Below are 55,841 nucleotides of genomic sequence, written 5' to 3' on the forward strand. Positions count from 1 at the left end.
CCGCGACCGCCGCGACCGCCCCCACGACCGCCACCGCGCCCACGGCCCTCACCGCCGCCCCCAAGCCCGCGCCCCCCGCCTTCGCGGCCGCTGTCCCCCCCCCCCCCCCCCCCCCCCCCCCCCCCCCCCCCCCCCCCCCCCGGCCGCCCCCCCCCCCCGCGCCCCCCCCCCCCCCCGGGGGCGCGGACGGACCGCACTCGTGTGAACACGCCATGGTGAACACACGAGCCCCCCGTGAAGCTCCTGTCACACCTCGGGCGTACGCTGTATGGCTGTCATTGGCCGCACCTGCCGCTCCCCCGCGACACAGCGGCACGGTTCAGCCGCACGGGGGAGACGACGGGGAGTTTCGCGGTGTTCGAGAGTGTGGGGGCGTTGATCGGCGCCCCGTGGATCTACGCGTTGGTGGCCTTGTCGGTCCTCCTTGACGTGTTCCTGCCGGTGCTGCCCAGCGGCGTGCTCGTCATCACGGCGGCGACGGCCGCGGCCGCGGGATCGGGGGCGGCGACCGGGCGGCTGCCGCACGAGGTGCCCGACATCCTCGCGCTGATCCTCTCCGCTGCGACCGCCTCCGTCCTCGGCGATCTGGCCGCCTACCGCCTCGCCCGGCGCGGCGGGGCACGGCTGGACCGCGCGATCTCCCGTTCCCGGCGGCTGACCACCGCGCAGGAACGTCTCGGCCGGGCCCTCGCCGAGGGGGGCGGCGCACTCGTCGTCCTGGCCAGGTTCGCACCGGCCGGCCGGTCCGTCGTCTCGCTCATCGCGGGCGCCGCACAGCGCCGCGTCCGCGACTTCCTGCCCTGGTCCGCCCTGGCCGGCCTCTCCTGGGCCGCGTACAGCGTCGCCCTCGGCTACTTCGGCGCGCACTGGCTCGGGGCGACCTGGCTGGCGACGGGGGTGTCCTTGCTGGCCCTGTTCGCCGCGGGCTCGGGAGCGGCGTACCTGATGCGCCGGCCGCCGGCGTAGCCGCCGGGGCCCGGCCCTCGCTCTCCCCCGGAGGGGGCACCCCCGGACGGAGCCCGTCCTCGTCGCCGGACGGACACGCAACGCGGGAGAACCGGCCGTCCTGCGGCTGCCTGCCCCCTGCTCTCGGCTCCGCTCGAGCGGGGGGCACCCCCTCCAGGGCTTCCTCTGCCTCACGGTGCACGGCACCGGGCCACGCGCCCTGATCGGGCGTCGCCGGGGCAGGGACCCCTGAGCCGGGCCGCTGCCGGACCGGGACCACGGCCGGACCCCGCGCCATCTTGACCCGACGGTCTCGCCGCTCCCGGCCAGCACGACCCGGTACATCTGTCCCGAGTCCAGCTCCAGATAACGCCGGTGACGGTCGGTCAGTTGCGCCGCCGACTCGGGGCCGCCCAGATGATCCGTCATCTCCGGACCGTTGTTCCGCTCCAGCAGCCAGAAGTCGTCCTCCGCCCAAGGCGCCAACCGCACTTGCCGCACACCGGTGACATCCATGCCGCCGCCGTAGGACAGGGTCCGACAGCGCTCCTTGGTTCATTCGAACGAATGAACCACCTTGAGAAACTCGCGACTCAAATTCGAACAGGCGTACCATTGCCGTGTGGCTACGACCTATGACTTTCCCAGCGACCTGCGCGCCGGTCAGGAGGAGCTGCATCAGGTCCGGACCGAGTTGTCGGCCCTGCTGAAGCGGCTGCCCTGGTCGGTCGAGCCGCTGGACGGCTTCAGCGACGACGGCGGCTGGCGCAAGGTGGAGCGCCCCGCCTCCCCCGGCTGGACGGCCGACGAGCAGGCCGAGGTGGAGAAGCTCCGCCGGCGCGAGCACGAGCTGGCCGTGTTCGTGTCCGGCCACCGCTTCTGGGCGGAGGTGGCCGCCGCCGACCGCGTGGAGGCCCGCATGCGCCTCAAGCACGCCCACGAGGCGCCGCCCGACGAGGAGGCCTAACGGGCAGGGTGCGGCGCGCGCCCGTGACATGCGAGAGGGTCCCCGGGGAAATCCCGGGGACCCTCTCGCACTGCCTGGTGGGCGCGGGCGGTTTCGAACCGCCGACATCCTGCTTGTAAGGCAGGCGCTCTACCCCTGAGCTACGCACCCAGGACGAGTCGACAGCCTACATTGCCCGGGGCCGTGCCTCGCAAACCCGTATCGGCGGCGAAGGACGCGGGCGCGGGTCTCCTCGCGCCGGACCGGCGCGCACACGCGGGACCGGCGCGCACACGCGGGACGGCTCGGCTCGGCTCGCCCGGACCCGGCGGCCGTACCGGAGCGGATGGGGGTCGTCACCGGCGACGGGAAAGTCGCCGTGCGGATCGCGAACCAACCGCCCCGTGTGTTCGTCGTCAACCGGTGGGAGAATGACTCCGGGCAGGGCGGATCACAGCACGGGAGAGGGATGTGACGGCGACACCAGCGCAGCCGTACTCGCCGTCGTTGCCGCGCGTGCGCCCGCGGGCGTTCGGCGACGCCCTCGCACTCGCCGCCCTTCCCCTCGCCGCCGTCCTCCTGCTGCCCGCCGCGTTCGCCGGGGGTGGCACCCGCCGCTGGTTCGGCGGACGGGCGGAGAGCCAGCGGGCGGAGGCCCAGGCCGCGAAGGACGCCGCGGCGGCCGCGTTCTACGAACTGGACACCGCGCAGCGGGATCTGCGGATCTCGATCGAGACGATCACGGCGGTCGACGCCTCGCCGGCCGCCCGGCGCGCGGTGGCCGACTTCGAGGCCCTCGGCCGGCGCATCGACGAGGCCAGCCACCAGTACATCCAGGCCGTCGACGCCCACGACCTGGACCGGGACGACCTGGAGGCCGCCACCGCGGCGCGGGCGCGCGGTGAACTGACCCGCGCGAAGGACGAACTGGTCCGCGTCAAGGGCGAGCTGGACCGTTTCACCGACGGTCTGGGGCCGCTGCTGGGCACGGCGGAGACCCAGCTGGCCCGGCTGGCGCCCGCCGTGGAGCGGGCCCGCCAGAGCCTGCTGGCCGCGTCGAACGCGCTGGACGCCGTCCGGGAGAGGGGACTGAAGGCGGACGATCTCGCCGCCCGGCTGGCCGCGCTCGCCCCGGAGCTGACCAAGCTGAACCAGGGCGCGGGGCAGCACGGCGTGCCGGGCACCCTGGAGCGCGCCGAGCGGGTCTCCCGCGAGGCCGGGGCGGTCCGGGCGGAGGCCGATCGGCTGCCGGAGAAGGCCGCCGAGATCGACCACCGGCTGGTGTCCCTGCGGACGCGCGCGCAGGCGCTGACGACCCGGTCGGGGCAGGTCGAGCCGATCCTGAGCGAGCTGCGCCGGCGTTTCACGGCGGCCTGCTGGCAGGACCTCCAGCACGTCCCCGACCAGTCCGTGGAGCACGTCCGGCAGGCGGAGGCGAAGCTCGCCGAGGCGCAGAGCGCGCGGGACGCACAGCGCTGGCCGGACGCCACCGCGCTGCTGTCGACGGCGCGTGCCCTGCTGAACTCCACCGACGAGGCCGTCTCCGCCGCCGGTGACCGTCTGACCAGGCTGAACGCCGTGCAGAAGGACCCGCGGCAGGAGATCGAGCGGACCCGCTTCGCGATCCGGGACGCGCAGCGGCTGGCGATGGCCGGGCGCAACACCCCGGACCCGCGGGACGCGCGGCCGCTGGACGAGGCGGTGGCCCGGCTGGAGCGGGCGATCGCCACCCTGGAGGGCCGCCACCCGGACTACTGGCACTTCCTGACGGAGACGGAGGCCGTCCGGCACACGGTGTCCGGCGTGGTGTCCAGGATCCGCGAGGACCGCGGCGCCGGGCACTGAGCGCGGCCCGGGCTCCGTCGCTGCCGTGGCCACAGCCGTGGCCGGCGTTGCCGTCGGCGCGTGTCGGGCGGATATTGGAGGTGCGTACGGCTCGGCTCGCGCAGCGCTTCCGGAGGGAGGCGGAGATGGCCACCCACCTCATGCACTCGGGGACTCGGCGACGGATCAGACTGGACGACCACCTGCCCGTCGATCACCGCCTGAACATGGTCTACCGGATCGGCGCCGGTCTGATGGGCGTCGGGCTGATCGTCTTCGGGATCTTCGGCATCCTCGACCGGGTCGGCTTCTTCGACACCGGCGGGGACACCGTCTGGAGCCTGAACACCAACGGCGCGCTCAGCTGGCTTTCGGTCGGCGTCGGTCTGCTGCTGCTCGTGGGCATGGTGATCGGCGGGAACTTCGCCTCCACGCTGAACATGACTTTCGGCGTGCTGTTCGTGGCCAGCGGCTTTTTGAACATGGGGCTGCTGGAGACGGACTACAACTTCCTGGCCTTCAAGATCCAGAACTGCATGCTCAGCTTCGTGATCGGCATCCTGCTGCTGGTGTTCGGGATGTACGGCAGGGTCGGATCCGCCCTGCCGCACGACAACCCGTACTGGCGGGCCCGTCACCCCGACCTGGTCGAGGACCGGGACCGCCGGCAGGAGCGCCGGGAGCAGCTCCCGGCGGAGCACCCCGAGGCGCCCCGGATCACGTCCGGGGAGGCGCCCGGGGAGACGCCCGGGGAAGCACCCCCGCGGACGTCCCGGCCCGGTCAGGGCCCGTAGGGGACCTGACCGGGTGCCGCATCCGTCAGGTGCGGTAGGCGTAGTACGCGGCGGTCGGGTACGACGCGATGATGCTCGCCACCGACCTGCTGTAGGTGTTGGTGGAGTGGTACGTCACGTACGGCACGCCCTGGCTGCGGGACGTGACGATCATGGTGTGGTCCTTGGAGCCGTCCTTGTCGAAGTCGACCTGGAGGACGTCGCCGACGTCCAGCTGGTAGACGTTGGCGAGGGGGGTCGTCCGCTTGGAGTTCTGGGCGAACCAGGACCACTCGTTGACGCCGACGAACGAGTGCGACTGGATGTCGGCGTTGCCGAACCACTTGGTGTAGTCGTACACGTAGCCGGGGACGTGCTTCCAGCCGCCCGCCTTCAGCGACTGGCTGACGAAGTTGGTGCAGTCGCCGCCCGCGCCCTGCCCGTTGAAGTTGGGGTAGGCGGGGTTGTAGTTCGACCAGTACTGCTTGGCGTAGGCGGCCATGGCCTTGTAGTCGAGGCCGCTGGCGGTGAAGTTCTTCGCGTTCGCCGGGCCGGGGTACGTGGTCGACGCCTTGGGGGCCGACGGCGTGGTGCTGGTGGTGGTGGCCACCATCGGCGCGACGGACGGCTTGGCGGTCTGGTTCACCGCGAGGCCCTCGTCGGTGTCGCGGATGCCGGTGAGCTGCCAGTTGCCCTGCCGGTCGGCGGTGAACGTCAGCTCGTGGTGGGCCTGGAAGCCGGTGGCCTTCGGCTCGTCGCCGCGGACCTTCTCGTAGGTGAGGGTCGTGGTCTCGGTGACCGCGACCTTGGCCTTGCGGCCCTTCACGTTCGTGGCGTCCAGGGTGACGGTGGTGCTGCCCTTGCTGTACTTCTCGCCGAGCTGGGCGAGCCGCTCCTTGCGCTGGTCCAGCGAGGACAGCGCGGCGTCCTCGGCACGGTTCTGCTTCGACGACAGCTTGACCCGGCCGGAGAAGCCGTCGGTCAGCGGCTTCCCGTGCTTGTCCTGCTTGCCGTCGACCAGGGCTTCGGTGCGGTCGGTGAAGACCGCGTCGGCGAGGCGCTGGAAGGTGGCCTTCGTCTTGGCGTCCACCGTGGGGTCGTCGACGACCGCCGCTCCGGCGCTCCAGTTGGGCAGCAGGGCCACTCCCGCGACGACGGAGGTGGCGGCCGCCCCGAGTATCGCGGCGCGGCGCCGCGTACGGCTCAATTTCCTTGACTTCACTGATGCTTCCCCTCTTGCCCCGGCGGCTGGATGCCGGGGTAGCGCATCTTTGCATGCCGTGTGTGGCTCGTGTGAAGAGGGGGCGGCAGTCCGGGCACGGGAGTTATAGGACCGTCACTGCACAACGCCGTCCCGTGTCGACCCGGTTACTGGACGACGGTCGACCAGTCCGGCGACTGGGCGGGGTCGAGGGTGCGCAGCCGCTCCAGGGTGGCGGGCGTCTGCACGTCCATCCAGTCGGCCAGTTCCTTGAAGGACACGCACTTGACGTCCTTCTTCACGCACACGGTCTTGATGACCTCGTCGACGGCCTTCATGTAGATGCCGCCGTTCCACTCCTCGAAGTGGTTGCCGATGAACAGCGGGGCCCGGCTGCCGTAGTACACGCGGTTGAAGCCGGCCATGTAGGTGTCGAGGGTCTCCTGCTGCCACTTCGGGTACTGGGCGGGGTCGCCCTCGGTCTCGCCCTCGGACTGGTTGTAGAGGAAGTTGAAGTCCATGGACAGGCCCTGGTACTTGCCGCCCTCGTAGGGGAGCATCTGGAGCGGGAAGTCCCAGATGCCGTTCTTCTTCGCGGGCCAGATCTGGAAGTCGCCGGCCGAGCTGGCGTCGTAGCGCCAGCCGTAGCTCTTGGCGGCCTTCAGCAGGTTGGCCTGGCCCTCCAGGCAGGGGGCGCGGCCGCCGACGACCTCCTTCTTGAAGTCGAAGGGCAGCGGGTCCATGTCGGTGTAGCCGGTGTTCGTCTTCCACTTCTCGGCGAAGCCGAAGAACTGGTCGATCTCGCTCTTCCACTCCTCGACGCTCCAGTCGCCGCCGCCCTTGGCGCCGCAGAAGTGGCCGTTGAAGTGGGTTCCTATCTCGTTGCCCTCCTCCCAGGCCTTGGCGAGGTCCTCCAGGGTGGTGCGCACGTGCTCGTCGGTGGGGAAGCTGATCGCCGCGGACCCCTTGGGGTGCTGCGGCGGGCTGTAGAGGTCGGCCTTGCTCTTGGGCAGCAGGTAGATGCCCGTGAGGAAGAACGTCATGTGCGCGTTGTACTCCCGCGCCAGCTCCCGGTAGTGGGTGAACAGCCCGTCGTCGCCGGCCAGGGCGCCGTCCCAGGAGAAGACGACGAACTGGGGCGGTTTCTCACCGGGCTTGAGCGGTACGGGCTTGAGGCCGCCCTTCTGGGGGCCGGTGTACGAGGTGGAGCCGTCCCCGAGGACCTTGGTCCTGCCGTCCCACTCCGGTTCCTCGCCCGGCGACGCCGTCGCCTTGCCCCCCTTGCCGGCGGAGGCGGTCGGCGCGGTGTTGTCCGTGCGGCTGAGCACCAGGTAGCCCGCCACCAGCGAGGCGACGACGAGGAAGGCCGCCAGGCTCAGGAAGCCCGGATGGGCGGCGGCGGGACGGTTCGTTGCCCGGGCCTTGCGGCGGCGGCCCGACGGTGGCGTCATGTGCGGCTCATTCTCGAGGGGTTCGGGGACTGCGGTGCGGCCTGGGGTCAGCCGAGCGGGCTCATGGCTCTGGACCAGATGCCGTAGGGGACGCTGTCGTCCGCTGTGCCGTCGATGCCCTTCAGCGGCAGCGGTTCGAGACTCTTCGCCAGGTCGATGCGGTAGACGACGACCGCGGTGGAGACGGCCTTGTGGGTGCCGACGTACCAGGCGGCCTTGTCGTCCTGGGTGGTGCCGGCCTTCCCGGCCACCTGGGCGCCTTCGGGTGCCGCGCCGGGGTGGGCGGTGCGGAAGGCGTCGGTGAGGGCGGAGGTGACCTCCTCGGCCGTGTCGGCGCCGATCGCGCGGGCAGGCCTGGGAAGGGCCAGCGGGACCTTGGTGCCGTTGTGGGTGACCTGCCGCACGGAGTACGGCTCGGTGTGCTTTCCGGCGGCGGCGAAGGTGGAGTAGCCGCTGGCCATGCGGATCGCGCTGGGGGTGGAGCTGCCCTGGGACAGCGCGGGCACCTGTGCGCCGAGGCTGGAGGGAAGCAGTCCGGCCGCCTCCGCGGTGTCGCGCACCTTGTCCAGGCCGGTGTCCATGCCGAGCTGCATGAACGGTGTGTTCACCGACAGGGCCAGCGCCCGGTGCAGGGAGATCTGCCCGTAGGACTTGTCCTTGTCGTTGCTGGCGGCGACCTTCCTGCCGCTGCGGTCCCAGTACGGCCCCTCCGGCGTGGTCACCGGCACGTCGTCGTCGCCGTCGTAGACGGACTCCCCGGTGACCGGGGTGGCCTCGCCGTCCCGCGTCTTGTGGACGCCGTGCTCCAGGCCGGCGGCGTAGACGAAGGGCAGGAAGGCGGAGCCGGCCGGGACGGTGGTGGCGTTGGACTCGTTGTAGCCCTGGGTGCGGTGGTCGGGGCCGCCGTAGACGGCGAGGATCCGTCCGTCGGCGGCCACCGAGGCGGCGCCGTAGTGGGCGGTCTTCGCGTTCTTCGGGTCGTCCTTCAGGGCCTTTGCGCGGGCCTTGGTGACGGCGTCCGTGAGCTGGGTCTCGCGGTCCTTCTCGAAGGTCGTGTAGATCTGGTAGCCGCCCAGGTCGAAGTCCTTTTCGCTGATCCTCGCGGACTTCTTGGCGTACTGGGAGGCGAGTTCGACGAGGTAGTCGCTCTGTTCACCGGTGTCGTACAGCGGATTGCTCTTGAGCGGCTCGGGGAACTTCGTGTACGTGGCCCGCTCGGCCCTGGAGAGTTTGCCGATGGTGACCATCCGGTCCAGGGTCCACGTCCAGCGTTCCACGGCACGGGCGCGGTTGGTGCTGCTCAGGGTGGGGTCGTAGAGTCCGGCGCCCTTGAGCAGTGCGGCGAGGAAGGCCGCCTCGCTGGCGTTCAGCTCGCTGACGTCCTTGCCGTAGTAGGCCTGGGCGGCGCGCTGGATGCCGTAGGTGCCGCGGCCGAACCAGCTGGTGTTGAGGTAGCCCTCCAGGATGTCGTCCTTGCTCATCTGGTTGTCGAGCTTGAGGGCGATCATCGCTTCGGTGAACTTGCGCCGGACCGTCTGGTTCTGGTTGAGGTAGACGTTCTTGACGTACTGCTGGGTGATCGTGGAGCCGCCCTGGGTGTCGCCCTGGCCGATGGTGCGGAACAGGGCGCGGCTGAGGCCCTTGAAGGAGATGCCGGGGTCGCTGTAGAAGCTCTCGTTCTCGGCGGCGAGGACCGCCCAGCGGACGTCCTCGGGGATGTCCTTCAGCGGCATCGCCTGCCGCTGCACCCAGCCGGTGCGGGCCATGGGGGTCCCGTCGGCCCAGAAGTACACGTTGTCCTGCTGGGTGGCGTAGGTGTTGAGGTTGTCCGGGACGTCGGTGGCGGCGTAGGCGACGACCAGGAAGAGGGTGCTCAGGCCCAGGGAGGCGAGGACGCCTCCGAGCGACTGCCGCCAGGAGGGTATCCAGCGGCGCCAGTCGGTGCGGCCGGGCCGCGGGTACTGCGGGCGCATCCGGCGCGCGTACGGGGCGAGGAAGGCCGTGATGCGCGTCACGTACGGGGCGAGGAAGGCGACGAGGGGAGCCAGCCGGGGGCCGACTGCGGCGGTGAGCCGGGAACGCACGGAGGGGCGGGGGGCTTTTCTGCCCTTCCGCCGGTCTCTCGATATGGAGGATTCACGAGGCGAGCCCGGTATGTCCGGCCCGTCCGCACTGCCCGGTATGCCCTCCGGAGGCACCCGCAGCTGCATGGTCTCGTCCGCCTTGAAAGAGGCGGGAACCTTCAACTGCATGGTGGCGTCGGCCGGCTCCTGGGGCTCCTCCCCCTGCCCCGCCTGGGTCACGATGTCTCCCTCCGCACTAGGTGTTGCTCGCGTAGGCAGACGTACAGACGTACGAGGGTCTGACATGGTTGCCGTCGCGGCGGCAGCAAACCCTGAATCCCCCAACCTCGCGGTTCATCGCGGCGCCCTCAAATTACCAGCGCCCTTCGCAAGTTCTCCACATAAGAAATCGACAGAAGTGAACCCTGTCGAAACAGTGGGAGCCGCCACCTGGCATACAGGGATTAATCTGTCCGCATGCCTCGCTACGAGTACCGCTGCCGGACCTGCGGCGACACCTTCGAACTGAGCCGCCCCATGGCGGAGTCCGCCGCGCCCGCCGACTGCCCCGCCGGTCACGACGACACGGTCAAGCTTCTCTCCACCGTAGCCGTCGGCGGTACGGTCTCCGCCCCCGCGCCCAGGGCGGGCGGCGGGGGCGGCTGCTGCGGCGGGGGCTGCTGCGGCTGACCCCCGGGGCCCGTCGCCGCCCTGCGGCCCGATCCGGACGACAGGCCCTACTTCTCGCGGACGCCTTTCAGGAACTCCCGCAGGATCCGCTCCCCCGCCAGCACCCCGCGCTCGGGCAGCGCCGTGACCTGCGGCGCCGTCCAGGCAGCCTCGTGCAGCTCGCCGTGACCGGGGCGCCAGCCCCGGTCCGACGCCAGCAGCAGATCGGCGTCGAGCAGGGAGTCACCGGCCGTCAGCGTCAGCTCGGCGCCGGTGCGCCGGGCCACCTCGCGCACGGCCGCGCTCTTGGTCAGCGGCTTGGGCACGGCGTAGATCTTGCGGCCCTGGAGCGACACGGTCCAGCCGCGGTTCTCCGCCCAGGCCGCCAGCTCCTTCACCCACTCCTCGGGCAGCAGCTCGCGCTCCACCACCAGGTAGGCGAACAGGTCCTCGGCGATGCGCTCCTTGCGCAGCCAGAGCGGGTCGGCGAAGGCCGCGAGGTGCGCCTGCACCTCCGCGAGCGGCGCGCACTCGTCGGCCAGCCGCGCGCTCACCACGGCCTGCCAGTCCGGGTCGGACACCCCGTCGACCAGCAGATGCCCGCCGTTCGCGCAGATCGCGTAGGCCGGCGGCGGACCCGGCAGGTTGATGCGCTGGTACTGCTTGCGGGTCCGGGTGGTCGTCGGCACGAACACCGCCGCGTCCCCGAGATCGGTCAGCAGCTGCGCCGCCGTCTCCGTCATGTACGACAGCGGACGGCTCTCGTGCACCTCCACGCACAGCAGCCGGGGCGCCCGCGGGTCCGGCATGGTCAGTGCGAGGGCCGCCGCGGAGTAGATGAGCGTACGGTCCAGGTCGCTCGCCACCAGCACGGGCATCAGAGGGTCACCGCCTTGCCGTCGGCGCCGGTCGCGCCGCGCGTGTACTGCGGGTGGATCAGCCCCACGCAGGAGTACGGCAGGTCGCCGACCTCCTCCACCGGGACCCCGCGCTGGCCGGCGAGGAGCCGGACGTGGTCCAGGTCGGCGCCCGCCCCGGCCCGCGCCAGGATCTTCCACGGCACCCGGCGCAGCAGCACCCGGGTGGTCTCGCCGACGCCCGGCTTGACCAGGTTCACGTCGTGGATGCCGTGCTCCTCGCTGATGCGCTCGACCGCCGCCCAGCCCTCCCAGGTCGGTGTGCGGTCGGCGGCCAGCAGTTCCTTCACCGCCCCGTCCACGGCGTCCGCGACCTCCGGGAAGCGGGCCGAGACGGCGTCCAGGAAGGCGCCCGACACGTCCGCGCCGGCCAGCTCGCGGTAGAACTTCGCGCCGTGGAAGTCGTCCGGGCCGACCAGGTCGGCGCGCAGCACGGTCCGCGATATCAGGCCGGACACGGTGGAGTTGAGACAGGCGGACGGGATCAGGAAATCGTCCCGGGTGCCGTACGTCCGCACGCAGGATCCCGGGTCGGCCAGCACCGCGATCTCCGGGTCGAAACCGGCCGCGCCGCCCGCCGCCTCGAACTCCTCGATGGCCACCGCCAGTTCACGGGTGATCGCGCCCTTGCCGGTCCAGCCGTCGACGAAGACGACGTCCGCCGGGTCGTGGTGCCGGGCCAGCCAGCGCAGCGCGTTGGCGTCGATGCCCCGGCCGCGGACGATGGACACCGCGTAGTGCGGCAGCTCCAGGCCGTGCCGGTGCTGCGCCCAGCGGCGCATCAGCACGCCCACCGGGGTGCCGGCGCGGGCCAGGGAGACGAGCACCGGGCGGGGGGACCGCTCGGCGATCACCAGTTCCGTCACCGCGCCGACCGCCTGCGCCAGCCGGGCCGCGGACGCCTCCAGGGCCGTGTGGAACAGCGCCTGGTACTGCTCGCTGGGCTGGTACTCCACCGGCAGCGACTCCGCGTAGTGCGCGCCGCCGCTCTGGATGGCCTCCTCGCGCTCCTCGGTCGGCGCCTCCAGCGTCACGTCGGAGAGGTCCTGGAGCAGCCAGCCGACCTCCTCGGGCGCGTACGAGGAGAAGGCGGGACCACGAAGGGGGTCGGGCAGCACGGCGGGCCTTTCGGGTACGTACAGCGGCTCGGGGACGTAACTGGGCACGACCGCGAGGACGACGTGCGGGGTGTGCGCGGCGAGCCGGTCGAGGAGGCCGCCGGGGGCGTGCAGCGCCGGGGTGTCGGCGGCGGAGTCGACGACGGCGACCACGGCGTCGAAGCCGGCGCCCGCGACGTTGTAGGCGTAGCGCTCGCCGGGGCCGTCGGCCGGGTCGTCGTGGGCGGGGAAGACGATCCGGCTGCGTATCGCGTAGCCGGGGTCGTCGACCGCCAGGACCGGTGAGCGGGTGGTGGTGGAGAAGCGCACCTCGGCGGCCAGGACCTGCTCCAGCTCACGGGCCAGCCGCAGCGGCGCGTACATCAGCTCCTCGAAGCCGAGGACGTGCACGCGGCGCGCGCCCTCGGGAAGGGCCTCGGCGAGCCGTGCCGCCATCGCGGGCAGGGCGTCCTCGAGCCGGGCGCGGTGCTGCGGGGTGAAGCCGTGGCGGCCGCCGTCGGGGAGGCCGCGGGGCCAGCGCAGATCGACGCGGGTGGGCCGCGGCCGGGTACGGCCGTCGTCCGGGTGGCCGCCGGTGGGGACCGGTCCCGCGCCCCCGGCCGAGCCGTCCCGCGGCTGCGCGGAGTCCGGCTCGTGGCGCGCCACCAGTTCCCGGCCCTTCTCCAGCACTCCTTCCGGGAGCCGGACCGTGCCCGAGGCCGCCGTCACCAGGTCGACGCGGGCGCCGATCTCGCGGGCGAAGGCCTCCAGGCGTCCCGCGTCGGCCGGGGAACGCATGTCGACGAGGGCGACGACGACGTACCGGCGGCGCGGGTAGCGCTCGTGCAGGTCGCGGATGGTGTTCAGGACGGTGTTGCCGGTGGAGAACTCGTCGTCGACGAGGACCAGCGGGCCGTCGCCGACCAGGAGCGCCGGGTCCTCCGGCAGCAGCAGGTGGGAGGTGGCGTGCGAGTGGGACTCCTCGAAGCCGCCCGCCGGGACGACACCGGGGACGGGGCGCCGGGTGGAGTGCAGGTAGGGCGCCGGGCCGACGCCGTCGGCGACGGAGTGCCCGAGACCGGTGGCCGTCTCCGCGTACCCGAGGACGACGGCCTCGGCGGCCTCCTCGCCGAGCAGCTCCGCCACCCGGCGGCCCAGGGCGAGGCCGTGGCCGTACACCACCGACGGCGACTGGGGGACGTGCTTGCCCAGCACGTGGGAGACGAGCAGGTGGGCCCGCTTGGGGTTGCGGCGCAGGGCCAGCCCCAGCAGGCCGGTCAGACTGTCGTCGCCCACGAGCCGGACGCCGAGCCGCTCGGCGACCCAGCTCCCGGACCAGACCCCGTTGTTCACTGCGTTGTTCATGCGTCCCTATGTCGTGAGGAGGTGGGGCGAGGTTCAGCCGGGTATGCCCGCGGCCAGCAGGTCGACGAAGCTGACGTCCTCGTGCGCGACGCCGAAGACCTCGGCGCGCAGCATCGTCCGCTCGGCCCAGGCCCGGTGCGGCTTCACCTCGTTCATCTTGTTCGTGTACGCCGACCTCATCACGCCCCCGCCGCCGCGCTCCGGCCGCAGGATGTCGGCCGCGTCGCTGTACTCCTCGTGGCTGACCACGGACAGTGCGTGCACGGCCGGTACGTGCGAGGGGTGGATGCAGGTCTTGCCCAGCAGTCCGTTGGCGTGGTCGAGGGAGATCTCGCGCAGCAGTCCGTCCATCGCGTGTTCGATCAGTTTCTCACGCAGCTCGACGGCCTGGCCCTCCAGGAAGGGGCTGTGCCGCAGCATCGGCTTGAACATGCGCTCGGGGACGCGGAAGTACTCCCACACCGGGCCGGTCACCGTGAACCCGGTGCCGTCCGCCCGCCCCAGCATGTTCACCACGTCGGCGATCACGGAGGCGACGATCTGGACGTCGTAGGCGGTCATGTCGGGCGCCCGGCGCAGGCCGTAGGAGGAGCAGAAGTCGGTGACGCCGAGGCGCAGCGCGAGGACGCGGCTGCGGTACTTCTCGACGGCGCGGGCGATGCCCTCCAGGGCGTCCACCCGCGACTCGCGGTACATCAGCTCGGGCGTCTCCAGGACGGGCATGCCGAACAGCCGGCGGCCGCTCGCCAGCTCGGCGGCGGCCAGGGCCTCCAGGAAGGGGATGCCGCGCTCCTCGGTGAACTTCGGGAACACGAACCCGCTGAGCAGCCGGACCGCCGGGCCGAGGCGCCGGACCAGGTCCGGGATCTGCTCGGGGGTGCGGACGCGGATGAACAGCAGCGGCGGCTCCACGCCGGGGCGGGCGGCCAGGTCGGTGAACTGGCGGACGAGGTTCTCCTCGCCCTGCGCCACGTCCTCGTCACCGATGGAGTCCTCCAGGCAGAGCACCATGGACACCACGCCACGCCCGGTCTGCTTCAGGATGTCCTCGGCCAGCCGGGGCCGGGTGGCCGGACTGTAGAGCGTGGCCCCGAGGGCGGCGGACAGCGTCCGGGCCGGCGAGTCCGTGTCGAACGCACACGGCTCCCGGTGGAACAGGCGCTGTCGCACCTCAGGGGCAAGGTGCCCGAAATGACGCATATATCTCCCCCGTGGTGCAAGTCGAGCGCGTGGATTCGGCAAGAGGTGGCCGGTAATAGTACGTAGAGACCCATGTCATGGGTTCCCGCCGGTCATGAATTTCAGGTAACGCGGAGCGACACAACCCGGCACGGTCCGGCTTCGTCCGCTACGGACCACCGGTTGCCGTGTACCCGCATTGTCGTGAGCAGAACCGAGAGGGCAGGATGAGCGCATGACGCACGCGATGCTGAAAGGGTCGAACGTCCCGCTGAAGACCACCACGGTGCGGGCCGTGCTGCGCTGGACACCCGGGCAGGGGGTCCCGGACGTCGACGCCTCCGCGCTGCTCCTCGGCCCCGAGGGTCGTGTGCGATCCGACGAGGACTTCGTCTTCTACAACCAGCCCCGGCACCCCTCCGGGAAGGTCTGGCGGCTCGGCAAGAAGCGGGGCGCCGAGGGCCTCACCGACACGATCCAGACGGATCTGGCCGGCGTCGAGTCCGACGTCAGCCAGATTCTGCTGGTCGCTTCGGCGGACGGCGTCGCCTTCGACCGCGTACGGGCCCTCAGCATCCTGCTGTACGACGCGGCCGTCGAGGGGGAGCCGCTGGCCACCTTCGACATCCGCCCCGAGACCGGCGAGGAGACCGCGCTGATCTGCGGCGAGCTGTACCGCCGCGGGGAGGGCTGGAAGTTCCGGGCGCTCGGCGAGGGCTACTCCAACGGCCTCAAGGGCCTCGCCACTGACTTCGGCATCTCCGTCGACGAGTCGGAGGAGGCCGCCGACGCCGAGGCGGGCTCCACGGCCGGCGTCTCCCAGCCGCTGCCGCCCGAGCAGCCCACGACGGCCGTCCCGCAGCAGCCCGCCGCGGCCTACGGCTACCCGGCCTCCCTGCCGACGTACGGCTACGGCTATCCGGACGCCCAGCCGGCCGGGGCGGCCCCCGCCGGGGAGTTCCGCATGCCGCCGCAGGGCCCGCAGTTCATCGGGCGGTGAGGGCGGCGCGGACCGCGGGGGCGGCGGGGGCGATGCGCGCGCCACGCGCGGCCGGGGCGGCCGGGGCGGCCGGAAGTCAGCGTTCCGCCTTGGTCTTGTAGCCCCGCCCCCACTGCAGTCCCCATCCGTACAACCGGTCCAGCTCGCCCTGGAAGCCGTACACGAACCGCACCTCGCGCCGGACCACCAGCTCCCCCTTCACGTTCTCGATCATCACCACCGCGCACGAGCGGGCCTGGGGGTGCCGCTCGTCGAGGCCTATCTCGATGCGCGGCCCGTTGCTCGGGTAGAGCGTGACGACCGCGTGCGTGCGGTCGAAGGCCGGCGTCTGGTCGTAGATGTAGACGAACACCAGCAGCCGCTTGATCTCGTCCCGGTGGTCCAGGTTGACGTACATCGTCTCGCCGGACGCCGACCCGAACCGGTCGTCACCGCTCAGCTTCACGTACGGCGCCGCGTTGATCTCGCCGAGCAGGCCGCCGAGCGGCTGGACGACGCCCTTGGTCCCGTCCGCCAGCTCGTACAGGCAGCCCAGGTCCAGGTCGACGTTGACCATGCTCTGGCTGTGCCCGATGACCTCCGGCGGGCGCAGCGCCTTGAAGGGGTGGCGCAGCAGGCTCTCCCGCGAGGAGCCGCCGAAGTCGGAGGTGCGCATCCGCCAGGCCAGGTTGACGCGCAGGTGCCCGGTGGCGGCGCCCTGCTTGGTGAGCGAGACCTGGCTGTGCCGTTTGGTCAGCTCTATCGCGTTGCTCGCCGCACTGCCCGAGTCGAAGTCGGCGGCCCGACCCGGCCGGAGTCCGTCGAAGAAGCCCATTACCGCCCCCAAGTTCCACGCCCGAAAAACGTCTGACCGCACAGTCCCCCGGAAACGACCGGCGGGACGGCACCGAGGACTCGTCCTCGACGACCGCCCCGCTCAGAGCGTTCCTCACCGGGAAGCTGATCACACTCCCGACGAGACCTCGGTCTTCTCGTCCGAGCCCGCGTCTCCCCCGGCCGCCGCCAGCGCCCGGTTGCGGCGCACGGAGGACCAGAAGGACCAGGCGATCAGCAGGACGCCGACGAGGCCCGTGATGACCTCGTGGATCTCGTACTGGATGGTGACGAGCAGGAGCACGGCGAGGGCGCCGATCGCGTAGTGCGCGCCGTGCTCCAGGTAGACGTAGTCGTCGAGGGTGCCCTGGCGGACCAGGTAGACGGTGAGCGACCGGACGTACATGGCGCCGATGCCGAGGCCGAGGGCCATCAGCACGATGTCGTTGGTGATGGCGAAGGCACCGATCACGCCGTCGAAGGAGAAGGAGGCGTCCAGGACCTCGAGGTAGAGGAACATGAAGAAGGCGGCCTGGCCGGCCAGGAGGACCGGGGACTTCTTCTTCCCGGTGCGCTTGGCCTCTTCCTCCTCCTCGTGCTCGCGTTCCTCGTCCTCCTCGAGCTTGTCCTCGAAGTAGCCGGAGAGACCGCCCACGATCATGTAGGTGATCAGGCCGCCGATGCCGGAGAGCAGGACGGTCTCGGCCTTGTCGACGTGTGCGCCGCCGTGCTGGTGGGCGTGGGTGGCGAAGGTCATGGCCGAGACCAGCAGGACGATCAGGGCGATGCAGACCGACAGCATGTCGACCTTGCCCAGCTTGGCCAGCGGGCGCTCCAGCCAGCCGAGCCACTTGATGTCCCGGTCCTCGAAGATGAAGTCCAGGAAGATCATCAGCAGGAACATGCCGCCGAAGGCCGCGATCGCGGGGTGCGCGTCGGTGACCAGTTCCTGGTAGCGGTCCTTGTCGGTCAGGGCGAGGTCGACGGCCTCGATCGGGCCGAGCTGGGCGCTGATCGCGACGATCACGACGGGAAAGACCAGCCGCATGCCGAAGACGGCGATCAGCACGCCGACGGTGAGGAAGATGCGCTGCCAGAAGGCGTTCATCTTCTTCAGGATTCCGGCGTTGACGACTGCGTTGTCGAAGGACAGCGAGATCTCGAGGATGGACAGGATCGCCACGACACCGAAAGCGGTCCACCCCCCGTAGAACACCGCTGCGACGAGGCCGAGCGCGGTGACCGCGAACGACCACCCGAAGGTTTTCAGAACCACTGGTTACCCAATCCTGTCTCTGGGCCCCGGTCCCCCCAAGCCAAACCTGGGGGTGGGTTTCCCCCGCGCCGTACGCGGCTTTACGAAACGTTGACTCCGAAGTCTAGAGCGATGCCCCGAAGTCCTGACGCGTACCCCTGGCCCACCGCACGGAACTTCCATTCGCCCTGGTGACGGTAGAGCTCGCCGAAGATCATGGCCGTTTCGGTGGAGGCGTCCTCGCTGAGGTCGTACCGCGCGAGCTCCTGGCCGTCGGCCTGGTTGACGACCCGGATGAAGGCGTTGGCGACCTGGCCGAAGGTCTGGCCGCGCTCGTCGGCGAGGTGGATCGAGACGGGAAAGACGATCTTGTCGCACTGGGCGGGCACCTTGCCGAGGTCGACGAGGAGCGACTCGTCGTCGCCGTCGCCCTCACCGGTGAGGTTGTCCCCGGTGTGCTCCACCGAGCCGTCGGGGCTCGTGAGCTGGTTGTAGAAGACGAACCACTCGTCGCCCATGACCCGTCCGCCGGTGCACAGCAGCGCGCTGGCGTCCAGGTCGAAGGGGGCTCCGGTGGTGGAGCGCGCGTCCCAGCCGAGGCCGACCATCACCTGAGTGAGGTTCGGCGCGACCTTGGACAGGGAGACGTTTCCTCCCTTGGCGAGCGTGACACCCATGTGCTGGTCCTCCCCTTGGTCGTGCTTCTTCGGTTGTCCTGCGCGTCCGGCGCCGCCCGTAAACGGTGCGGCGCCGGACGAAGCCGTCAGGTCATGGGAGACGGCGTCCCGGGGGGATCGGCTCAGACGTTGACGCCGAAGTCCTGCGCGATGCCGCGCAGGCCCGAGGCGTAGCCCTGGCCGATGGCCCGGAACTTCCACTCCGCGCCGTGCCGGTACAGCTCGCCGAAGACCATGGCGGTCTCCGTCGAGGCGTCCTCGCTCAGGTCGTACCGCGCGATCTCCGCCTCGCCGGCCTGGTTCACGACGCGGATGAACGCGTTGCGCACCTGGCCGAAGGACTGCTGGCGGTTCTCGGCGTCGTAGATCGACACCGGGAAGACGATCTTCTCGACCTCGGCCGGTACGGTCGCGAGGTTCACCTTGATCTGCTCGTCGTCGCCCTCGCCCTCACCGGTGATGTTGTCGCCGGTGTGCTCGACGGAGCCGTCGGGGCTCTTGAGGTTGTTGAAGAAGACGAAGTTGGCGTCGCTGGCGACCTTGCCGGAACTGTTCAGCAGCAGCGCGCTGGCGTCCAGGTCGAAGTCGGTGCCGGTCGTGGTGCGCACGTCCCACCCCAGACCGACGATGACCGCGGTCAGGCCCGGGGCCTCCTTGGTCAGCGAGACATTGCCGCCCTTGCTGAGGCTGACTCCCACGAGTCCTCCATTGGTGTCCGGGGGCGGGGAGCCCCTCGTGCGTCGGATATCGGATCAACGATTCGATCCTAGTGAGGGGTTCCCGCCCCCCGCAGGCCCTGGAGCCGAAGAATCACCGGGTGTCGGCCCCGGCCCGGCACCGGATGCGGGGCGACCGGGGCGACCAGGGCTGCCGGGGCGACCGGGGCTGCCGGGATCAGAGCGCGTCGAGCGCCGAGACGTAGGCACCGAGGTCGCGGGCGTCGGGCAGCGCGTTGACGACGGTCCAGCGCACGACGCCCTCCTTGTCGATGACGAAGGTGCCGCGCACCGCGCAGCCCTTGTCCTCGGCGAAGACCTCGTAGGCGCGGGAGACCTCGCCGTGCGGCCAGAAGTCGCTCAGCAGCGGGTAGTCCAGGCCTTCCTGCTCGGCGAAGACGCGCAGGGTGTGGATGGAGTCGTTGGAGACGGCGAGCACCTGGGTGTCGCGCTCGGAGAACTTCGGCAGGTTGTCGCGCACCTCGCACAGTTCGCCGGTGCACACACCGGTGAAGGCGAAGGGGTAGAAGAGCAGGACGACGTTCTTGCTGCCGCGGAAGTCGGACAGCTTCACGGAGCGGCCGTGGTTGTCCTTGAGTTCGAAGTCGGGGGCCTTGTCGCCGACCTGGATCGCCATCGTCTGGAACCCTTTCCTGGGGCTTCGCCGGAGCCGGTTGCGGCATTCGGGTGAGAACCCGCCCGGAACGCCGGGAACCACCCTACGCAGCGGCCGCCACGCACCGATGGACGGGCCGATGGGGAATCGGCCCGTCCACGGGCGTCGAGAGGTCGTCGCGGGTCTCCGCTACCTCGACGAGGTCGCTTCGGGGGACGAGGTCACTTCTTGGACTTGGCGGCCTTGGGCGTCACCAGCCGGCTGCCGCTCCAGTCCTTGCCCACGCTGACGCTCTTGCTGGCCGACAGGCCCGCCGTCGTCGCGGCTTCGGAGATGTCGCTCGGTTCCACGTACCCCGTCCGGCCGGTCTTCGGCGTCAGGAGGAGGATCGAGCCGCCTTCTTCGATGTACGTGGTGGCGTCCACCAGCGCATCCGTCAGGTCGCCGTCATCGTCGCGGAACCAGAGCACCACGGCGTCGGCAACGTCGTCGTAGTCCTCGTCCACCAGGTCGCTGCCGATGACTTCCTCGATGGACTCGCGGAGCTCCTGATCGACGTCGTCGTCGTAGCCGATCTCCTGGACCACCTGCTCGGGCTGGAACCCCAGCCTGACGGCAGGGCTCGTCCGCTCCTCCGCGTGGTCCGCGGTCGCGCTCACGGGTTGCCTCCTGATCATGTTTCGGGAATAACTCAGCCACGCGCGTGCGCGAAGCATTGGCCGTAGTCCACACGGGCGGGGCGGATCGCGCAAGTACCCGGCGGTTCGGACCGCCGAAACGGTGACGATCCCGGCGGTGTCGCCGCAACTCCAGGCACGCGATCGGGACGGTAGGTGACGTGCACCACACCTATGTGCCCCGTTTGCGTATTTGAGAACCATCCAAGGGTACGAGACTCGGACGGGTGCCGGTTACCTCGGGGTAGAGATGACGTTTGCGGCGCCTAGGTACACGATGGGGGCGGTGCAGGTACTGGAGAACGAACGGGACATCAGCCTCCCGCACCTCCCCCCACAGCCCCACAGCCCCTCTGACAGGTAAGGACCAGCGTGGCTTCCGGATCCGATCGCAACCCGATCATCATTGGCGGCCTTCCGAGTCAGGTTCCTGACTTCGATCCCGAGGAAACCCAGGAGTGGCTCGACTCCCTCGACGCCGCAGTGGACGAGCGCGGCCGGGAGCGGGCCCGCTACCTCATGCTGCGCCTGATCGAGCGGGCCCGCGAGAAGCGCGTGGCCGTGCCCGAGATGCGCAGCACGGACTACGTCAACACCATCCCCACGCGGGCCGAGCCGTTCTTCCCGGGCAACGAGGAGATCGAGCGGAAGATCCTCAACGCGACCCGCTGGAACGCGGCCGTGATGGTCTCGCGCGCGCAGCGGCCGGGGATCGGCGTCGGCGGCCACATCGCCACGTTCGCCTCCTCGGCGTCGCTGTACGACGTGGGCTTCAACCACTTCTTCCGCGGCAAGGACGAGGGCGACGGCGGCGACCAGGTCTTCTTCCAGGGGCACGCCTCCCCCGGCATCTACGCGCGCGCGTACATGCTCGACCGGCTGAGCGAAGAGAACCTCGACGCGTTCCGCCAGGAGAAGTCGAAGGCGCCGTACGGGCTGTCCTCGTACCCGCACCCGCGGCTGATGCCGGACTTCTGGGAGTTCCCGACCGTGTCGATGGGCCTCGGGCCGATCGGCGCGATCTACCAGGCGCGGATGAACCGCTACATGCACGCGCGCGGGATCGCCGACACGTCGAAGTCGCACGTGTGGGCCTTCCTCGGCGACGGCGAGATGGACGAGCCCGAGTCGCTCGGCCAGCTGACCATCGCCGCCCGTGAGGGCCTGGACAACCTGACCTTCGTCGTCAACTGCAACCTCCAGCGGCTCGACGGCCCGGTGCGCGGCAACGGCAAGGTCATCCAGGAGCTGGAGTCGGTCTTCCGGGGCGCCGGCTGGAACGTGATCAAGCTGATCTGGGACCGCACCTGGGACCCGCTGCTCGCCCAGGACCGCGACGGCATCCTCGTCAACAAGATGAACACCACCCCGGACGGCCAGTTCCAGACCTACGCCACCGAGTCCGGCGCGTACATCCGCGACCACTTCTTCGGCGACGACCACCGGCTGCGCGCGATGGTCGAGGGCATGACCGACGACCAGATCCTGCACCTGGGCCGCGGCGGCCACGACCACCGGAAGATCTACGCGGCGTTCAAGGCGGCCGTGGAGCACACCGGCCAGCCGACGGTCATCCTGGCGAAGACGGTCAAGGGCTGGACCCTCGGGCCCAACTTCGAGGGCCGCAACGCCACGCACCAGATGAAGAAGCTGACGGTCGACGACCTCAAGGGCTTCCGCGACCGGCTCCACCTCCCCATCTCCGACAAGGAGCTGGAGGGCGGCGCGCCGCCGTACTACCACCCGGGGCGCGACTCCGAGGAGATCCAGTACATGCACGACCGGCGCAAGGGGCTCGGCGGGTACGTCCCGACCCGGGTCGTGCGCGCCCGGCCGCTGCCGCTGCCCGACGACAAGACGTACGCGTCGGTGAAGAAGGGTTCCGGCCAGCAGTCCATCGCCACGACCATGGCCTTCGTGCGGCTCCTCAAGGACCTCATGCGGGACAAGGAACTGGGCAGGCGGTTCGTGCTGATCGCGCCGGACGAGTACCGCACCTTCGGCATGGACTCGTTCTTCCCGAGTGCGAAGATCTACAACCCGCTGGGCCAGCAGTACGAGTCGGTCGACCGTGAGCTGCTGCTCGCGTACAAGGAGTCGCCGACCGGCCAGATGCTGCACGACGGGATCTCCGAGGCGGGCTGCACGGCCTCGCTGATCGCGGCCGGCTCGGCGTACGCCACGCACGGCGAGCCGCTGATCCCGGTGTACGTCTTCTACTCGATGTTCGGTTTCCAGCGCACCGGTGACCAGTTCTGGCAGATGGCGGACCAGTTGGCGCGCGGTTTCGTGCTGGGCGCGACCGCCGGCCGTACGACGCTGACCGGTGAGGGACTCCAGCACGCCGACGGGCACTCGCAGCTGCTCGCCTCGACGAACCCGGGCTGTGTGGCGTACGACCCGGCGTTCGGCTTCGAGATCGCGCACATCGTCCAGGACGGCCTGCGCCGGATGTACGGCCCGGACAGCGAGGACGTCTTCTACTACCTGACCGTCTACAACGAGCCGATCCGGCACCCGGCCGAGCCGGAGGACGTGGACGTCGAGGGCATCCTCAAGGGCGTCCACCGCTTCAGCCGGGGCACCTCGGGGTCGATCCCGGCGCAGATCCTCGCCTCGGGCGTGGCCGTCCCCTGGGCCGTGGAGGCGCAGCGGATCCTCGCCGAGGAGTGGGACGTGCGCGCCGACGTCTGGTCGGCGACCTCGTGGAACGAGCTGCGGCGCGAGGCCGTCGAGGTCGAGCGGCACAACCTGCTGCACCCGGAGGAGGAGCAGCGCGTGCCGTACGTGACGCGCAAGCTGACCGGGGCGCAGGGGCCGTTCGTGGCCGTCTCCGACTGGATGCGGTCGGTGCCGGACCAGATCGCGCGCTGGGTGCCGGGGCGCTACCAGTCGCTGGGCGCGGACGGCTTCGGCTTCGCGGACACCCGTGGGGCCGCGCGCCGCTTCTTCCACATCGACGCGCAGTCGGTGGTGCTCGCGGTGCTGACCGAGCTGGCCAAGGAGGGCAAGGTCGACCGGTCGGCGCTGAAGCAGGCCATCGACCGGTACCAGTTGCTGGACGTGGCGTCGGCCGATCCGGGGGCGGCGGGCGGCGACGCGTAGCCGCCGGTCACGACCGGACGGACAAGCCGGACGGACAAGCCGGACAAGGGCGGCGGGCCTGAGGGCCCCGCCGCCCTTGTCCGTTCTTTACGATGCGGGCATGGATCAGCAATCGGTGCGGGACCGGTGGGAGCGGTGGACGCGGCGGCCGCTGCCGGCACTGGCCGTGGTGTTCGCCGTCGCCTACGCCGTGCCCATCGTGCACACCTCGGCCGGACCGTCGCTGCGGTCCGCGTGCACCTGGACGGAGTGGGGGGTGTGGGCGGCCTTCGCCGTGGACTACGCCGTCCGGCTGGCGCTGGCGGAGGAACGCCGCGCGTTCGTCCGTACCCACTGGCTGGACCTGTTCGCGGTGCTGCTGCCGCTGATCCAGCCGCTCAGGCTGCTGCGGCTGGTGTCGACCCTGCTGCTGGTGGGACAGCGGGCCCGGATGGCCTCGCAGGTGCGGCTGACGACGTACGTCGCGGGTTCCGTGGCGGGGCTGCTGGTCTTCGGCTCGCTCGCGGTGCTGTCGGTCGAGCGGGAGTCCCCGGAAGGGAACATCCGGACGCTGGATGACGCCCTGTGGTGGTCGTTCACGACGATGACGACCGTGGGATACGGGGACCACGCGCCGACCACGGGACTGGGGCGGATGATCGCCGTCGGGCTGATGCTGTCCGGGATCGCGCTGCTGGGTGTGGTCACCGCGAACATCGCCGCGTGGTTCATCGAGCGGTTCGAGAAGGACGACCGGGAGGAACGCGAGCACACGGAGGCGATCCGCGTCCTCACGGACGAGGTGCGCGCCCTGCGGGCGGAGGTGGCGGCCCTGCGGTCCCGTCCAGCCGACCCGGTGGGCGAGAAGAGCCCGTCCGGCGTCTGAAGGCGGGCCCGTTCCGGCCGAAGCGGGGGCCTGCGGGCCGAAGCGGGAGCCTGCGGGCCGAAGCGGGAGCCTGCGGGCCGCAGTCGCGGGCCCGGGGCGGGGCGGCGGGGGCGAGGACGCCCCCGCGGGCGCCCTCACCTCACAGCAGTCCGTTGCCCGTCATCCCCGCGCCCGCCAGCCACACCAGCGCGAGCAGGGTGTCGATCGCGCCGAGGACCACGGCGACCAGGGCCGGCACCGGGCGGGGGCCCGCCCAGCTGCGGCCCATGGCCAACCAGCCGCAGACGATCGCCGCGGGGCCGAGGACGATGCCCAGCGCGAAGAATCCGGCGACCGCGCAGACCAGGCCGATGATGCCGAGCGTCGCGCTGTCCGGCCCTCCCCCAACCTCGAATCCGCTCGGTCGGGGGTGCCTTCGCGTTCCGTGTCCGAAGCCGGCCATCATCAACTCCCTTGATCCTGGGGCTGCTTCGATGGTCCGGGTACCCCCCTGACGCTGGTTATGCAGTGACCGGAGACAGGCACGGGCGCGCCGTCCCCCTCCGGCGGCGCGCCGCGGCCCCGGCCGCCCTCCCCTGCGGAGGGCTTGACCCACTGTGACCTGCGGCGCGCACCCGGCGCGAGAGCCCCTTGGGGTTGTCACCCGATGAGGGAATCCCGCTGACGGTCCGTCGGGGCCGGGGTCCCGTCAGGGTCGAGGTCCCGTCAGATGTGACCGACCCCGGCGCCCGCCTCCGCGTTCTCTCCCCGCTTGGTGAGCAGTGCGACGAACACGGCCACCGCCGCGACCCCGGCCGCGACGAGCGAGGCGAGGCTCATCCCGGAGATGAAGGTGTCGTGGGCGACGTCCGTGATCTTCGCCGCGATCTCCGGGGGCGTGCCCTTCGCCACCGGGGCCACGCCCACCTGGACCGCCTCGGAGGCCTGGCCCAGCTGGTCCGGGGTGAGCGCGGGCAGGCCGGCGTCGGTCCAGTTGCCGGCCAGGTCGCTGTCGACCTTGGAGGCCATGACGGCGCCGAGGACGGCCGTACCGAGGCTGCCGCCGATCTGCATGGCCGCCTGCTGGAGGCCGCCGGCGACTCCGGACAGCTCCATGGGGGCATTGCCGACGATGACCTCGGTGGCGCCGACCATGACGGGGGCGAGGCCGAGGCCGAGCAGGGCGAACCAGACGGACATCGCCAGGCTGCCGGTCCCCTTCTCCAGGGTGGACATGCCGAACATGGCGACCGCCACGCAGACCATGCCGCCGGCCAGCGGGATGCGCGGACCGACCTTGGTGATCATCGCGCCCGCGAGCGGGGAACCGACGATCATCATGCCGGTGAGCGGGAGCAGGTGCAGGCCGGCGTCGATCGGGCTCATGCCGTGCACGTTCTGGAGGTAGAACGTCACGAAGAAGAGGCCGCCCATGAAGGCGATGGCCATCATGACCATGAGGACGACGCCGGCGGACAGCGGCACCGAGCGGAACAGGCCCAGCGGGACGAGCGGTTCCGCGACGAAGTTCTCCCAGACGGCGAAGGCAGCGAACAGCAGCACGGAGACGCCGATGAACGTCCAGGTCAGGCCGTCTCCCCAACCCCACTCCGGGGCCTTGATGAGGGCCCACACGAGGCAGAACATGGCGCCGGAGAGCAGCACGATGCCGAGGATGTCGAAGGAACGGGGGGCGTTCTCGGCACGGTGGTCGAGCAGCATCACCACACCCAGGGCGACGGCGAGGACGCCGACGGGCACGTTGATGAAGAACACCGACTGCCAGTTGACGTGTTCGACGAGGACGCCGCCGAGGATCGGGCCGCCGGCGGTGGAGGCGCCGATGACCATGCCCCAGATGCCGATGGCCATGTTGAGCTTCTCGGCCGGGAAGGTGGCGCGGAGCAGACCGAGCGCGGCCGGCATGAGCAGGGCGCCGAACAGACCCTGCAGGACGCGGAAGGTGACGACGAGCGCGATGCTGTCGGACAGGCCGATCGCGCCGGAGGCGGCGGCGAAGCCGACGACGCCTATCAGGAAGGTCTGGCGGTGGCCGAAGCGGTCACCGAGCTTGCCCGCGGTGATGAGGGAGACCGCGAGGGCGAGGAAGTAGGCGTTGGTGATCCACTGCACCTCGGCGAAGGTGGCGCCGAGATCCTTGGCGATGGCCGGGTTGGCGATGGCCACGATCGTGCCGTCGAGGGCCACCATCATGACCCCGACGGCGACGGTGATGAGCGTGAACCACGGGTGGCCGCGCAGCCCCTTGGCCGGTGGCTGGTCCGACGGGGTGGAGGGCGACTCGTCCGCCGGTCCCGTCGTGTCGATGGTGGTCTGACTAGTCATGTGTTCGAGGCTAATGACAGCCACTGACAGATGACAAACTGATTCACAAGTCGGTAACTGACACGTCACCCGCCCCTCGCCCGAAGGGCGACCGGCGGAAGGAGAAGGGCGCATGGAGACCAGCGCGCCGCGGCCGGGGCTGCGGGAGATGAAGAAGCGCCGCACCCGTGACGAGCTGCTGCGGGCGGCCGTCGGTCTGTTCACCTCGCAGGGGTACGAGCGGACGACCGTCGACGAGATCGCGGACGCCGTGGGCGTCTCGCAGCGCACCTTCTTCCGCTACTTCGCCGGCAAGGAGGAGGCCGCCCTCGCCCTGGAGGGCATCACGGTGGCGCGCTTCGTCGAGGGGGTGCGGGCCCGCCCGGCCCACGAGGCGCCGATGGAGGCCCTGCGGCAGGCGGTCCTGGAGGGCTGGAGCTCCCTCAGCGAGGCCGTCGAGTCGATCGTGCCCGTCGGGCTGTACCTGCGCATGTACCGGGTGATCGAGTCGACCCCGGTCCTGCTCGCCGCCCATCTGCGGCGCTCCGCGGAGACCGAGGAGGCGATCGCGCGGGTGCTCGCGGAACGGGAGGGGCTCGACGTGGACGCCGACCCCCGGCCGCGGCTGGCGGTGGCCGTCTTCGGCGCGGTGATGCGGGTGACGGAACGGCAGTGGGCCACGAGCGGGGACTTCAGCCCGGAGGGGATGCGCGCTCTCACGTCCCGGCACCTCGACCAGGTGGGGCCTGCCCTGCTGGGCGGCTGGCGCGCCGGGCCGTGACGTACGGTGTGCCGGCGCGCGGCGGTGGTCCGCCGCGGGTGCGCACCCTCGCGCGACCGCTCCGCCCGCCCGGCCGACGGACGGCACAGAGCACAGGGGCGGTCATGCCCACCGACCCCCCGGTGAAACGTGATCCGCGTCACTGATGTCGCCCGAGACCTTCTCGTTCTCCTAGTGTGTCCTCCCAGTGACTTCCTTCGACACCTCCCCGCAACTGACGGCATGGCGCGCACTGCTCGCACTGGCCGTGGTGTTCGTGATGCTGGCGACCACCGGCTGGACCGCCGTGCACGGACACGGGGGGACCACCGCGCTCAGGACCTCCCTCACCGCATGGGAGCGCGGCCGGGTCGCCGGACGGCAGCTGCCCGACCCGCAGGCGGCCCCGGCCCGGCTCTCGGCGTTCTTCGCCTCGCTCACCGCGGCCCAGCGCGCCGGGCTCGCCGAGCGCTACCCCCTCGCCGTCGGCAACATGAACGGCGCCCCCGCCGGGCTGCGCTACCGCGCCAACCGCATCGCGCTCCAGGAGCAGATCGGGGTCGAGCGGGCCCGGATGCGGGACAAGCGGCTCTCGCCCGCCGGGCAGCGCGAGGCCGGGCGGCGTATGCACCGCTTCGAGTCGATGACCGACGCCGGCCGCCAGATCCTCGCCTTCGACCCGGAGGGCACCGGCCGGGCCGCCGAGGTGTTCGGCGACCTCGACCGCGCCGAACGCATCTCCGTCGTCGTCCCCGGCGTGGACACGGCGCTGCTCACCTTCCAGCGCACCAACCGCAAGTACTCGGCGCCCGTCGGCATGGCCAAGGCGCTGTACGCGGCCGAGCGCGAGGTGCGCCCCACGACGCGGACGGCCGTCATCGCCTGGGCCGACTACACCTCGCCGGCCGGGCTCGGCATCGACTCGGCCACCGCGATGCGCGCCGAGCGCGGCGCCGTACGGCTGAACGCCCTGGTGCGCGGGCTGCCCGGCAGCTCCCCCGTCTCCCTGTTCTGCCACAGCTACGGCTCCGTGGTGTGCGGGGTCGCCGCGCACACCCTGCCGGGCCGGGTGGCCGACATCGCCGTCGCCGGCAGCCCCGGGATGCGGGTGGAGAACGCCGCGCAGCTGGACACCGACGCCCGGGTGTGGGCGATGCGCGACTCCGACGACTGGGTGCAGGACGTGCCCTACCTGGAACTGGGCGGTCTGGGGCACGGCGAGGATCCGGTGGCGTCCGGGTTCGGCGCGCGGGTGCTGTCGGCCCGCGAGGCCGAGGGCCACGGAGGCTACTTCGTGCCCGGCACGGACAGCCTGCGCAACTTCGCGGACATCGGCACCGGCGCCTACGACGCGGTGCGGTGCGCCGACGAGAACGACGCGTGCCGGGAGGATCTGTCCGGCACGACGACGGCCGGACGCGCGTAGAGGCGCAGGAATTGCGGTGCGCGCGGGGAGGGGACGAAGAAGCGGGTGCCGCATACGATGAGCCGCATGGGTGACGTACTGGCCGGATTTCATGCCGCCTGGGAGTTCGAGTCCGACTCCGTCCTCATCCGCTACGAACGGGGCATCCGCACACCCAGGCTGTTCTCCGCGCTGGGCGAGCGCCGCATCCCGCTGGCGGCGATCGAGGCGGTCGCGCTCGAACCGGGAAGGCGTGGGACGGTAGTGCTGCGCATCACGCCGCGGCCCGGCGCCGATCCGCTGGCCGAGGCCGCGGCGGGGCAGCTGAAGGAGTCCTCGGACCCCTACCGGCTGGTGCTGCCCGCCGAGCGGGACGCGCTCGCGGAGTACTACGCCGACGAGCTGCGCGCGGGGCTGACGGAGTCCGGACCGGCCGAGAGGTTCCTGGTGGCCGCGCCAAAGGCGCCGCTGTCGTTCAAGGCGTACGACGCGAAGGCGTCCTTCGACGGGCGGACCGTGCGGTTCCGCTGGTCCTGGACGGGCGCCTCGTCCGCGAAGTGGAAGGCCGGCGACCAGAGTTTCGCCGTGTCCGGGCTGAGCGGGGTGGAGTGGCGCTCCCCCGAGGCCCTCGAGGGGCACCTGCGGCTGCTGCGTGCGCAGGACCCGCCGGCGCAGCCGGACCGGGACCCGGCCGCCGTGGTGTTCGGGCTGGGCTACGGCGCCGTGCACGAGTCGCTGCCGTTCGCGGCGGCCGTGCTGTCCGCGGTGCGCGGGCGCGGGCCCGTGGCCGCGGTGACGGCCCCGGGCCCGCGCCGCGGCCCGGCGCACGTGGCCGAGCGGATCCGTCACCTCGGCGAACTCCACCGGGCCGGGCTGGTCACCGACGAGGAGTTCTCCGCGAAGAAGGCGGAGCTGCTCGCGGAGCTCTAGGACACCTGCGCTCCCCGCCCCATGGCGTCCGAGTAGAACGTGATCTTCCGGTCGAGTACGGCGAGCGTGTCCTGGAGCTCGGCGATCCGGGCCCGCACGTCCCGGCGGGTCGCCTCCAGGAGCTCGAAGCGCTCGGTGAACGTGTGGTCGCCCTCGCGCACCAGCTCCGCGTACCGCACCATGTCGGCGACCGGCATGCCGGTGAGCCGGAGCTTTCCGACGAGGTCGAGCCAGTTGAGGTCACGGTTGCTGTAGCGGCGCTGGCCGGTGTGGGAGCGGTCGACGTGCGGCATCAGGCCGATCCGCTCGTACCAGCGCAGGGTGTGCGCCGTCAGGCCGGTGAAGGCGACCACCTCACTGATCGTGTAGCTGTCCTGGCCGTCCGGTCGCCGCTCGGCCCGCGGCGTGGCGGCGCAGCTGTCGGTCCTGGTACCCGTGGTCTCCATCACCGTCATGACCTCAAAACTAGGGCCTTGGAGCGCACTCGAAGCAAGCGGACCCGGCAGGAAACCGACAGGCCGACCCCTCGATGCGGCTGTCGCCGTGAGCCGCTTAGTCTCGACGTCATGTCCTTGAAGAGCTTGGCGTTGATCGAGAACTGGCCGGTTCCCTCCGCCGCGGCGGGTGTCGTCCGGGCCGACGGTACGGTCCTGGGCACGCACGGCCCGGTCGGCCGGCGTTTCCCGCTGGCCTCCGTGACCAAGCCGCTGGCCGCGTACGCCGCCCTCGTCGCGTACGAGGAGGGGGCGATCGAGCTGGACGAGCTGGCCGGGCCGCCCGGGGCGACCGTCCGCCACCTCCTCGCGCACACCTCCGGGCTGGCCTTCGACGAGCACCGGACGACCGCGCCGCCCGGGGACCGGCGGCTGTACTCCAACGCCGGCTTCGAGCAGCTCGGGGACCACATCGCGAAGGCGACGGACATCCCGTTCGCGGAGTACCTGCGGCAGGCGGTGCTGGAGCCGCTGGGGATGACGGCGACCTCGCTGGAGGGCTCGCCCGCCAAGGACGGCGTCTCGAGCGTCGAGGACCTGCTCCGGTTCGCCGCCGAGGTGCAGGCGCCGCGGCTGCTGGACCCGCGGACGGTGGCGGCGGCGATGACCGTCCAGTACCCCGGCACCAAGGGCGTGTTGCCGGGGTACGGCCACCAGAACCCCAACGACTGGGGGCTCGGCTTCGAGATCCGGGACGCCAAGTCGCCGCACTGGACGGGCGGTTCGTCCTCGCCGCGGACGTTCGGGCACTTCGGGCAGTCGGGCACGTTCCTGTGGGTCGACCCCGACGCGGGCGCGGCCTGCGTGGCCCTGACGGACCGGGCGTTCGGGCCCTGGGCCGTCGAGGCGTGGCCGGTGTTCACGGACGCGGTGCTCGGCGAGGTGCGGGGTTCCGGTCCCGCCCGCTGAGTCCTCGGCCGCTCTCCTCCGCTAACCTCCCTCTGCGGCACAGCACTTACTGCGCGGATCTCGGGGGAGAGCAATGACAGGCGGGCGACCGGGCGGGCATTTCCGCCCGTTGGAGAGCGGCGACCCGGCGTCGGTGGCGGGCTACCGGCTGGCGGCACGGCTCGGCTCGGGCGGCATGGGCACGGTGTACCTGTCGTACACGCCCGGCGGGCACCCGATCGCGCTCAAGACGATCCGTCCGGAACTGAGCGAGGACCCCGAGTTCCGCCGCCGGTTCCGCCAGGAGGTGCGGGCGGCACAGCGCGTGCAGGGCCTCTACACCGCGCCGGTCATCGACTACGACACCGAGGGCGACCGGCCCTGGCTGGCCACCGCCTACGTGGCCGGGCCCTCGCTGGCCGCGGCCGTCGTCGAACACGGGCCGCTGCCGACGGAGTCGGTCCTGCTGCTGCTCGCGGGGACGGCCGAGGCGCTGTCGGTGATCCACCGGGCGGGAATCGTCCACCGCGACCTCAAGCCGTCCAACGTGCTGCTCGCCTCCGACGGTCCGCGGGTCATCGACTTCGGCATCGCCCGCGCCGCCGACGCCACCGAGCTGACCGGCACCGGCGTCTCGATCGGCACTCCCCCGTTCATGTCGCCCGAGCAGGCCGCCGGCAAGAAGGTCAAGGCCGCCTCGGACGTGTTCGCCCTCGGTCAGGTGGCCGTGTTCGCGGCGCGCGGCACCGGGGCGTACGGGGGCGGGCCCTCGCACGCGGTGCTGTACCGGATCGTCCACGAGGACCCCGATCTCGACGGACTCCCCGGGCAGCTCGGCTTCGTCGCCCGCTGCCTCGCCAAGGACCCGGCCGAGCGCCCCTCCCCCGCCGAGATCATCGCCCTGTGCCAGGAGGCGTCTCCGACGCCGCTGCGCCAGTCCGGTTCGTGGCTGCCGGAGGTCATCGCCGCGCAGATCACCCGGCAGGTGTCGGCGTCGGCCGAGCTGGCTTCGGCCCCCGCCCCGGCCGACCCCACGCCCACGGTACCGGCCGACCCGACCCCGGCACCGCGCGCCCCGGCGCCCACGCCCGTGCACGCCGCCCCCACGACCGCCGCCCCGCAGGCGCCGACGACGCCCTCGTTCGGCCCCGTCGTCCCGCTGCCCCGGCCGCAGGCCCCGTTCGGGCCGTCGTACGGCCCGCCGGCCGCGCAGCAGCCGCACTTCACCCACCAGCAGCCCGCCTGGCGGCCGCAGCCCCTGCCGCTGCCGCTGCCGCCGAAGCGGAACCAGGCCGGCAAGTGGATCGCGATCGCCGCCGGGGTGGTGATGGGCCTGTTCTGGCTCGGCAGCTGCGCGTCGGCCCTCGGCGACCTCGGCGGCTCGTCGGGGTCCTCCGGGGACAGCTCCGCCACCGGCGGCGGCACCGGCGGTTCGACGGGCTCCGGGACACTGCACGACCCGGAGCCGGTGACGTACAAGGGGATCAACATCCCGCTGGACTACTACGTCCGGTTCGTGGACTCGCCGCCGAAGCCGATCGAGGACCGCAGCCCCTACGACAACGCCGACGCGGACCTGTACTACTACGACGTCAACGAGGACGCGCTGTCCAGCCAGGGCGAGAGGATCGTCCTGCTGAACAACTCCCAGCAGGGCTCCCTGAAGACCTGCCGCGAGGAGACCCGGTACGCCGAGCGCGTCTCGCTCTCGCAGCTGGCGAAGGGCACCCAGCTCTGCGTGCACACCACCTCCGGCCACATCGCCCTGGTCACCTTCAAGGGCGGCGCGCCGGAGGGCGACCCCAGCGACTTCGTCTCGGTCGACCTGACGATCTGGCGCAACGCCGAGGAGCCCGGCGGCGGCTGACCCCGCTCAGGCCTCCATCGCCCAGATCAGCACCTCGGCCGGGCCCGCCCCGGCCACCAGGTCCAGGTCCTCCTCGTCGGCGGCGCGCACCGCGTCCCCCGGCCCCAGCTCGTGCGGGCCGAGCCGGACGGCGCCCCCGACGACGTGGACGTAGACCCGCGGCGCGTCCGGCACGGCCGTCCGCTCCCCCGCCGCCAGCCGCCGGACGTGCAGCATCGCGCCCGCCTCCGGGACGGCGTACGGCGTGGCGTCGGCGATGCCGCGGACGAGGTCGTAGGCCGGCTCGCCGCCCGGCGCCGACGGGGCCAGCCACATCTGCACGAAGGTCAGCGGCCCGGTGCCGTCGTTGCGTTCGACGTGCCGCACCCCGGTCGCCGAGCTGAGCCGCTGCACGTCGCCGGGGCACACCAGCGTCTCGTGCCCGGCCGAGTCGCGGTGGGTCAGCTCGCCCTCGACCACCCACGTCACGATCTCGGTGTGGCTGTGAGGGTGCTCGGCGAAGCCCGCGCCGGGCGCCAGACGCTCCTCGTTGCAGGCGATCAGGGCGCCGAAGCGGAGGTTGCCGGGGTCGTAGTGGGGGCCGAAGGAGAAGGCGTGCCGGGTCCCGATGCCGGCCGCCGGGTCCCCGCCGGGGTAGCGCTCGTCGGCGCGGCGTACGTCCATCACGCCGACCACGGTAGACCCGCCGCAGGCCGGGCGGTGACCGCACCCGTGACCCGCCCACGCACGCGCGGGTCCCGATGAGGCAGTCTTGTGCACGTGCCCGAACCCGAAACCCACGACAACCGAGCCGCAGCACCCGCAGCCCACACGCACCTCGCGACCCTGAAGCGGCTGGAGAAGTCCTCCGGGAGCCTCGCCGCCCAGGCCATCACGCGCATGGACGAGACGCTGCCGTGGTACCGGGCCATGCCCCCGGAGAACCGTTCCTGGATCGGGCTGGTGGCCCAGGCGGGCATCGCCGCGTTCACGGAGTGGTTCCGGCGTCCCGACGCCCCGCAGGCCATCTCCACCGACGTGTTCGGCACCGCGCCGCGCGAGCTGACCCGGGCCATCACGCTGCGCCAGACCGTCGAGATGGTGCGCACCACCATCGAGGTGATGGAGAGCGCGATCGACGAGGTCGCCGCGCCCGGCGACGAGAACGTGCTGCGCGAGGCGCTCCTGGTGTACGCCCGCGAGATCGCGTTCGCCACCGCCCAGGTCTACGCCCAGGCCGCCGAGGCGCGCGGCGCGTGGGACGCGCGGCTGGAGTCGCTCGTCGTGAACGCCGTGCTCAGCGGGGAGGCCGACGAGGGTGCCGTCAGCCGGGCCGCCGCCCTCGGCTGGAACGCGCCCGAGCACGTGTGCGTGGTCCTCGGAACGGCGCCGGACGGGGACTCCGAGCTGACGGTGGAGGCGATCCGGCGGGCCTCGCGGCACGCCAAGCTCCAGGTGCTCACCGGGGTGCTCGGCTCCCGCCTCGTCGTCATCGCCGGTGGCAGCGACGATCCGATGGCCGTGGCCAAGTCCCTGATCGGGCCGTTCGCGGCGGGGCCGGTCGTCGCGGGCCCCGTGGTGCCCGACCTGCTGGCCGCGACCCGGTCCGCGCAGGCCGCCGCGGCGGGGCTCAAGGCGTGCTCCGCCTGGCAGGACGCGCCGCGCCCGGTGCTGGCGGACGATCTGCTGCCGGAGCGCGCCATCGCCGGTGATCCCGGCGCGCGCGAGCAGTTGGTGGAGGAGATCTACAGACCGCTGGAGGAGGCGGGCTCGGCACTCCTGGAGACGCTCGCCGTCTATCTGGAGCAGGCGTCCAGTCTGGAGGGTGCGGCGAGGATGCTGTTCGTCCATCCCAACACCGTGCGCTACCGGCTTCGACGTGTGACTGACGTCACCGGCTGGTCACCGTCGGATGTACGCTCTGCGTTCACCTTGCGCATCGCGCTGATCCTGGGGCGTCTCGTCGACGGAGACCCCAAGAGCTAGCGTTTTGTCGGGGGCCCACAAAACCCCCTGCCGTTCTTCGTCCCTGTCCCCACGGGCGGCCGTGCCCGTACCCAAGAGAGAGTGTGAGAGTGCTCGTACTCGTCGCTCCCGGCCAGGGCGCACAGACGCCCGGCTTCCTGACCCCCTGGCTCGAACTGCCCGGCGCCGCCGACCGTGTCGGCGCGTGGTCGGACGCCATCGGTCTGGACCTTGCCCACTACGGCACGCAGGCCGACGCGGACCAGATCCGTGACACCGCCGTGGCGCAGCCGCTGCTGGTCGCGGCCGGAATCCTGTCGGCCGCGGCGCTCGGCGACGTGGCCCCCGGCGCGGTCGCGGGTCACAGCGTCGGCGAGATCACCGCCGCCACCTTCGCGGGCGTCCTCGACGACACCGCCGCGCTGACCCTCGTCCGCAGGCGGGGCCTGGCCATGGCCGAGGCCGCCGCGGTCACGGAGACCGGCATGTCGGCGCTGCTCGGCGGCGACCCCGAGGTCTCCGTGGCGCACCTGGAGAAGCTGGGGCTGACCCCGGCGAACGTCAACGGCGCCGGCCAGATCGTCGCCGCGGGCACGCTGGAGCAGCTCGCGGTGCTGAACGAGGACAAGCCCGAGGGCGTCCGCAAGGTCGTTCCGCTGAAGGTCGCGGGCGCGTTCCACACGCACCACATGGCCCCCGCGGTCGAGACGCTGGCCGCCGCCGCCAAGGAGCTGTCCCCCGCCGACCCGAAGACCGCCTACGTCTCCAACAAGGACGGGCGCACGGTGGCCACCGGCGCCGAGGTCCTCGACCGCCTGGTCGGCCAGGTCGCCAACCCGGTCCGCTGGGACCTGTGCATGGAGACCTTCCGGCAGCTCGGCGTGACGGCGCTGATCGAGGTGTGCCCCGGCGGTACGCTCACCGGTCTGGCCAAGCGCGCCCTGCCCGGCGTGAAGACGCTTGCGCTGAAGACCCCCGACGATCTCGACGCGGCCCGCGAGGTCATCGCCGAGCACAGTGCCTGACAAGGAGCCGACGAGCATGGCGAAGATCAAGCCCAGCAGGGGCGCCCCGTACGCGCGCATCCTCGGCGTGGGCGGCTACCGGCCCACCCGGGTGGTGCCCAACGAGGTGATCCTCGAGACGATCGACTCCTCCGACGAGTGGATCCGCTCGCGCTCCGGCATCGAGACGCGGCACTGGGCGAACGACGAGGAGACCGTCGCCGCCATGTCGGTCGAGGCGTCCGGCAAGGCGATCGCCGACGCCGGGATCACCGCCGCGCAGATCGGCGCCGTCGTCGTCTCGACCGTGTCGCACTTCAAGCAGACCCCGGCCGTGGCCACCGAGATCGCCGACAGGCTCGGCACGGACAAGGCCGCCGCCTTCGACATCTCGGCCGGCTGCGCGGGCTTCGGCTACGGCCTGACGCTCGCCAAGGGCATGGTCGTCGAGGGCTCCGCCGAGTACGTCCTGGTCATCGGCGTGGAGCGGCTGTCCGACCTGACCGACCTGGAGGACCGGGCCACCGCCTTCCTGTTCGGTGACGGCGCGGGCGCGGTCGTGGTCGGCCCGTCGAAGGAGCCGGCGATCGGCCCGACGGTGTGGGGTTCCGAGGGCGACAAGTCGGAGACCATCAAGCAGACCGTGCCGTGGACGGACTACCGCGACGGCGAGGTCGCGAAGTTCCCGGCGATCACCCAGGAAGGCCAGGCGGTGTTCCGCTGGGCCGTGTTCGAGATGGCGAAGGTCGCCCAGCAGGCGCTGGACGCCGCCGGGATAAGCTCCGCCGACCTGGACGTCTTCATCCCGCACCAGGCCAACGAGCGGATCATCGACTCGATGGTGAAGACTCTCAAGCTGCCGGAGTCCGTCACGGTCGCGCGTGACGTGCGGACCACCGGAAACACCTCGGCCGCCTCGATCCCGCTCGCCATGGAGCGGCTCCTGGCGACCGGCGAGGCCAGGAGCGGCGACACCGCGCTCGTCATCGGATTCGGGGCGGGTCTCGTGTACGCCGCGACGGTCGTTACCCTCCCCTAGGCACTCCGTCCCGGATCATGCGGTCCGGGACGGAAGACACCCAATGCCACACCCTCTGGAACACCAACGAAGGAGCGCCGACATGGCCGCCACTCAGGAAGAGATCGTCGCCGGTCTCGCGGAGATCGTGAACGAGATCGCCGGGATCCCGGTTGAGGACGTCCAGCTGGACAAGTCCTTCACCGACGACCTGGACGTCGACTCGCTGTCCATGGTCGAGGTCGTCGTCGCCGCCGAAGAGCGCTTCGACGTCAAGATCCCCGACGAGGACGTCAAGGACCTCAAGACGGTCGGCGACGCGACGAACTACATCCTCAAGCACCAGGACTAAAGCCACTGCTGGGGCCGGATGATCCGGCCTGCCCCGCCACCCGGCGGTGGCGCCGCTGAATCCCGATCGTTGGAGAAAGAATTCCCGTGAGCCCGACCAATCGCACCGTGGTCGTCACCGGTATCGGCGCAACCACACCGCTGGGTGGCGACGCAGCCTCTACCTGGGAGGGTCTGATCGCCGGCAAGTCCGGCGTCACGCCCCTGGAGCAGGACTGGGCGGCCGACCAGGCCGTCCGCATCGCGGCGCAGATCGCCGTGGAGCCCACCGAGGTCATCCCGCGGCCGCAGGCCCGCAAGCTGGACCGCTCGGCGCAGTTCGCGCTGATCGCGGCTCAGGAGGCCTGGAAGGACGCCGGTTTCGCGCCGAGGACGGGCGCCGGGGCACCGGACGCCGCCGCGTCGGGCTCCTTCGTGGACCCGGACCGGCTCGGCGCGGTCATCGCCTCCGGCATCGGCGGTGTGACGACCCTGCTGGACCAGTACGACGTGCTGAAGGAGAAGGGCGTCCGCCGCGTCTCCCCGCACACCGTGCCCATGCTGATGCCGAACAGCCCGTCCGCCAACGTGGGTCTGCTCGTGGGCGCCCGCGCGGGTGTGCACACGCCGGTCTCGGCGTGCGCGTCGGGCGCCGAGGCCATCGGCTACGCCATCGAGATGATCCGTACGGGCCGCGCCGACGTCGTCGTCGCCGGCGGTACGGAGGCGGCGATCCACCCGCTGCCGATCGCCGCGTTCGGCAACATGATGGCGATGTCCAAGAACAACGACGACCCGCAGGGCGCCTCGCGTCCCTACGACACCGCGCGCGACGGCTTCGTGCTCGGCGAGGGCGCCGGTGTGATCGTCCTGGAGTCCGCCGAGCACGCCGCCCAGCGCGGGGCGCGGGTGTACGCCGAGGCGGTCGGCCAGGGCATCTCCGCCGACGCCCACGACATCGTGCAGCCGGAGCCGGAGGGCCGCGGCATCGCGCACGCCCTGCAGAACCTGCTGGACCGCACCGACCTCGACCCGGCTGAGATCGTGCACGTCAACGCGCACGCGACGTCGACGCCCGCCGGTGACGTGGCCGAGCTGAAGGCGCTGCGCAAGGTGTTCGGCGACGACGCCGACCACATGGCGGTCTCGGCGACGAAGTCGATGACCGGTCACCTGCTCGGCGGCGCCGGCGGTGTGGAGTCGGTGGCGACGGTCCTCGCGCTGTACCACCGGGTGGCTCCGCCGACCATCAACGTCGAGAACCTCGACCCCGAGGCCGAGGCGAACGCGGACATCGTCCGCGGCGAGGCGCGCAAGCTGCCCGTGGAGGGCCGTATCGCCGCGCTGAACGACTCGTTCGGGTTCGGCGGGCACAACGTGGTGCTGGCGTTCCGGACGGTCTGAGAACCGCCTGTACGTGTGTGAAGGGGCCCCACCCGAGAGGTGGGGCCCCTTCTTCGCGTTCTTCGCGTTCCTAGCGTTCTTCGTGCTCGGGGCCCCCGCCCGGGGGCGCCGCGTGTCACACGACCTGGTGGAGCCACCTCACCGGGGCGCCCTCACCGGCGTAGCGGAACGGCTCCAGTTCGTCGTCCCAGGGCTTGCCCAGGAGCTTGGCGACCTCCGCCTCCAGGTCCGTCTCGCCGCGCTGCGAGCGGGTCAGGGCGGCGCGCAGGCGGTCCTCGGGGATGAGGATGTCGCCGTGGATGCCGGTGACGGCGTGGAAGATGCCTAGGTCGGGGGTGCAGCTGTAGCGCTCGCCCTCGGCATTGGCGCACGGCTCGGCGGTGACCTCGAAGCGCATCAGGTGCCAGCCGCGCAGGGCGGAGGCGAGCTTGGAGGCGGTGCCGGCCTCGCCCTGCCAGGAGAACTCCGAGCGCCAGGTGCCGGGCGCGGCGGGCTGCCGGATCCAGTCGAGGCTGACGCGAGTGCCGAGCACCCCGGCGACGGCCCACTCGACGTGCGGGCACAGCGCGCGCGGCGCGGAGTGCACGTACAGAACTCCACGTGTCGTCACCGGTACCTCCGGACAGAGCGGGACAGTCTTGCTGGCTGGCATGGCGGCTGGGGCGGCAGCCACGTTGATGGCGAGGCTACCGTGCGACGGCGCGAGGAGTGTGACGTACCGTCGGTCCCGGGCCGCCGAAGAGCCCCCATTTCACCCGGCAGGACGCCTGTACGGGCCTGATCCGTTGTTTCCCGTCGGCTCGGGAACCCCCGGACGTTGTCATGGGTGGGCCGGCGGATCGTCCGGCCGGGGACCGGCGGGACGAGCGGGACCGGCGGGACGAGCGGGACGACCGAGGGGACACCGAAGGATGCGGAAGCGAAGCCACCGCTCGCGGGCCGTGGCCGCGGTGACGGCCGCGGTCGTGCTGGGCGCGGCCGGCTGCGACGCGCTGGGCGGGGACGGGCCGGGCGGGCCGGGTGCGCGGGAGCAGAAGGCGAGGCCCTCGGCGTCGCCGACCCCGGTGTGGGACACCAGCCCCGCCTCGCTGGCCGCCGTGGGCGACTCCATCACCCGCGGCTTCGACGCGTGTTCGGTGCTGACGGACTGCCCCGAGGTGTCCTGGGCGACCGGCGACAGCGGCGAGGTGAACAGTCTGGCCGTGCGGCTGCTGGGGGCGAGGGCGGCCACGCACAGCTGGAACTACGCGGTGACCGGGACCCGGATGGCGGATCTGCCGGCGCAGATGGCGCGGGCGGCGGCGCGCAGGCCCGCGCTGGTGACGGTGATGACGGGGGCCAACGACGCCTGCCGGGTGACGGCGGAGGCGATGACGCCGGTGGCCGACTTCCGGGCGGGGTTCGAGGAGTCGCTGCGCACCCTGCGCCGGACCGCGCCGACGGCGCAGGTGTACGTGGCGAGCGTGCCGAACCTGAAGCGGCTGTGGTCGCAGGGGCGGACGAACGTGCTGGGCAAGCAGGTGTGGAAGCTGGGGATCTGCCCGTCGATGCTGGGGGACGCGGACGCGCTGGACTCGGCGGCGAATCTGCGGCGGGAGACCGTGCGGCAGCGGGTGGAGGACTACAACACGGTGCTGGAGGAGGTCTGCGCCAAGGACGCGCGGTGCCGGTTCGACGGCGGTGCGGTGTACGAGTTCCGCTTCGGGACCGACCAGTTGAGCCACTGGGACTGGTTCCACCCGAGCACGAACGGGCAGGCCAGGCTGGCCGAGATCGCCTACCGTCGGATCACCGCCCGGGGCGCGTGACTTAGGGTTTCCCCCATGAGCGAACACTTCGGAACACTTTCCGACGGCACCCCCGTGCACCGCTGGACCCTGGAGCGGGCGGGCGTCCGGGTGCGGGTCCTGTCCTACGGCGGGATCGTGCAGTCGGTGGAGGTCCCGGACCGGGGAGGGCGCGGTACGGACGTGGTGCTGGGGTTCGCGGACCTGGACGGCTACGTCACGCATCCGGAGCCCTTCCTCGGCGCCCTGGTCGGGCGGTACGCGAACCGGATCGCCCGGGCCCGCTTCGCGTTGGACGAGGTGACCTACGCCCTCGAGCCGAACGAGGGGCCGAACTCGCTGCACGGCGGTGCGCGCGGTTTCGACAAGCGGGTGTGGGACGTGGAGCCGGTCGAGCACGGGCTGCGGCTGAGCCGGGTCAGCCCGCACGGCGAGGAGGGCTTCCCGGGCCGGCTGGAGGTCACGGCCACCTACACGCTGGACGCGTCGGGGGCACTGCGGCTGGCGTACGAGGCGGTCACGGACGAGCCGACGGTGGTGAACCTGACCAACCACAGCTACTTCAACCTGAGCGGCGCGGGCGGCGCGGGCGGGCACGAACTGCGGCTGGCCGCCTCCCGGTACACGCCGGTCGACGACGGCCTGATCCCCACCGGTGAGCAGGCGGACGTGACGGGCACCCGCTTCGACTTCCGCACGGCCCGCGAGGTCGGCGGGGGCCTCGACCACAACTTCGTGCTCGACAAGGGCGTCACGGACGGGCCGGTGGAGGTGGCCGAGCTGTACGACCCGGCGTCCGGCCGGGTGCTGACGGTGGCCACGACCGAGCCGGGCATCCAGGTGTACACCGCCGACCACCTGGGCGAGCCGTTCGGGCCCGGCGCGGGCGTCGCGCTGGAGACCCAGCACTTCCCGGACTCGCCGAACCGGCCGGAGTTCCCGAGCACCGAGCTGCGGCCGGGCGAGGTGTACCGGTCGGAGACGGTGTACGGGTTCTCGGCGCGGTAGACGTGGCGGTTCTCGGCGCGGTGGGCGTGGCGGTTCTCGGCGCGGTGGGCGCAGGGGTTCGCGGTCCGGCGGGCACGGCGCCGGGGCGTGTGTAGCCCCGGTCCAGGGGTCAGGTCCCGGACCGGGGCTGCTCTCGGGGCGCGGGGCCCGCGTCAGACGTTAATCGTCGCGGTGATCCTGCGGTCCGCGAGAGACCTACCCACCTGGATTTCGTACGAACCCTTCACAAAGGACCACCGCTGGGCGGCCTCGTCCCAGATCTCGAACGCGCGGCGCGGGAGGGTGACGACGGCCTCGGCGCTCTCCCCCGGGCCGGCCTCGACGCCGGCGAAGCCGGCCAGCCAGCGGGCCGGGCGGCCGGCGTCGGGTTCGGTGGGCGCGAGGTAGACCTGGACGACCTCGCGGCCCGCCCGTCCGCCGGTGTTGCGCAGGCGGACGGCGACGTTCGTACCGTCCGTCTCGACCGAGTCGTACGTCCAGTCGGTGTAGCCGAGGCCGTGGCCGAAGGGGTAGGCCGGGGTGCGGCCTTCCTTCTCCCAGGCGCGGTAGCCGATGAAGACGCCCTCGTCGTAGGGGAGTTCGCCGTCGGCCGGGGTGACCCGGGTGACCGGGGCGTCGGCGAGGGAGCCCCAGGTGGTGGGCAGGCGCCCGCCGGGCTCGTGGGCGCCGGTGAGGACGTCGGCGAGGGCGGCGCCGCCCTCCTGGCCGGGGAACCAGCTCAGCAGTACGGCGGCGACGTCCTCGCGCCACGGGAGTTCCACCGGGGAGCCGGAGTTGACGACCACGACGGTGTCCGGGTTGGCGGCGGCCACGGCCCGCACCAGGTCGTCCTGGCGGCCGGGCAGGCGCAGGTCGGCGCGGTCGAAGCCCTCGGACTCGACGCGGTCGGTGGTGGCGACGACGACCACGGCGGTGTCGGCGGCCCGGGCGGCCCGGACCGCCTCGGCGATCAGCGCGTCCGGGTCCCGCGGGGGCTCCTGGTGGGCGAGCGCGAAGGCCACGACCTTCAGCGGCAGGCGCTCGGGGAAGCGGACGACGTGGGTGAGGGAGACGTCGACCGTCTCCCCGGCGGTCAGTTCGGTCTCGGCGCGGGGCACCGGGGAGCCGAAGGCCGCCTCGAAGGGGTCGCTGACGTCGGCCGGCTCCTGGGTGCCGTCGAAGCAGGTGGTGCCGGCGACGGTGAGGGTGAAGGCGCCGACGCCCTTGATGCCGAAGGTGTGCCGGCCGCTCGTGCGCGGGGTGAAGGTGCCGGTGAGCTCCACGGTGTGCAGGGTGTCGGGGGTGACACCGTCCGGGAGGTCGTTGCCCATCCACTGGATCTGCCCGCCCGGGGCCGAGCCGGTGCCGAGGACGGTTCCGGCGTCGTCGCGGCAGACGGCCCGCAGTGTGAAGCCCTTTCCGGCGAAGGCGAGTTCGGTGCTCGGGTCGGCGCCGACGGCGTAGCTGAGGGCGCCCTCGGGGAGGGCGGCGGTGAGGCCGTCGAGCGGGGAGACGACGCGGGCGGGGAAGACGGTGGCGGAGCCGCCGCCGAGGATGCGGGCGTCGCGGGCGGCGGCTCCGATGAGGGCGACCGTGCGGCCGGGCCGCAGGGGCAGCACGGCGCGCTCGTTGCGGACCAGGACGAAGGAGCGGCGGGCGAGTTCGCGGGCCAGCGACTCGGCGTGGACGGGCGCGGGCGGCACGGGGACGGCGGGTTCGACGTCCGCGAGGGCGCCCACGCGGGCGGCGAGGCGCAGGACGCGGCGTACGGCGTCGTCGACCTCGGGCTCGTCGAGACGGCCGTCGCGCACCGCGCGGGCGAGGGCCTCGCCGTAGACGGTCGCGGGGCCGGGCATCGCCACGTCGAGGCCGCCGCGGAGGGCGCCGACGGTGTCACGGGCGGCCGTCCAGTCGGAGACGTTGAAGCCGTCGAAGCCCCATTCGCCGCGCAGGATCTCGTTCACGAGGTGGTGGTGCTCGGTCATCGTGGTGCCGTTGACGGTGTTGTAGGCGGTCATGACGCCCCACGGGCGGGCGCCCTCGACGATGGCCTCGAAGGGGGCCAGGTACAGCTCGCGCAGGGCGCGCTCGCCGACCAGGTTGTTCACGGTGAAGCGGTCGGTCTCGGCGTCGTTGGCGACGAAGTGCTTGACGGTGGTGCCGACGCCGCCTTCCTGCACGCCGGTCACGTACCCGCTGCCGATCCGTCCCGTCAGGTACGGGTCCTCGCTGTAGGCCTCGAAGTGGCGGCCGCCGAGCGGGGAGCGGTGCAGGTTGACGGTCGGGGCGAGCAGGACGTGGACGCCCTTGCGGCGGGCCTCCTGGGCGAGGAGCACCCCGGCGCGGCGGGCGAGGCCGGGGTCCCAGGTGGCGGCGAGGGCGGTCGGGGAGGGCAGTGCGACGGACGGGTCGTCGGCGGTCCAGCGCACGCCCCGGACGCCGATCGGGCCGTCGGACATCACGAGGGACGCGAGGCCGATCTCGGGGAGGGCGGGCAGGGACCACATGTCCTGGCCGGCCAGCAGCCGGGTCTTCGCGTCCAGGTCGAGCTTGCCGAGGGCCGCCTCGACGGCCGCCTCGATGTCCGCCATCGCGGGCCTCCTCGTTGAATTCCTGTGCGGTGCTGTGCGGTGTTGTTCCCCATCGTGCATCGACCGCCTGTAGAGCGGTAGGTTTCGAGATGCTGCCGTTACATTCACGGCTGGTGATGCCGTACGGTGACCGGCATGAACGCCAGGACGACCAGGACGACCAGGAGTGAGGAGCGGCGCGCGGAGATCGTGCGGGCGGCCCTGGAGGTGATCGCCGAACGCGGTTACCGGGGCGCGAGCCTGGCGGCGGTGGCCGAGCGGGTCGGGCTGACCCAGCAGGGGCTGCTGCACCACTTCCCCACGAAGGACGCGCTGCTGGTCGCGGTGCTGGAGGAACGCGACCAGTGGGACGCGATGCCGCACACCCGGTGGCGGATCGACCTGCTGTGCTCGCTGGTCGAGTACAACGCGATGCGGCCCGGCATCATCCAGACCTTCTGCGCGCTCCTCGGCGAGAGCGTCACCGAGGGACATCCGGCGCGGACGTACTTCACCGACCGGTACCGGCAGGTGCGGGCCGACATGGCGGCGGCCCTGCGCGCCGAGTACGGCGACCGGCTGCCGAGCGGCCTCACCCCGGAGCGGACCGCTCCGCTGCTGGTGGCGGTGATGGACGGCCTCCAGTACCAGTGGCTCCTGGACCCGGAGTCGGTGGACATGCCGGGCGCCTTCCGCGACTTCCTGCGCCTGCTGGGCGAGGACGTGGACTGACGGCCGGTCCGGCGCGGCCCGGGACACGGCCGGCTCGTGCCGCGCGCACACGGCCGGCGGCCGTGCCCACCCGTTCGTGCTCCGTGCGGGGCGGCGGGAGCGGCGGCCGGTGCCGGACCCTGTGCCGGTGCGTCACCGGCCGCCGGACTCCGTCGCGCGGGTGCGGGCGGTGGTGGCCGTGGCGGTCAGCGCGGCGGCTGCGGCACGGTGGCGTCCGGCTCCTCGCGGTCGTCGTCGCCCTCGGTCTCCTCGCCCAGCAGGTCCCGCGCCATGAGCGTCGCACCCGCCACCGCGCCCGGCATCAGGAACACCGCGACGAAGGGGACCAGGAACGCGACCGCCAGGGGCGTGCCGAAGCCCCAGACGAGGGTCCTGCGGGAGCGGAGCAGGGCCAGCCGGGAGCGGGCGTCGACGGTCCGGCGCTGGAGGGCGACGGACGTCAGTTCCTCGGTGAGGAAGAAGCCGGTGACGAAGAGGCCGATCACCGGCACGACCGTCTGGCCGAGGAACGGGACGAAGCCGAGCGCGAAGAGCAGTACGCCCCACAGCAGCGCGCGCAGCAGGACCCACAGGCTGTCGCGGGCCGAGATCCACAGCTCGCGCCAGAGCGGCAGTCCGGACACCGGGGCCGAGCCGTCGGGCGAGACGTCGCGGTCGACCCGCTCGGAGAGGCTCTCGTAGAAGGGCTGGCCGATGAGCAGCGTGACCGCGGTGAAGGTCACCACGGCGAGCAGCAGGCCGAGCGCGAACAGCACGACCGTCAGGAACCCGCGGAACAGTCCGCCCCAGGGGCTCGGCCAGTCGTCGGCGAAGGGTGTCGCCCAGCCCACGAAGTCCTCGCCCCACACGCCGAGCGCCACCAGCGCGCCCGCGTACAGGACGAGCGTGATCAGTCCGGGCACGAGCCCGAACCCGTACTGCTTCCCGTGCCGGGCCACCCAGCGGTGGCCCTTCAGGAGGTATCCGAACCCCGCCCCAAGATCGCGCATGGCCGGATTCTATCGGGGCGCGAGCATGACATCAGAGTCGCCGAGGACCGCACGCCCCGGTCCCGCGCCCGGCCGCCCCTACGCCATCCGGGCTATCCACGACACCAACGCCTGCCCGCCGCCGTTGAGTCGAACGGGTAGGCCTCGCCGTACCGATCGACAAAAGCACCCGGGAGCACCCGGAAGCACGGTTGACCACGGCACATGCGAGCAGCGGTCTGGTGGAGGAGAGCGGATGACCCAGGAGATCCATGGCACCGTCGCGGCGGGCTTCGAGGCGGTGCGGGACGAGTTCGCCGCGTTCGTGGCGGCCGAACGGTCCGACTACGAGGGCCAGTTGTGCGTGTACGTGCACGGCCGGCGGGTCGTCGACCTGTGGGCCGGGGACGGCGCGGACGCCGACTCCCTCTACGGCGTGTTCTCGTCGTCCAAGGGTGCCGCCCATCTGGTGACGGCGCTCCTCGTACAGGAGGGGACGCTGGAGCTGGACCGCAAGGTCACCTACTACTGGCCCGAGTTCGCGTCCGAGGGCAAGGGCGCGCTGACCCTGCGCGACCTGCTCGCGCACCGGGCCGGTGTGGTCGGCACCGATTCCGGGTTCTCCCGGCAGGAGCTGGCGGACGACCGGCAGATCGCCGAACGGCTCGCCGACCAGCGGCCGTTCTGGCGTCCGGGCACCGCGTTCGGCTACCACGCGCTGGTCATCGGGGCGCTCGGCGGCGAGGTCGTACGGCGGGCGACCGGCCGTACGCTCCAGGAGGTGTACGAGGAACGGGTGCGGGCGCCGTACGGGCTCGACCTCTTCCTGGGGCTGCCGGGGGCGCACGAGCCGCGGTTCCGGTCGACGCAGGCCATGGCGCCGGCCGGGGAGCAGCGGGCCCTGCCGGTCTCGCCGGCGGAGGGGCCGCACACCCTTGCCGGCATCGCCTTCAACCGGCACGCCGCCGAGCCGACCGATCTCGAGACGCTGCCGAACGATCCGCTCGTCCGGGCGAAGGGGCCGGCGTCCGTCGGCGGCGTCGCCTCCGCGCGCGGACTGGCCGCGATGTACGCGGCGGCGATCAGCGAGGTCGGCGGGAAGGCGCCGCTGCTGAAGGAGGACACGGCGGCGGAGTTCGCGCAGTTCCACTCCGTGGGGTACGACCTGGTGACGCGGACGCACAAGTCGTACGGGCTGGGGTTCCAGGCGACCGCGGACACCTGGTACCCGGTGCTGGGGGCGGGGGCCTTCGGGCACAGCGGGGCGGCGGGGAGCCAGGGCTTCGCGGATCCGCGCAGCGGGATCGCCTACGGGTACACCCGGCGGCGGTTCGCGTTCCCGGGCGGGGCGGCGGCGGAGAACGAGAGGTTCGTCGCCGCGGTGCAGGGGGCCGCGGCGGCTCTGGGGTGAGGGCGCGGGGTGGGGGTGGTTCGCCCCGCCGCCCCTTCCCGTCCCGGACCCGGGGGCCGCGTCCCGACCCCCGGTCCTTCGTCTCCCCACCGTCCGACTCGGGCGGGGGCGGAGCGGACGGTTACAGCTTGACGATCATCTTGCCCGTGTTGTCGCCCCGGAGCACTCCGAAGAACGCCTCCAGGTTGTTCTCGATGCCCTCGACGACCGTCTCGCGGTACTTCAGGGCGCCCGAGGCGACCCAGGGGCCGACCTCCTGGACGAACTGGGGCTGGAGGTCGTAGTGGTCGCCGACGAGGAAGCCCTCGATACGGCCGCGGGTCTGGATGAGGCGGATGAGGTTGCGCGGGCCGGAAGCCGGCTCGGTGTTGTTGTAGACCGAGATCATGCCGCAGACGGCGATGCGGCCGCCCTGGTTCAGGGAGCCGATCGCGGCCTCCAGGTGGTCGCCGCCGACGTTGTCGAAGTAGACGTCGATGCCGTCCGGGGCGGCCTCGCGCAGCTGCTCGCCCACCGGGCCGTTCTTGTAGTTGAACGCCGCGTCGAAGCCGTACTCCTCGACCAGGAGCTTGACCTTCTCGTCGGAGCCGGCCGAGCCGATCACCCGCGAGGCGCCCTTGAGCTTGGCGATCTGGCCGACCTGGCTGCCGACCGCGCCGGCCGCGCCGGAGACGAAGACGACGTCGCCCTCCTTGAAGGCGGCGGTGCGCAGCAGGCCGGCGTAGGCGGTGAGGCCGGTCATGCCGAGGACGCCCAGGTAGGTGGAGAGCGGGGCGGCCTCGGGGTCGACCTTGACGGCCTGCGCGGCGCCGATCGTGGCGTACTCGCGCCAGCCGCCGAAGTGCAGCACGTGGTCACCCGCGGCGATGCCCTCGGCGTGGGAGGCGACGACCTCGCCGACCGCACCGCCCTGCATGGCCTTGCCCAGCTCGTAGGGGGCCGCGTAGGACTTGGCGGCGCTCATCCGGCCGCGCATGTACGGGTCGACGGAGAGGTAGGCGTTGCGGACGAGTACCTCGCCGGGGCCGGGCTGCCGGATCTCCGCCTCGGCCAGCTCGAAGTCCTCGGGCTTGGGCCAGCCGACGGGGCGGCTGAGCAGGCGCCATTCGCGGCTGACGGACGGGAGCGCGGGGGTGTCGGACATGGGGCCCTTCCTTGTGTGCCGGTGCGACGCGCGCTGGTGCGGCGCTGGTGCTGCGGGTGCGCACGGTGCAAATACTTCAGTGACTGAAACAACCATGCGCCTGGATATTTCATGATGTCAAGTAAGCGGGTACCCTGGGAGCCATGTCCACACCCCGGAAGACCCCTCGGCCCGACCCTCTCACCCTGGAGGTCGTCGAGCTGATCGGCGAGGTCGTGGCGCGGTTCCACCAGGACTACGAGGAGGCCGCCGCCGGGCATTCCCTCACCGGCGCACAGGCCCGGCTGCTCAGCCTGCTCTCCCTGGAGCCGCTGCCGATGCGGAAGCTGGCGGTGAAACTGAAGTGCGAACCGTCCAACGTGACGGGCATCGTCGACCGCCTGGAGGCCCGAGGCCTGGTGGAGCGCCGGCCCGACCCGGCCGACCGCCGGGTGAAGCTGGCCGCGGCGACGGACGAGGGACGCCGGACGGCCAAGGACCTGCGGGAGAGCCTGCGGTTCGCCCGCGAGCCGCTCGCCGGACTGGGCGAGGAGGAGCGGCTGGCGCTGCGGGGCCTGCTGCGCGGGATGCTGGACACGGACGAGGCCGGGCCGTCCCCGGTCGGCTGACCGCTGCCGGCCGGGGACGTGCGGCCGGCCACCGCCGGCCGGGAACGGTGTGGCCCGCCACCGCCTGTACGGGGCGGGAGCGGCCGGCCGCCGCCCGGCCCGGACGGCGTGGCACGCCGCCGCGTCGGCGTGCCCCGGACGGGAGGCGGGCTCCGCGGGAGCTCCCCGCTCACCCTCCGCTCGGGGAGGCGGGGGTCGTCCCTTCGGCAGCCGGCGGGCCGGAGAGCGCCTGGACGGTCTCGGTGGCCAGGTCGCGCAGCCAGGCGTGGGCGCGGTCGTCGTCGTAGCGCCGGTGCCACAGCAGGTACAGCGGGACGGCCGGCATCCGCACGGGCAGGGTCAGGGTGATCAGGCCGAGCCTCTCCCGGGCGCTGCGGGTGACCGCATCGGGCAGGGTGAGCACCAGGTCGGTTTCGGGGGCCAGTTGCAGCGCGAAGGCGGCGGTGGGCCCGGCGGCGACGACGCGGCGTTCGTGCCCGAGGGCGGCCAGGGCGTCGTCGACCGGGTCGCGCAGGCGTCCGCGCCGCGACACGGTGAGGTGTTCGGCGGCCGCGTAGCGCTCGACGGTCAGCGGGCCTTCGGTGAGCGGATGGCCGGGCCGGACGGCGACGATGAGCCGGTCGCGGCCGACGAGCCGGTGCCGGACGTCGGGGAGCGTCGGCCTGCTGGAGCTGGACTCGAGGTCCACCTCGCCCCGCCGTAGCTCGGGGGTGTCCGCGCCGGACTCGGCGGGCAGGCGCAGCCGGACGCCGGGGGCCCGGCGACGGACGGCGGCGATCAGGGCCGCCCCGCAGGCGGTGGTCAGGGCGTCGTGCCAGCGCACGGTGAACACCCGTTCCAGGGCCGCCAGGTCCAGTTCCTGTTGTGCGGACAGGAGGTGGTGGGCCTGCTGTACGAGCGCGTGGACCTGGGCGCGGATGGCCAGCGCGCGGGGGGTGGGGACCATGCCGCGGCCGGTGCGGACCAGGATCTGGTCCCCGGTGGCCTTGCGGATGCGGCCCAGGGAGCGGCTCATCGCCGGCGGGGTGACGTGCAGGCGGGCCGCGGCACCGGCGACGCTGCCCTCTTCGAGCAGGGCGTCCAGCGCCGTGAGCAGGTTCAGGTCCAATTGCATCCGAGTAACTCTACGAGTGAAAAGCATGCACTTGTTGTTAATCGGCGGGCGGCCTACGTTCGAGGTGCGGGAGCCGGACGAGCCGCCCCGCGATCCCCAACCCCAAGGATTCCGAAATGAGTTCAGCCATGCCCTTCGCCGCCGCCGGCACCCTCCTGTCCGAGGTGACGGCCGCGGTGGAAGCCGCCGGCCGCACGTTGCGCGACCGCTGCACGCCGTACGCCCGGGGCGTGAGCGCGAACGGGATCGTCGACGAGATCCACGCCAACGACGACGCGGCGCTGGCCGTGCTGCGGGAACCGCTGCTGAGGGCCCGGCCCGGATCGGGGTGGGTCGAGGACGAGCTGGAGGGCGGTCCGCTCCCGGCCGGGGAGTGGTGGGTCGTCGACCCCGTCGAGGGCAACATCAACCACGTCCACGCCATGGCGGAATGGGCCGTCACCGCGACCCTGGTCCGCGACGACCGGCCGGTGCTCACCGTCGTCCACCTGCCGCTGACCGGCGACACGTACACCGCTGTCGCCGGCGGCGGTGCCCGTCTCGACGGCCGCCCCCTGAAGGTGTCCGCCAAGACCGATCTGGGTGCCGCGCTCGTCGGCACCGGTCAGGCCAGGCCCGGCGAGGACAAGGACACCCACCGGCGGATCGGCGAGTCGGTCACCGCCATGCTCGACGGCGCACTCGTCACGCGCGTGTCCGTTCCCGCCACGATGCAGCTCATCCACGTCGCCGCCGGACGCATGGACGCGTTCTGGCAGTTCTCCGACGTCCGCTCCGGCCTGGTCTCCGGTGCCCTGCTGGTCTCCGAGGCCGGCGGCGCCGTCACCGACCTGACGGGCGAGCCCTGGCGCGCGGGCAGCCGGGACTTCCTGGCCGCCGCCCCCGGCATCCACGCCGCCGCCCTCGGCGTGCTGTCGCCGATCGCCTGACCGACGCGGGCCGAACGGCCCGCGTCCCCCCGCCCCGCACCGCACCGCACGGAGCGACACCCCATGACCAGCATCGGCATCCTCGGCGCCGGCCGCGTCGGCACCCGTCCCGCCGGCGGGCTCGCCGCGGCCGGACACCAGGTCGTCCTCGGCAGCCGGAGTCCGGAGGAGCGGACCGCGGCGCCCGCCGAAGACGTCGGCTCCCCCGCATCTCCTACGCCGGCCAGCGGACCGCAGCCCGCGCCGCGGACGTCGTGATCAACGCGACGCCCGGCGCCGGCTCCCCGGAGCTCCTCGGCGGTCTGCGCGCCGAGCTCGCCGGAAAGATCCTCGTCGACGTCTCCAACGCCACCCGCGACGCCGACGGCCTGCCCGGCGACCTGTGCTGTCCCGGTGGCAGCCTCGCCGAGCGACTGCAGGCCGCCCTCCCCGACACCCGGGTGGTCAAGACCCTCAACACCATGGTGTTCACGGTGATGACCGCCCCGGAGAGTCCGGCGACCCCGCCGACCGTCTTCGTCTCGGGCGACGACGCCCACGCGGAGCGGGCCGTCACGGGGCTCCTCGGCGACCTGGGCCGGCGACCTGGGCCGGCGACCCGCGTGGATCGAGGACCTCGGGGACATCGGCACGGCACGCGCCACCGAGGCGATGATCCTGGTGCGGCCTCGGGGAACAAGGGAACAGCCGTTAGCGCCAAGGATGGATCTTGGGGGTGCCGTTAACGAGCAGCGAACCAGGTGACAAATAACCCGCCAGTAGTCTTCGGACCGAAGGGGCGTGGTCACCGCAAGGTTTCGGGTGCGGCACAGCTAGGACCTCTGGGTGGCGGGCCCCGAGGGTCGCACGGAGCGTCGGTCGGCCCGGAGCCGTCGGTGGGGTCGGGCGGGCCGGGCCGTCAGCCGGTGCGCCACCGGGCCAGCAGCCGTGTCGTGCGTTCGAGGGCCGGGTGTTCCAGGCCGAAGACGGCGATCTGGTCTGGCACCAGTGCCTCCAGCTCCGCCACGGCCGTTGGTAAGTCCCCCGCCTCGGCCCGCCAGACGGCGAGAAGTTCGCGACCGGCCAGTGTGTGGGCATGGGACGCGCCGAGGACCCGTAGCCGGTCGGCCTGCACCCGCTCCAGGAGCCGTACCGCCTCGGCGGGGTCGCCGCAGCGGCCGGTCCAGACGGCGACGTCGGTCCGGGTCCCCAGGGTGTCGGGGTGATCGGGATCGTGCCGCTCGCGCACCGCGGCCAGTTCCCGGAAGGCCGCCAGAGCGGCGGGCGCGTCCCCTAGCTCGCCCCGGTGCCGCATGGCCTCCGCCCGGGCCTGAACGGTTCGCGGGTCGTCAGCCCCGAATCGGGATCGCGCCTCCCGCCACGCCTCGTCGTGTAGGGCCAACGCACCCGCGTGGTCGCCCGCCAGGGCCCGCATGTTGGCCAGGTGGTTGCGGGTGCTGGCGGCCCCGGGCACGTCGTGGCCCTCGATCCGCACCCAGTCCTCGTGGAGCACCGCCAACTCCGCGGCCGCGCCCTCCGGGTCCCCGGCCACTCCCTTCCACACTGCGGCACTGCGCCGGGTCTGGAGCAGGTCGACGGAGTGTGCCGGCAGGAGACGCAGTTGCTCGGCCAGCAGTTCGGCGAAGGCGGCCGCGCCTCCCGAGGCGTCCCCGGACTTCGCCGTCCACCAGGCCAGGTACCCGAGTGTCTTGAACCGTAGGTCGTGGTCGTCCGGGAACAGGGTCCGCACCTCGTCCGCCAGCGCGGTGAAATGGCGTACGGCTGGGCCGGAACGTCCCGCCTCGCCCAGGCTGCGTCCGAGCCGGTAGAGAACCTCGTGCGGCCGCGGCGCGAGGAGGTACGGGCGGGCCCTGCGAGTGAGGACCGTGGCGTTAGAGCGCAGTGCGGCCTCGGTGGCGGGGAACGGATCCGACTCCCACGCTGCCAGCAGCGCGTCGGCGGCAGCCCGCGCGAATCCGGCCGTCTCTTCGGCGGTCATCTCCTCGCGTACGGCGCGTTGCACCAGTCCGTGCACGCGGACCGCTTCCTCCGGCCGCGCCGGGTCCAGCTCGGCGAGGCTGAAGCGGCGCAGGTTGGCCAGGGCCAGCCGGGAGGTACGGGCGTCCGCGGCAGGCCGCCCGGGGTCCGCGTCCGGCAACAGCGCCAGTACCTCCGGCGCAGCCAGTACAGTCTCCGGCACCCCACCGGGGTCGAGGAGGGACAGCGTCCGCAGGATCGGGAGGGCCGCTCCCCGGGGGCTGAGCGCGTCCGCCCGACTCACCGACAGCGACCAGGTGCGGGCGACCGGATCGGGGTCCTGGCCGACTCCGGCGCCGTCACCGGGTGCCGCGAAACCCTCCGGGAACACCTCGGCCAGGGTGAGGCGCTGGTCAGCCAGTTCGGTCCGGTAGGCGGCGAGGGAGAGGGTGGGGTTGTCGGCCAGGTAGGCCCGTGCGTGTGCCAGGGCCAGGGGGAGGCGGCCGAGGTCCTCGGCGAGGGCGGCGTGTTCGGCCCTGCCATCGCCCTCTGCGCCCCCGGAACCGGTGACGGGGGCCGTGTCACCGGAGAGGTAGGTGACGGCCTCGGCGGTGGTGAACACGCCGACCGGCACTGTCCTGCGCCGGTCGGTGGCGAGGACGGCGTCCCGGCGGCGGGTGGTGGCGACGGTACGGCCGTACGGGCTGCCGGGAGGCCAGAGCCCGCGCAGGTCGGACGGGGCGGTGACGTCGTCCAGGACGACCAGCCAGCGCCGGGGCGACTCCCCCGGGGCAGGGGGACGGGGAAGCAGCCAGGCCATGAACTCGGCCGCCGTCCGCTCCGGGTTGCCGGAGCTCGCCCCGAACAGCGCCTCCCCGGCCAGGCCGTAGGCGCTGAGGACCGCGTCGCGAGAGGCCGCGTTGACCCACAGCAGCAGGTCCAGCCGACCCTCGCGCAGCAGCCGTCCGGCGTGCTCGGCGGCGATCTGCGTCTTGCCCGTCCCGCCGAGGCCGGTGAGCACCCAGGAGGTCAGGACGCCGCCGTCCGCCTCGGGCGCGTCGAGGTCGACCGGCAGGGCTCGCCGGACGTACCCGTCGGCCCGGTGCGGTGGCAGGCCGATGACGCAGGGCCACACCATGGGGGCTGGCGGCGCCGGGAAGTGCAGATGCTGCACGTTGTGCCGGCCCACCTGAAGGGCGGTCGGGCCGGAGAAGGTGCTGGCGGTGAGCGGGACGTCCGGAGGGGCCGGGACGCCCGCGGACCCGGTGCATGGCGTGGCGGGGCCCGTGGGTTCGGCGTCGTTCGGAGGCAGGGCCACGGCGGGTCAGTCGGTCCGGCCGAAGGCGATCTCTTGGGTGTTGCCGTCCCCGACCTGGAGTGCCGTCGGGCCGGAGAACGTGTTCCCCGAGACCTCGAACCGTTCGGAGCGTGTCGGCGCGTCCTGACATCCGGAGGCGTCCACGAGCGCGCTCAGGTGGGCGGTGAGTTCATCCAGTTCGTCCTCCTCGGCGTCGGTCAGCAGGTCACGGATCCGGTCCCGCCAGACGGCCGCCTCCTGGTCGCCGACCCGCCGGACCTCCGGTCCCGAGGCCGCCGCCACGGCCGCGGCGGTGCGGTCGAGCCGGTCCAGCTCGGTCTGTTCCCGGGCGGCGTCCCCGCGTCCGAACAGGCGGGCCACCCGGCTGCGGGTCCCCTCCCACAGCGAGGTTCCCGCCGCCTGTACGACGGCCGTTCCCCCTGCGGCCGCCAGCGCGGCCAAGGCTTCGGTCAACATGGTCCCCCCGTTGCCGGACCCGTTCGCCGGGTGTCGCCGGGAGCACTACCCCGCGGCACGGACGGCAACCGTCAAGCGTGAAAAGGGGGTTGGTTTGAGTCTTGGGAAGAGGGGAAGAGGAGACCAGCAGCGGGGGAACTCAAAGGGGGGCGAAATGACGGATCTCTGGCCAGGGGAGACGCTGGTGAGCCAGTGGCTCGCGGCGACCGCGATCGGGAGTCTCACGGCGTCGCGCACCGGCGGGCGCCTGGTGCTCACCGATCGGCGGCTGGTGTTCAAACCGATGAAGCTCGGCGAGGGCGGCGGGTTCTTGTCCCGCACGGTGTGGGGGCTGAGCAACTCCATCAGCGGACTCGATGACCACTACCTGGCCCTGACCGACGTGCTCTCGGTGCGGGCCGAGGACGGTGCCTCCAGACTTTCCGTCCACCTCAGAACTGGCGCGCCACGCCACTACCTGATCTTCCACCGCCGGATGACGACGGTCTTCAGCGCCAAGAACAGCCCGTACCGGGACGACGCCGTGGCGCGGATAGGGGCGGCGGTCGCCGCGGCCAGCGATTAGGGGGTCCAGCCAAGGTGAGCCCAAAAGCCGCCACGGGATGATCTTGGCCGGTGAGGGCTTCGGTAGCGTGACGTAGAGCCGCCATACGCACGGGGCTCCGGGGAACATTGGTACAGCCGCTAACGCCCGACTGGCGAGCGGCTTAGCGCCGCTTTCCGGTCGGATGTTCCTCGGCGGGTTGGGATGCGGTTACGAGCCGCAGGGCGGGGCGTGGTGGGGCGAACTCGCCGAGTTCCAGTGCTGCCTCGCGCCAGTTGGCGGCCAGTTGGAGCAGGCGTTCGCTGTCGTGGCGGAAGCCGGGTGGCGGGGTGTTGGAGACAGTTGGCCACAGGATCGTGGCGGCGAACCGGACCGCGTGCATCGCCGCGGTGGCGTGGGCGTCCACGGCTCCGCCTGCCTCCAGGCGGCGCAGCGTATCGAGCTGGGCAGCTGCACTGAGAAGGTCCTCGTACACCTTCGCGTATTCCTGCGCGCGTACGGCTTGGAGGTTATCCACGGGTGGCGCCTTCGGTGTTCGGGTGGGGCTGGGCCTGGAGCCGTTCGCGTAGGTCGGTCTCTTCGGGGGTGAGCGGATCCTCGGGCCGGCGGATGCGGACGGGCTTGGGCCTGAGCGGCAGGCCGTCGGCAGCGGCCTGCTCGGCTTCGGCGAGGGCCCGGTAGAGGGAGGCGACCGACGGGGACGTGCCCGCGTTCTTCCCGGTCTTGATGGTGAGCTTCTTCGCGATCTCCGGGACGGGGACGCCCTTGTCCTTCAGTGCGACGGCGAAGGTGAGCATGTCGTCGTCGATGACCTT

Annotated in this window: 51 protein-coding genes, 1 tRNA gene and 1 pseudogene (1 of these 53 running past the window's edge); 27 read left to right on the forward strand and 26 right to left on the reverse strand. The window is 72.2% G+C overall.

Annotated elements, in window-relative coordinates; genetic code table 11:
* Positions 1-354 precede the first annotated feature (354 nt).
* Entirely contained in the window at positions 355-966 is a 612-nt protein-coding gene (locus ACIP5W_RS09080) for a DedA family protein (protein ID WP_401469038.1), read from the forward strand.
* Between the two features lie 601 nt (positions 967-1,567).
* Entirely contained in the window at positions 1,568-1,912 is a 345-nt protein-coding gene (locus ACIP5W_RS09085) for a hypothetical protein (RefSeq protein ID WP_382792708.1), read from the forward strand.
* Between the two features lie 75 nt (positions 1,913-1,987).
* On the opposite strand, the gene ACIP5W_RS09090 is transcribed toward ACIP5W_RS09085, so the two are convergent.
* Positions 1,988-2,062: transfer RNA gene (locus ACIP5W_RS09090), tRNA-Val, on the reverse strand.
* Positions 2,063-2,362: 300 nt separating this feature from the next.
* Between ACIP5W_RS09090 and ACIP5W_RS09095 the strand changes: the two genes are divergently transcribed.
* Together ACIP5W_RS09095 and ACIP5W_RS09100 are read left to right on the forward strand one after the other, a co-directional pair.
* A complete protein-coding gene (locus tag ACIP5W_RS09095) occupies positions 2,363-3,736 on the forward strand; it encodes a hypothetical protein (RefSeq protein WP_401469041.1) in 1,374 nt (457 codons plus the stop codon).
* Between the two features lie 125 nt (positions 3,737-3,861).
* Complete coding sequence (locus tag ACIP5W_RS09100; protein WP_401469044.1) at positions 3,862-4,509, forward strand: DUF4383 domain-containing protein; 648 nt, start codon at positions 3,862-3,864, stop codon at positions 4,507-4,509.
* A gap of 25 nt (positions 4,510-4,534) precedes the next feature.
* Here the strand turns inward: ACIP5W_RS09100 and ACIP5W_RS09105 are convergent, their stop codons facing one another.
* The 3 genes from ACIP5W_RS09105 to ACIP5W_RS09115 all read right to left on the reverse strand — a co-directional run bounded on the left by ACIP5W_RS09105 (position 4,535) and on the right by ACIP5W_RS09115 (position 9,392).
* Positions 4,535-5,695, reverse strand: coding sequence for an amidase domain-containing protein (locus ACIP5W_RS09105; protein ID WP_401469047.1), 1,161 nt, complete (start codon positions 5,693-5,695; stop codon positions 4,535-4,537).
* A 161-nt stretch (positions 5,696-5,856) separates the two neighbouring features.
* Positions 5,857-7,140 (reverse strand): hypothetical protein, encoded by a 1,284-nt coding sequence (locus tag ACIP5W_RS09110; RefSeq protein WP_401469050.1) that lies wholly within the window; start codon positions 7,138-7,140, stop codon positions 5,857-5,859.
* A 47-nt stretch (positions 7,141-7,187) separates the two neighbouring features.
* Positions 7,188-9,392 carry a transglycosylase domain-containing protein gene (locus ACIP5W_RS09115; protein WP_401469745.1) on the reverse strand — a complete coding sequence of 735 codons (2,205 nt, stop codon included), beginning with the start codon at positions 9,390-9,392 and terminating at the stop codon, positions 7,188-7,190.
* 288 nt (positions 9,393-9,680) lie between these two features.
* On the opposite strand from ACIP5W_RS09115, the gene ACIP5W_RS09120 reads away from it, so the two are divergent.
* Positions 9,681-9,893, forward strand: coding sequence for a zinc ribbon domain-containing protein (locus tag ACIP5W_RS09120; RefSeq protein WP_401469053.1), 213 nt, complete (start codon positions 9,681-9,683; stop codon positions 9,891-9,893).
* 47 nt (positions 9,894-9,940) lie between these two features.
* On the opposite strand, the gene ACIP5W_RS09125 is transcribed toward ACIP5W_RS09120, so the two are convergent.
* The 3 genes from ACIP5W_RS09125 to ACIP5W_RS09135 are packed head-to-tail and all read right to left on the reverse strand — an operon-like array spanning position 9,941 to position 14,451.
* Complete coding sequence (locus tag ACIP5W_RS09125) at positions 9,941-10,750, reverse strand: HAD family hydrolase (RefSeq protein WP_401469056.1); 810 nt, start codon at positions 10,748-10,750, stop codon at positions 9,941-9,943.
* Positions 10,750-13,251 carry a phosphoribosyltransferase gene (locus ACIP5W_RS09130; RefSeq protein WP_401469058.1) on the reverse strand — a complete coding sequence of 834 codons (2,502 nt, stop codon included), beginning with the start codon at positions 13,249-13,251 and terminating at the stop codon, positions 10,750-10,752. Before ACIP5W_RS09130 ends, ACIP5W_RS09125 begins: the two co-directional genes overlap by 1 nt.
* 33 nt (positions 13,252-13,284) lie before the next feature.
* Positions 13,285-14,451, reverse strand: a complete 1,167-nt coding sequence (locus ACIP5W_RS09135) for an HpcH/HpaI aldolase/citrate lyase family protein (protein ID WP_401469061.1) — start codon at positions 14,449-14,451, stop codon at positions 13,285-13,287.
* A 214-nt stretch (positions 14,452-14,665) separates the two neighbouring features.
* Here ACIP5W_RS09135 and ACIP5W_RS09140 point away from each other — a divergent pair, with 214 nt between their 5' ends.
* Complete coding sequence (locus ACIP5W_RS09140) at positions 14,666-15,430, forward strand: TerD family protein (protein ID WP_401469064.1); 765 nt, start codon at positions 14,666-14,668, stop codon at positions 15,428-15,430.
* A gap of 76 nt (positions 15,431-15,506) precedes the next feature.
* Here the strand turns inward: ACIP5W_RS09140 and ACIP5W_RS09145 are convergent, their stop codons facing one another.
* From ACIP5W_RS09145 to ACIP5W_RS09170, 6 genes are all read right to left on the reverse strand, one after another.
* Entirely contained in the window at positions 15,507-16,244 is a 738-nt protein-coding gene (locus tag ACIP5W_RS09145; protein WP_401469067.1) for a Tellurium resistance, read from the reverse strand.
* A gap of 129 nt (positions 16,245-16,373) precedes the next feature.
* Positions 16,374-17,519 (reverse strand): DUF475 domain-containing protein, encoded by a 1,146-nt coding sequence (locus tag ACIP5W_RS09150; protein ID WP_366057770.1) that lies wholly within the window; start codon positions 17,517-17,519, stop codon positions 16,374-16,376.
* An 80-nt stretch (positions 17,520-17,599) separates the two neighbouring features.
* Complete coding sequence (locus ACIP5W_RS09155; RefSeq protein WP_398093714.1) at positions 17,600-18,175, reverse strand: TerD family protein; 576 nt, start codon at positions 18,173-18,175, stop codon at positions 17,600-17,602.
* Between the two features lie 122 nt (positions 18,176-18,297).
* Positions 18,298-18,873: a calcium homeostasis/redox stress adaptation protein gene (locus tag ACIP5W_RS09160; RefSeq protein WP_401469070.1), complete on the reverse strand. Its 576-nt coding sequence runs from the start codon at positions 18,871-18,873 to the stop codon at positions 18,298-18,300.
* A gap of 196 nt (positions 18,874-19,069) precedes the next feature.
* Positions 19,070-19,528 (reverse strand): peroxiredoxin, encoded by a 459-nt coding sequence (locus ACIP5W_RS09165; RefSeq protein WP_363086979.1) that lies wholly within the window; start codon positions 19,526-19,528, stop codon positions 19,070-19,072.
* Between the two features lie 200 nt (positions 19,529-19,728).
* Positions 19,729-20,166 carry a DUF3052 domain-containing protein gene (locus ACIP5W_RS09170; protein ID WP_057583034.1) on the reverse strand — a complete coding sequence of 146 codons (438 nt, stop codon included), beginning with the start codon at positions 20,164-20,166 and terminating at the stop codon, positions 19,729-19,731.
* Between the two features lie 390 nt (positions 20,167-20,556).
* Here ACIP5W_RS09170 and aceE point away from each other — a divergent pair, with 390 nt between their 5' ends.
* Both aceE and ACIP5W_RS09180 read left to right on the forward strand, forming a co-directional pair.
* Positions 20,557-23,289, forward strand: coding sequence for a pyruvate dehydrogenase (acetyl-transferring), homodimeric type (gene aceE, locus ACIP5W_RS09175; protein WP_401469075.1), 2,733 nt, complete (start codon positions 20,557-20,559; stop codon positions 23,287-23,289).
* Between the two features lie 100 nt (positions 23,290-23,389).
* Positions 23,390-24,154 carry a potassium channel family protein gene (locus ACIP5W_RS09180; protein ID WP_401469078.1) on the forward strand — a complete coding sequence of 255 codons (765 nt, stop codon included), beginning with the start codon at positions 23,390-23,392 and terminating at the stop codon, positions 24,152-24,154.
* A gap of 139 nt (positions 24,155-24,293) precedes the next feature.
* On the opposite strand, the gene ACIP5W_RS09185 is transcribed toward ACIP5W_RS09180, so the two are convergent.
* Positions 24,294-24,599, reverse strand: a complete 306-nt coding sequence (locus tag ACIP5W_RS09185; RefSeq protein ID WP_401469081.1) for a small hydrophobic protein — start codon at positions 24,597-24,599, stop codon at positions 24,294-24,296.
* 260 nt (positions 24,600-24,859) lie between these two features.
* Complete coding sequence (locus ACIP5W_RS09190; protein ID WP_401469084.1) at positions 24,860-26,479, reverse strand: MFS transporter; 1,620 nt, start codon at positions 26,477-26,479, stop codon at positions 24,860-24,862.
* Positions 26,480-26,591: 112 nt separating this feature from the next.
* Here ACIP5W_RS09190 and ACIP5W_RS09195 point away from each other — a divergent pair, with 112 nt between their 5' ends.
* The 3 genes from ACIP5W_RS09195 to ACIP5W_RS09205 all read left to right on the forward strand — a co-directional run bounded on the left by ACIP5W_RS09195 (position 26,592) and on the right by ACIP5W_RS09205 (position 29,553).
* Positions 26,592-27,239, forward strand: a complete 648-nt coding sequence (locus ACIP5W_RS09195) for a TetR family transcriptional regulator (RefSeq protein WP_401469087.1) — start codon at positions 26,592-26,594, stop codon at positions 27,237-27,239.
* A 187-nt stretch (positions 27,240-27,426) separates the two neighbouring features.
* Positions 27,427-28,644 carry an alpha/beta hydrolase gene (locus tag ACIP5W_RS09200; protein WP_401469090.1) on the forward strand — a complete coding sequence of 406 codons (1,218 nt, stop codon included), beginning with the start codon at positions 27,427-27,429 and terminating at the stop codon, positions 28,642-28,644.
* A gap of 66 nt (positions 28,645-28,710) precedes the next feature.
* Positions 28,711-29,553 carry a DUF4429 domain-containing protein gene (locus tag ACIP5W_RS09205; protein ID WP_401469093.1) on the forward strand — a complete coding sequence of 281 codons (843 nt, stop codon included), beginning with the start codon at positions 28,711-28,713 and terminating at the stop codon, positions 29,551-29,553.
* On the opposite strand, the gene ACIP5W_RS09210 is transcribed toward ACIP5W_RS09205, so the two are convergent.
* Complete coding sequence (locus ACIP5W_RS09210) at positions 29,550-30,008, reverse strand: MerR family transcriptional regulator (protein WP_401469096.1); 459 nt, start codon at positions 30,006-30,008, stop codon at positions 29,550-29,552. The genes ACIP5W_RS09205 and ACIP5W_RS09210 overlap by 4 nt on opposite strands.
* Positions 30,009-30,119: 111 nt before the next feature.
* Between ACIP5W_RS09210 and ACIP5W_RS09215 the strand changes: the two genes are divergently transcribed.
* Both ACIP5W_RS09215 and ACIP5W_RS09220 read left to right on the forward strand, forming a co-directional pair.
* On the forward strand, positions 30,120-30,956 hold the full coding sequence (locus ACIP5W_RS09215) for a serine hydrolase domain-containing protein (RefSeq protein WP_401469099.1): 837 nt from the start codon (positions 30,120-30,122) through the stop codon (positions 30,954-30,956).
* A 73-nt stretch (positions 30,957-31,029) separates the two neighbouring features.
* Positions 31,030-32,802, forward strand: a complete 1,773-nt coding sequence (locus tag ACIP5W_RS09220; protein ID WP_401469102.1) for a serine/threonine-protein kinase — start codon at positions 31,030-31,032, stop codon at positions 32,800-32,802.
* A gap of 6 nt (positions 32,803-32,808) precedes the next feature.
* Here the strand turns inward: ACIP5W_RS09220 and ACIP5W_RS09225 are convergent, their stop codons facing one another.
* The gene (locus tag ACIP5W_RS09225; protein WP_401469105.1) at positions 32,809-33,468 is read right to left on the reverse strand and encodes a pirin family protein; all 660 of its coding nucleotides are present in this window, start codon (positions 33,466-33,468) and stop codon (positions 32,809-32,811) included.
* 93 nt (positions 33,469-33,561) lie between these two features.
* Here ACIP5W_RS09225 and ACIP5W_RS09230 point away from each other — a divergent pair, with 93 nt between their 5' ends.
* The 5 genes from ACIP5W_RS09230 to ACIP5W_RS09250 all read left to right on the forward strand — a co-directional run bounded on the left by ACIP5W_RS09230 (position 33,562) and on the right by ACIP5W_RS09250 (position 38,502).
* Positions 33,562-34,767, forward strand: a complete 1,206-nt coding sequence (locus ACIP5W_RS09230; protein ID WP_401469108.1) for a PucR family transcriptional regulator — start codon at positions 33,562-33,564, stop codon at positions 34,765-34,767.
* Positions 34,768-34,856: 89 nt separating this feature from the next.
* Complete coding sequence (locus tag ACIP5W_RS09235; RefSeq protein ID WP_401469111.1) at positions 34,857-35,771, forward strand: ACP S-malonyltransferase; 915 nt, start codon at positions 34,857-34,859, stop codon at positions 35,769-35,771.
* Positions 35,772-35,787: 16 nt separating this feature from the next.
* Complete coding sequence (locus ACIP5W_RS09240) at positions 35,788-36,789, forward strand: ketoacyl-ACP synthase III (RefSeq protein ID WP_401469114.1); 1,002 nt, start codon at positions 35,788-35,790, stop codon at positions 36,787-36,789.
* A gap of 82 nt (positions 36,790-36,871) precedes the next feature.
* Positions 36,872-37,120 (forward strand): acyl carrier protein, encoded by a 249-nt coding sequence (locus ACIP5W_RS09245; protein ID WP_366057748.1) that lies wholly within the window; start codon positions 36,872-36,874, stop codon positions 37,118-37,120.
* 86 nt (positions 37,121-37,206) lie between these two features.
* Positions 37,207-38,502: a beta-ketoacyl-[acyl-carrier-protein] synthase family protein gene (locus ACIP5W_RS09250; RefSeq protein WP_401469117.1), complete on the forward strand. Its 1,296-nt coding sequence runs from the start codon at positions 37,207-37,209 to the stop codon at positions 38,500-38,502.
* Positions 38,503-38,617: 115 nt separating this feature from the next.
* Here ACIP5W_RS09250 and ACIP5W_RS09255 read toward each other — a convergent pair whose 3' ends face one another.
* A complete protein-coding gene (locus ACIP5W_RS09255; RefSeq protein WP_363087358.1) occupies positions 38,618-39,112 on the reverse strand; it encodes a DUF3145 domain-containing protein in 495 nt (164 codons plus the stop codon).
* Between the two features lie 301 nt (positions 39,113-39,413).
* Here ACIP5W_RS09255 and ACIP5W_RS09260 point away from each other — a divergent pair, with 301 nt between their 5' ends.
* Entirely contained in the window at positions 39,414-40,310 is an 897-nt protein-coding gene (locus tag ACIP5W_RS09260; RefSeq protein WP_401469121.1) for an SGNH/GDSL hydrolase family protein, read from the forward strand.
* 15 nt (positions 40,311-40,325) lie between these two features.
* Positions 40,326-41,297: an aldose epimerase family protein gene (locus tag ACIP5W_RS09265; RefSeq protein ID WP_401469124.1), complete on the forward strand. Its 972-nt coding sequence runs from the start codon at positions 40,326-40,328 to the stop codon at positions 41,295-41,297.
* Between the two features lie 152 nt (positions 41,298-41,449).
* Here the strand turns inward: ACIP5W_RS09265 and ACIP5W_RS09270 are convergent, their stop codons facing one another.
* The gene (locus ACIP5W_RS09270; protein WP_401469127.1) at positions 41,450-43,867 is read right to left on the reverse strand and encodes a beta-glucosidase; all 2,418 of its coding nucleotides are present in this window, start codon (positions 43,865-43,867) and stop codon (positions 41,450-41,452) included.
* A gap of 116 nt (positions 43,868-43,983) precedes the next feature.
* Between ACIP5W_RS09270 and ACIP5W_RS09275 the strand changes: the two are divergent.
* A pseudogene (locus ACIP5W_RS09275) lies at positions 43,984-44,578 on the forward strand (TetR/AcrR family transcriptional regulator).
* Positions 44,579-44,763: 185 nt separating this feature from the next.
* Here the strand turns inward: ACIP5W_RS09275 and ACIP5W_RS09280 are convergent.
* Entirely contained in the window at positions 44,764-45,567 is an 804-nt protein-coding gene (locus ACIP5W_RS09280; protein ID WP_401469130.1) for an EI24 domain-containing protein, read from the reverse strand.
* Positions 45,568-45,802: 235 nt separating this feature from the next.
* Here ACIP5W_RS09280 and ACIP5W_RS09285 point away from each other — a divergent pair, with 235 nt between their 5' ends.
* Positions 45,803-46,957, forward strand: a complete 1,155-nt coding sequence (locus tag ACIP5W_RS09285; protein WP_401469133.1) for a serine hydrolase domain-containing protein — start codon at positions 45,803-45,805, stop codon at positions 46,955-46,957.
* Between the two features lie 121 nt (positions 46,958-47,078).
* On the opposite strand, the gene ACIP5W_RS09290 is transcribed toward ACIP5W_RS09285, so the two are convergent.
* Positions 47,079-48,101: an NADP-dependent oxidoreductase gene (locus ACIP5W_RS09290; protein ID WP_401469136.1), complete on the reverse strand. Its 1,023-nt coding sequence runs from the start codon at positions 48,099-48,101 to the stop codon at positions 47,079-47,081.
* Positions 48,102-48,244: 143 nt separating this feature from the next.
* Between ACIP5W_RS09290 and ACIP5W_RS09295 the strand changes: the two genes are divergently transcribed.
* Positions 48,245-48,709, forward strand: a complete 465-nt coding sequence (locus ACIP5W_RS09295; RefSeq protein ID WP_401469139.1) for a MarR family winged helix-turn-helix transcriptional regulator — start codon at positions 48,245-48,247, stop codon at positions 48,707-48,709.
* A 169-nt stretch (positions 48,710-48,878) separates the two neighbouring features.
* Here the strand turns inward: ACIP5W_RS09295 and ACIP5W_RS09300 are convergent, their stop codons facing one another.
* On the reverse strand, positions 48,879-49,823 hold the full coding sequence (locus ACIP5W_RS09300) for a LysR family transcriptional regulator (protein WP_401469142.1): 945 nt from the start codon (positions 49,821-49,823) through the stop codon (positions 48,879-48,881).
* Between the two features lie 116 nt (positions 49,824-49,939).
* On the opposite strand from ACIP5W_RS09300, the gene ACIP5W_RS09305 reads away from it, so the two are divergent.
* The 3 genes from ACIP5W_RS09305 (at position 49,940) to ACIP5W_RS09315 (ending at position 51,477) form a co-directional block, all read left to right on the forward strand.
* Positions 49,940-50,752 (forward strand): inositol monophosphatase family protein, encoded by an 813-nt coding sequence (locus ACIP5W_RS09305; protein WP_401469145.1) that lies wholly within the window; start codon positions 49,940-49,942, stop codon positions 50,750-50,752.
* Between the two features lie 63 nt (positions 50,753-50,815).
* A complete protein-coding gene (locus ACIP5W_RS09310; protein ID WP_401469148.1) occupies positions 50,816-51,010 on the forward strand; it encodes an NAD(P)-binding domain-containing protein in 195 nt (64 codons plus the stop codon).
* Complete coding sequence (locus tag ACIP5W_RS09315; RefSeq protein ID WP_401469151.1) at positions 51,007-51,477, forward strand: NADPH-dependent F420 reductase; 471 nt, start codon at positions 51,007-51,009, stop codon at positions 51,475-51,477. The genes ACIP5W_RS09310 and ACIP5W_RS09315 overlap by 4 nt, the downstream gene beginning before the upstream one ends.
* A gap of 173 nt (positions 51,478-51,650) precedes the next feature.
* Here ACIP5W_RS09315 and ACIP5W_RS09320 read toward each other — a convergent pair whose 3' ends face one another.
* Together ACIP5W_RS09320 and ACIP5W_RS09325 are read right to left on the reverse strand one after the other, a co-directional pair.
* Complete coding sequence (locus ACIP5W_RS09320; protein ID WP_401469154.1) at positions 51,651-53,882, reverse strand: tetratricopeptide repeat protein; 2,232 nt, start codon at positions 53,880-53,882, stop codon at positions 51,651-51,653.
* 150 nt (positions 53,883-54,032) lie between these two features.
* Positions 54,033-54,482, reverse strand: coding sequence for a hypothetical protein (locus ACIP5W_RS09325; protein WP_401469157.1), 450 nt, complete (start codon positions 54,480-54,482; stop codon positions 54,033-54,035).
* 154 nt (positions 54,483-54,636) lie between these two features.
* Here ACIP5W_RS09325 and ACIP5W_RS09330 point away from each other — a divergent pair, with 154 nt between their 5' ends.
* Complete coding sequence (locus ACIP5W_RS09330) at positions 54,637-55,047, forward strand: hypothetical protein (RefSeq protein ID WP_401469160.1); 411 nt, start codon at positions 54,637-54,639, stop codon at positions 55,045-55,047.
* A 142-nt stretch (positions 55,048-55,189) separates the two neighbouring features.
* Here ACIP5W_RS09330 and ACIP5W_RS09335 read toward each other — a convergent pair whose 3' ends face one another.
* Positions 55,190-55,543 carry a hypothetical protein gene (locus ACIP5W_RS09335; RefSeq protein ID WP_401469163.1) on the reverse strand — a complete coding sequence of 118 codons (354 nt, stop codon included), beginning with the start codon at positions 55,541-55,543 and terminating at the stop codon, positions 55,190-55,192.
* Positions 55,536-55,841, reverse strand: partial view of a recombinase family protein gene (locus ACIP5W_RS09340; RefSeq protein ID WP_401469166.1) — the 3' portion only. Its footprint extends 708 nt past the window's final position; only the last 306 of its 1,014 coding nucleotides appear in the window; the start codon falls outside the window, past its right edge — the gene reads right to left on this strand; the stop codon is at positions 55,536-55,538. The genes ACIP5W_RS09335 and ACIP5W_RS09340 overlap by 8 nt, the downstream gene beginning before the upstream one ends.

Source organism: Streptomyces sp. NPDC088766, assembly GCF_044750845.1.
Taxonomy (GTDB): Bacteria; Actinomycetota; Actinomycetes; order Streptomycetales; family Streptomycetaceae; genus Streptomyces.

Excerpts from the sequence above, each read along its gene's own strand:
- ACIP5W_RS09100 (WP_401469044.1), top strand. The coding sequence starts at position 3,862 with ATGGCCACCCACCTCATGCACTCGGGGACTCGGCGACGGATCAGACTG.
- ACIP5W_RS09110 (WP_401469050.1), bottom strand. The coding sequence starts at position 7,140 with ATGACGCCACCGTCGGGCCGCCGCCGCAAGGCCCGGGCAACGAACCGT.
- ACIP5W_RS09115 (WP_401469745.1), bottom strand. The coding sequence starts at position 9,392 with ATGCAGTTGAAGGTTCCCGCCTCTTTCAAGGCGGACGAGACCATGCAG.
- ACIP5W_RS09120 (WP_401469053.1), top strand. The coding sequence starts at position 9,681 with ATGCCTCGCTACGAGTACCGCTGCCGGACCTGCGGCGACACCTTCGAA.
- ACIP5W_RS09125 (WP_401469056.1), bottom strand. The coding sequence starts at position 10,750 with ATGCCCGTGCTGGTGGCGAGCGACCTGGACCGTACGCTCATCTACTCC.
- ACIP5W_RS09130 (WP_401469058.1), bottom strand. The coding sequence starts at position 13,251 with ATGAACAACGCAGTGAACAACGGGGTCTGGTCCGGGAGCTGGGTCGCC.
- ACIP5W_RS09135 (WP_401469061.1), bottom strand. The coding sequence starts at position 14,451 with ATGCGTCATTTCGGGCACCTTGCCCCTGAGGTGCGACAGCGCCTGTTC.
- ACIP5W_RS09140 (WP_401469064.1), top strand. The coding sequence starts at position 14,666 with ATGACGCACGCGATGCTGAAAGGGTCGAACGTCCCGCTGAAGACCACC.
- ACIP5W_RS09145 (WP_401469067.1), bottom strand. The coding sequence starts at position 16,244 with ATGGGCTTCTTCGACGGACTCCGGCCGGGTCGGGCCGCCGACTTCGAC.
- ACIP5W_RS09155 (WP_398093714.1), bottom strand. The coding sequence starts at position 18,175 with ATGGGTGTCACGCTCGCCAAGGGAGGAAACGTCTCCCTGTCCAAGGTC.
- ACIP5W_RS09165 (WP_363086979.1), bottom strand. The coding sequence starts at position 19,528 with ATGGCGATCCAGGTCGGCGACAAGGCCCCCGACTTCGAACTCAAGGAC.
- ACIP5W_RS09180 (WP_401469078.1), top strand. The coding sequence starts at position 23,390 with ATGGATCAGCAATCGGTGCGGGACCGGTGGGAGCGGTGGACGCGGCGG.
- ACIP5W_RS09185 (WP_401469081.1), bottom strand. The coding sequence starts at position 24,599 with ATGATGGCCGGCTTCGGACACGGAACGCGAAGGCACCCCCGACCGAGC.
- ACIP5W_RS09190 (WP_401469084.1), bottom strand. The coding sequence starts at position 26,479 with ATGACTAGTCAGACCACCATCGACACGACGGGACCGGCGGACGAGTCG.
- ACIP5W_RS09195 (WP_401469087.1), top strand. The coding sequence starts at position 26,592 with ATGGAGACCAGCGCGCCGCGGCCGGGGCTGCGGGAGATGAAGAAGCGC.
- ACIP5W_RS09205 (WP_401469093.1), top strand. The coding sequence starts at position 28,711 with ATGGGTGACGTACTGGCCGGATTTCATGCCGCCTGGGAGTTCGAGTCC.
- ACIP5W_RS09210 (WP_401469096.1), bottom strand. The coding sequence starts at position 30,008 with ATGACGGTGATGGAGACCACGGGTACCAGGACCGACAGCTGCGCCGCC.
- ACIP5W_RS09215 (WP_401469099.1), top strand. The coding sequence starts at position 30,120 with ATGTCCTTGAAGAGCTTGGCGTTGATCGAGAACTGGCCGGTTCCCTCC.
- ACIP5W_RS09220 (WP_401469102.1), top strand. The coding sequence starts at position 31,030 with ATGACAGGCGGGCGACCGGGCGGGCATTTCCGCCCGTTGGAGAGCGGC.
- ACIP5W_RS09240 (WP_401469114.1), top strand. The coding sequence starts at position 35,788 with ATGGCGAAGATCAAGCCCAGCAGGGGCGCCCCGTACGCGCGCATCCTC.
- ACIP5W_RS09245 (WP_366057748.1), top strand. The coding sequence starts at position 36,872 with ATGGCCGCCACTCAGGAAGAGATCGTCGCCGGTCTCGCGGAGATCGTG.
- ACIP5W_RS09260 (WP_401469121.1), top strand. The coding sequence starts at position 39,414 with ATGCGGAAGCGAAGCCACCGCTCGCGGGCCGTGGCCGCGGTGACGGCC.
- ACIP5W_RS09265 (WP_401469124.1), top strand. The coding sequence starts at position 40,326 with ATGAGCGAACACTTCGGAACACTTTCCGACGGCACCCCCGTGCACCGC.
- ACIP5W_RS09270 (WP_401469127.1), bottom strand. The coding sequence starts at position 43,867 with ATGGCGGACATCGAGGCGGCCGTCGAGGCGGCCCTCGGCAAGCTCGAC.
- ACIP5W_RS09280 (WP_401469130.1), bottom strand. The coding sequence starts at position 45,567 with ATGCGCGATCTTGGGGCGGGGTTCGGATACCTCCTGAAGGGCCACCGC.
- ACIP5W_RS09285 (WP_401469133.1), top strand. The coding sequence starts at position 45,803 with ATGACCCAGGAGATCCATGGCACCGTCGCGGCGGGCTTCGAGGCGGTG.
- ACIP5W_RS09290 (WP_401469136.1), bottom strand. The coding sequence starts at position 48,101 with ATGTCCGACACCCCCGCGCTCCCGTCCGTCAGCCGCGAATGGCGCCTG.
- ACIP5W_RS09295 (WP_401469139.1), top strand. The coding sequence starts at position 48,245 with ATGTCCACACCCCGGAAGACCCCTCGGCCCGACCCTCTCACCCTGGAG.
- ACIP5W_RS09300 (WP_401469142.1), bottom strand. The coding sequence starts at position 49,823 with ATGCAATTGGACCTGAACCTGCTCACGGCGCTGGACGCCCTGCTCGAA.
- ACIP5W_RS09305 (WP_401469145.1), top strand. The coding sequence starts at position 49,940 with ATGAGTTCAGCCATGCCCTTCGCCGCCGCCGGCACCCTCCTGTCCGAG.
- ACIP5W_RS09310 (WP_401469148.1), top strand. The coding sequence starts at position 50,816 with ATGACCAGCATCGGCATCCTCGGCGCCGGCCGCGTCGGCACCCGTCCC.
- ACIP5W_RS09325 (WP_401469157.1), bottom strand. The coding sequence starts at position 54,482 with ATGTTGACCGAAGCCTTGGCCGCGCTGGCGGCCGCAGGGGGAACGGCC.
- ACIP5W_RS09330 (WP_401469160.1), top strand. The coding sequence starts at position 54,637 with ATGACGGATCTCTGGCCAGGGGAGACGCTGGTGAGCCAGTGGCTCGCG.